The sequence below is a fragment of the Cytobacillus sp. NJ13 genome (assembly GCA_030348385.1).
GTDB lineage: Bacteria > Bacillota > Bacilli > Bacillales > Cytobacillaceae > Cytobacillus.
The window spans coordinates 3,725,858-3,783,528 of record JAUCFP010000006.1 but is presented as its reverse complement, the minus strand read 5'-3'; the positions used below and the strand labels follow the sequence as shown (position 1 = coordinate 3,783,528).

The 57,671-nt window shown below is 43.9% G+C and carries 61 protein-coding genes (2 of these 61 running past the window's edge); 5 read left to right on the top strand and 56 right to left on the bottom strand.

The features are described from left to right. The 14 genes from murA to QUF73_18875 all read right to left on the bottom strand — a co-directional run. Positions 1 to 835 carry the 5' portion of a UDP-N-acetylglucosamine 1-carboxyvinyltransferase gene (gene murA / locus QUF73_18940; protein MDM5228203.1) on the bottom strand. The gene continues 476 nt to the left of window position 1, outside the view, so the window shows 835 of its 1,311 coding nt (coding positions 1-835); it begins with the start codon at positions 833 to 835; the stop codon falls past the left edge of the window. A 33-nt stretch (positions 836 to 868) separates the two neighbouring features. Beyond that, positions 869 to 1,612, bottom strand: a complete 744-nt coding sequence (locus QUF73_18935) for a YwmB family TATA-box binding protein (protein ID MDM5228202.1) — start codon at positions 1,610 to 1,612, stop codon at positions 869 to 871. A gap of 270 nt (positions 1,613 to 1,882) precedes the next feature. Next, complete coding sequence (locus QUF73_18930; protein ID MDM5228201.1) at positions 1,883 to 2,134, bottom strand: DUF1146 family protein; 252 nt, start codon at positions 2,132 to 2,134, stop codon at positions 1,883 to 1,885. Positions 2,135 to 2,413: 279 nt separating this feature from the next. Next, positions 2,414 to 3,928: an NADH-quinone oxidoreductase subunit NuoN gene (nuoN, locus tag QUF73_18925; protein MDM5228200.1), complete on the bottom strand. Its 1,515-nt coding sequence runs from the start codon at positions 3,926 to 3,928 to the stop codon at positions 2,414 to 2,416. Between the two features lie 6 nt (positions 3,929 to 3,934). Continuing rightward, positions 3,935 to 5,452 (bottom strand): NADH-quinone oxidoreductase subunit M, encoded by a 1,518-nt coding sequence (locus QUF73_18920; GenBank protein ID MDM5228199.1) that lies wholly within the window; start codon positions 5,450 to 5,452, stop codon positions 3,935 to 3,937. After that, positions 5,449 to 7,317, bottom strand: a complete 1,869-nt coding sequence (gene nuoL / locus QUF73_18915) for an NADH-quinone oxidoreductase subunit L (GenBank protein MDM5228198.1) — start codon at positions 7,315 to 7,317, stop codon at positions 5,449 to 5,451. The genes QUF73_18920 and nuoL overlap by 4 nt, the downstream gene beginning before the upstream one ends. 148 nt (positions 7,318 to 7,465) lie before the next feature. Continuing rightward, entirely contained in the window at positions 7,466 to 7,780 is a 315-nt protein-coding gene (gene nuoK, locus QUF73_18910) for an NADH-quinone oxidoreductase subunit NuoK (GenBank protein ID MDM5228197.1), read from the bottom strand. Continuing rightward, positions 7,777 to 8,298: an NADH-quinone oxidoreductase subunit J gene (locus QUF73_18905; protein ID MDM5228196.1), complete on the bottom strand. Its 522-nt coding sequence runs from the start codon at positions 8,296 to 8,298 to the stop codon at positions 7,777 to 7,779. Before QUF73_18905 ends, nuoK begins: the two co-directional genes overlap by 4 nt. Next, entirely contained in the window at positions 8,295 to 8,714 is a 420-nt protein-coding gene (nuoI, locus tag QUF73_18900) for an NADH-quinone oxidoreductase subunit NuoI (GenBank protein ID MDM5228195.1), read from the bottom strand. The genes QUF73_18905 and nuoI overlap by 4 nt, the downstream gene beginning before the upstream one ends. Positions 8,715 to 9,008: 294 nt before the next feature. Continuing rightward, entirely contained in the window at positions 9,009 to 10,016 is a 1,008-nt protein-coding gene (gene nuoH, locus QUF73_18895; GenBank protein MDM5228194.1) for an NADH-quinone oxidoreductase subunit NuoH, read from the bottom strand. Then, positions 10,016 to 11,116, bottom strand: a complete 1,101-nt coding sequence (locus QUF73_18890; protein ID MDM5228193.1) for an NADH-quinone oxidoreductase subunit D — start codon at positions 11,114 to 11,116, stop codon at positions 10,016 to 10,018. Before QUF73_18890 ends, nuoH begins: the two co-directional genes overlap by 1 nt. A gap of 3 nt (positions 11,117 to 11,119) precedes the next feature. Beyond that, positions 11,120 to 12,499 (bottom strand): NADH-quinone oxidoreductase subunit C, encoded by a 1,380-nt coding sequence (locus QUF73_18885; protein ID MDM5228192.1) that lies wholly within the window; start codon positions 12,497 to 12,499, stop codon positions 11,120 to 11,122. Positions 12,500 to 12,502: 3 nt separating this feature from the next. After that, positions 12,503 to 13,015 carry an NADH-quinone oxidoreductase subunit B family protein gene (locus tag QUF73_18880; GenBank protein MDM5228191.1) on the bottom strand — a complete coding sequence of 171 codons (513 nt, stop codon included), beginning with the start codon at positions 13,013 to 13,015 and terminating at the stop codon, positions 12,503 to 12,505. Continuing rightward, complete coding sequence (locus QUF73_18875) at positions 13,006 to 13,380, bottom strand: NADH-quinone oxidoreductase subunit A (GenBank protein MDM5228190.1); 375 nt, start codon at positions 13,378 to 13,380, stop codon at positions 13,006 to 13,008. The genes QUF73_18880 and QUF73_18875 overlap by 10 nt, the downstream gene beginning before the upstream one ends. A gap of 774 nt (positions 13,381 to 14,154) precedes the next feature. Between QUF73_18875 and QUF73_18870 the strand changes: the two genes are divergently transcribed. Beyond that, positions 14,155 to 14,871 carry a LysM peptidoglycan-binding domain-containing protein gene (locus tag QUF73_18870; GenBank protein MDM5228189.1) on the top strand — a complete coding sequence of 239 codons (717 nt, stop codon included), beginning with the start codon at positions 14,155 to 14,157 and terminating at the stop codon, positions 14,869 to 14,871. Positions 14,872 to 14,933: 62 nt separating this feature from the next. On the opposite strand, the gene QUF73_18865 is transcribed toward QUF73_18870, so the two are convergent. Next, the gene (locus QUF73_18865; GenBank protein ID MDM5228188.1) at positions 14,934 to 15,164 is read right to left on the bottom strand and encodes a hypothetical protein; all 231 of its coding nucleotides are present in this window, start codon (positions 15,162 to 15,164) and stop codon (positions 14,934 to 14,936) included. A 261-nt stretch (positions 15,165 to 15,425) separates the two neighbouring features. On the opposite strand from QUF73_18865, the gene QUF73_18860 reads away from it, so the two are divergent. Next, a complete protein-coding gene (locus tag QUF73_18860; protein ID MDM5228187.1) occupies positions 15,426 to 15,614 on the top strand; it encodes a hypothetical protein in 189 nt (62 codons plus the stop codon). A 171-nt stretch (positions 15,615 to 15,785) separates the two neighbouring features. On the opposite strand, the gene ftsZ is transcribed toward QUF73_18860, so the two are convergent. The 30 genes from ftsZ to prfA all read right to left on the bottom strand — a co-directional run bounded on the left by ftsZ (position 15,786) and on the right by prfA (position 43,650). Beyond that, on the bottom strand, positions 15,786 to 16,943 hold the full coding sequence (gene ftsZ / locus QUF73_18855; GenBank protein ID MDM5228186.1) for a cell division protein FtsZ: 1,158 nt from the start codon (positions 16,941 to 16,943) through the stop codon (positions 15,786 to 15,788). A gap of 209 nt (positions 16,944 to 17,152) precedes the next feature. Further along, positions 17,153 to 17,560, bottom strand: coding sequence for a F0F1 ATP synthase subunit epsilon (locus QUF73_18850; GenBank protein MDM5228185.1), 408 nt, complete (start codon positions 17,558 to 17,560; stop codon positions 17,153 to 17,155). Between the two features lie 22 nt (positions 17,561 to 17,582). Beyond that, complete coding sequence (gene atpD, locus QUF73_18845; protein MDM5228184.1) at positions 17,583 to 19,004, bottom strand: F0F1 ATP synthase subunit beta; 1,422 nt, start codon at positions 19,002 to 19,004, stop codon at positions 17,583 to 17,585. Positions 19,005 to 19,198: 194 nt separating this feature from the next. After that, positions 19,199 to 20,056, bottom strand: a complete 858-nt coding sequence (locus QUF73_18840; GenBank protein MDM5228183.1) for a F0F1 ATP synthase subunit gamma — start codon at positions 20,054 to 20,056, stop codon at positions 19,199 to 19,201. Positions 20,057 to 20,268: 212 nt separating this feature from the next. Continuing rightward, positions 20,269 to 21,777 carry a F0F1 ATP synthase subunit alpha gene (gene atpA / locus QUF73_18835; GenBank protein MDM5228182.1) on the bottom strand — a complete coding sequence of 503 codons (1,509 nt, stop codon included), beginning with the start codon at positions 21,775 to 21,777 and terminating at the stop codon, positions 20,269 to 20,271. 24 nt (positions 21,778 to 21,801) lie between these two features. After that, complete coding sequence (locus QUF73_18830; protein ID MDM5228181.1) at positions 21,802 to 22,338, bottom strand: F0F1 ATP synthase subunit delta; 537 nt, start codon at positions 22,336 to 22,338, stop codon at positions 21,802 to 21,804. Beyond that, a complete protein-coding gene (locus QUF73_18825; GenBank protein MDM5228180.1) occupies positions 22,335 to 22,856 on the bottom strand; it encodes a F0F1 ATP synthase subunit B in 522 nt (173 codons plus the stop codon). Before QUF73_18825 ends, QUF73_18830 begins: the two co-directional genes overlap by 4 nt. A 149-nt stretch (positions 22,857 to 23,005) precedes the next feature. Beyond that, positions 23,006 to 23,218: a F0F1 ATP synthase subunit C gene (gene atpE / locus QUF73_18820; protein ID MDM5228179.1), complete on the bottom strand. Its 213-nt coding sequence runs from the start codon at positions 23,216 to 23,218 to the stop codon at positions 23,006 to 23,008. A 75-nt stretch (positions 23,219 to 23,293) separates the two neighbouring features. After that, entirely contained in the window at positions 23,294 to 24,007 is a 714-nt protein-coding gene (gene atpB, locus QUF73_18815) for a F0F1 ATP synthase subunit A (GenBank protein MDM5228178.1), read from the bottom strand. Positions 24,008 to 24,028: 21 nt separating this feature from the next. Beyond that, positions 24,029 to 24,403, bottom strand: a complete 375-nt coding sequence (locus QUF73_18810; protein MDM5228177.1) for an ATP synthase subunit I — start codon at positions 24,401 to 24,403, stop codon at positions 24,029 to 24,031. Positions 24,404 to 24,408: 5 nt separating this feature from the next. Beyond that, on the bottom strand, positions 24,409 to 24,630 hold the full coding sequence (locus tag QUF73_18805) for an AtpZ/AtpI family protein (protein MDM5228176.1): 222 nt from the start codon (positions 24,628 to 24,630) through the stop codon (positions 24,409 to 24,411). A 301-nt stretch (positions 24,631 to 24,931) separates the two neighbouring features. After that, entirely contained in the window at positions 24,932 to 27,199 is a 2,268-nt protein-coding gene (locus QUF73_18800; protein ID MDM5228175.1) for a S8 family serine peptidase, read from the bottom strand. A gap of 78 nt (positions 27,200 to 27,277) precedes the next feature. Then, entirely contained in the window at positions 27,278 to 28,567 is a 1,290-nt protein-coding gene (locus QUF73_18795; protein MDM5228174.1) for a serine hydrolase, read from the bottom strand. Between the two features lie 171 nt (positions 28,568 to 28,738). Next, positions 28,739 to 28,978 carry a hypothetical protein gene (locus QUF73_18790; protein MDM5228173.1) on the bottom strand — a complete coding sequence of 80 codons (240 nt, stop codon included), beginning with the start codon at positions 28,976 to 28,978 and terminating at the stop codon, positions 28,739 to 28,741. 87 nt (positions 28,979 to 29,065) lie between these two features. Beyond that, on the bottom strand, positions 29,066 to 29,662 hold the full coding sequence (locus QUF73_18785) for a hypothetical protein (protein ID MDM5228172.1): 597 nt from the start codon (positions 29,660 to 29,662) through the stop codon (positions 29,066 to 29,068). Between the two features lie 534 nt (positions 29,663 to 30,196). Further along, entirely contained in the window at positions 30,197 to 30,826 is a 630-nt protein-coding gene (upp, locus tag QUF73_18780; GenBank protein MDM5228171.1) for a uracil phosphoribosyltransferase, read from the bottom strand. A gap of 154 nt (positions 30,827 to 30,980) precedes the next feature. Then, complete coding sequence (gene glyA, locus QUF73_18775) at positions 30,981 to 32,222, bottom strand: serine hydroxymethyltransferase (GenBank protein MDM5228170.1); 1,242 nt, start codon at positions 32,220 to 32,222, stop codon at positions 30,981 to 30,983. Positions 32,223 to 32,398: 176 nt separating this feature from the next. Then, positions 32,399 to 33,394: an anti-sigma factor gene (locus QUF73_18770; protein MDM5228169.1), complete on the bottom strand. Its 996-nt coding sequence runs from the start codon at positions 33,392 to 33,394 to the stop codon at positions 32,399 to 32,401. Beyond that, positions 33,387 to 33,920, bottom strand: a complete 534-nt coding sequence (locus QUF73_18765; GenBank protein ID MDM5228168.1) for a sigma-70 family RNA polymerase sigma factor — start codon at positions 33,918 to 33,920, stop codon at positions 33,387 to 33,389. Before QUF73_18765 ends, QUF73_18770 begins: the two co-directional genes overlap by 8 nt. A gap of 770 nt (positions 33,921 to 34,690) precedes the next feature. Beyond that, positions 34,691 to 35,266 carry a TIGR01440 family protein gene (locus QUF73_18760; GenBank protein MDM5228167.1) on the bottom strand — a complete coding sequence of 192 codons (576 nt, stop codon included), beginning with the start codon at positions 35,264 to 35,266 and terminating at the stop codon, positions 34,691 to 34,693. 13 nt (positions 35,267 to 35,279) lie between these two features. Beyond that, entirely contained in the window at positions 35,280 to 35,720 is a 441-nt protein-coding gene (gene rpiB / locus QUF73_18755; protein MDM5228166.1) for a ribose 5-phosphate isomerase B, read from the bottom strand. Positions 35,721 to 35,834: 114 nt separating this feature from the next. After that, positions 35,835 to 37,130: a HAMP domain-containing methyl-accepting chemotaxis protein gene (locus QUF73_18750; GenBank protein ID MDM5228165.1), complete on the bottom strand. Its 1,296-nt coding sequence runs from the start codon at positions 37,128 to 37,130 to the stop codon at positions 35,835 to 35,837. A 16-nt stretch (positions 37,131 to 37,146) separates the two neighbouring features. Then, positions 37,147 to 37,587, bottom strand: a complete 441-nt coding sequence (locus QUF73_18745) for a low molecular weight protein arginine phosphatase (protein MDM5228164.1) — start codon at positions 37,585 to 37,587, stop codon at positions 37,147 to 37,149. 190 nt (positions 37,588 to 37,777) lie between these two features. Further along, positions 37,778 to 38,329, bottom strand: a complete 552-nt coding sequence (locus QUF73_18740) for a manganese efflux pump MntP family protein (GenBank protein ID MDM5228163.1) — start codon at positions 38,327 to 38,329, stop codon at positions 37,778 to 37,780. Positions 38,330 to 38,442: 113 nt separating this feature from the next. Then, positions 38,443 to 39,486 carry an L-threonylcarbamoyladenylate synthase gene (locus QUF73_18735; GenBank protein ID MDM5228162.1) on the bottom strand — a complete coding sequence of 348 codons (1,044 nt, stop codon included), beginning with the start codon at positions 39,484 to 39,486 and terminating at the stop codon, positions 38,443 to 38,445. A gap of 177 nt (positions 39,487 to 39,663) precedes the next feature. Beyond that, entirely contained in the window at positions 39,664 to 40,110 is a 447-nt protein-coding gene (locus QUF73_18730) for a hypothetical protein (GenBank protein MDM5228161.1), read from the bottom strand. Positions 40,111 to 40,294: 184 nt separating this feature from the next. Further along, complete coding sequence (gene gsiB / locus QUF73_18725) at positions 40,295 to 40,675, bottom strand: glucose starvation-inducible protein GsiB (GenBank protein MDM5228160.1); 381 nt, start codon at positions 40,673 to 40,675, stop codon at positions 40,295 to 40,297. A 229-nt stretch (positions 40,676 to 40,904) separates the two neighbouring features. Then, on the bottom strand, positions 40,905 to 41,579 hold the full coding sequence (spoIIR, locus tag QUF73_18720) for a stage II sporulation protein R (protein ID MDM5228159.1): 675 nt from the start codon (positions 41,577 to 41,579) through the stop codon (positions 40,905 to 40,907). A 135-nt stretch (positions 41,580 to 41,714) separates the two neighbouring features. Then, the gene (gene prmC, locus QUF73_18715) at positions 41,715 to 42,569 is read right to left on the bottom strand and encodes a peptide chain release factor N(5)-glutamine methyltransferase (GenBank protein MDM5228158.1); all 855 of its coding nucleotides are present in this window, start codon (positions 42,567 to 42,569) and stop codon (positions 41,715 to 41,717) included. A 7-nt stretch (positions 42,570 to 42,576) separates the two neighbouring features. Continuing rightward, positions 42,577 to 43,650: a peptide chain release factor 1 gene (prfA, locus tag QUF73_18710; protein ID MDM5228157.1), complete on the bottom strand. Its 1,074-nt coding sequence runs from the start codon at positions 43,648 to 43,650 to the stop codon at positions 42,577 to 42,579. Positions 43,651 to 43,865: 215 nt separating this feature from the next. Between prfA and QUF73_18705 the strand changes: the two genes are divergently transcribed. After that, positions 43,866 to 44,519, top strand: a complete 654-nt coding sequence (locus tag QUF73_18705; GenBank protein ID MDM5228156.1) for a GntR family transcriptional regulator — start codon at positions 43,866 to 43,868, stop codon at positions 44,517 to 44,519. Between the two features lie 11 nt (positions 44,520 to 44,530). Then, the gene (locus QUF73_18700; GenBank protein ID MDM5228155.1) at positions 44,531 to 45,493 is read left to right on the top strand and encodes a multidrug resistance efflux transporter family protein; all 963 of its coding nucleotides are present in this window, start codon (positions 44,531 to 44,533) and stop codon (positions 45,491 to 45,493) included. A 30-nt stretch (positions 45,494 to 45,523) separates the two neighbouring features. Here QUF73_18700 and QUF73_18695 read toward each other — a convergent pair whose 3' ends face one another. From QUF73_18695 to QUF73_18655, 9 genes are all read right to left on the bottom strand, one after another. Further along, on the bottom strand, positions 45,524 to 45,964 hold the full coding sequence (locus QUF73_18695; protein MDM5228154.1) for a hypothetical protein: 441 nt from the start codon (positions 45,962 to 45,964) through the stop codon (positions 45,524 to 45,526). Positions 45,965 to 46,663: 699 nt separating this feature from the next. After that, the gene (locus tag QUF73_18690) at positions 46,664 to 47,284 is read right to left on the bottom strand and encodes a thymidine kinase (protein MDM5228153.1); all 621 of its coding nucleotides are present in this window, start codon (positions 47,282 to 47,284) and stop codon (positions 46,664 to 46,666) included. 205 nt (positions 47,285 to 47,489) lie between these two features. Then, positions 47,490 to 47,702, bottom strand: a complete 213-nt coding sequence (gene rpmE, locus QUF73_18685; GenBank protein MDM5228152.1) for a 50S ribosomal protein L31 — start codon at positions 47,700 to 47,702, stop codon at positions 47,490 to 47,492. Positions 47,703 to 47,867: 165 nt separating this feature from the next. Next, positions 47,868 to 49,133, bottom strand: a complete 1,266-nt coding sequence (rho, locus tag QUF73_18680) for a transcription termination factor Rho (protein ID MDM5228151.1) — start codon at positions 49,131 to 49,133, stop codon at positions 47,868 to 47,870. A 350-nt stretch (positions 49,134 to 49,483) separates the two neighbouring features. After that, on the bottom strand, positions 49,484 to 50,446 hold the full coding sequence (glpX, locus tag QUF73_18675; GenBank protein MDM5228150.1) for a class II fructose-bisphosphatase: 963 nt from the start codon (positions 50,444 to 50,446) through the stop codon (positions 49,484 to 49,486). 167 nt (positions 50,447 to 50,613) lie between these two features. Further along, positions 50,614 to 51,900, bottom strand: coding sequence for a UDP-N-acetylglucosamine 1-carboxyvinyltransferase (locus QUF73_18670; protein ID MDM5228149.1), 1,287 nt, complete (start codon positions 51,898 to 51,900; stop codon positions 50,614 to 50,616). A gap of 529 nt (positions 51,901 to 52,429) precedes the next feature. Further along, on the bottom strand, positions 52,430 to 53,074 hold the full coding sequence (fsa, locus tag QUF73_18665; GenBank protein ID MDM5228148.1) for a fructose-6-phosphate aldolase: 645 nt from the start codon (positions 53,072 to 53,074) through the stop codon (positions 52,430 to 52,432). Between the two features lie 194 nt (positions 53,075 to 53,268). Further along, complete coding sequence (locus QUF73_18660; protein MDM5228147.1) at positions 53,269 to 54,126, bottom strand: fructose-bisphosphate aldolase; 858 nt, start codon at positions 54,124 to 54,126, stop codon at positions 53,269 to 53,271. 254 nt (positions 54,127 to 54,380) lie between these two features. Then, positions 54,381 to 54,758 carry a response regulator gene (locus tag QUF73_18655; protein MDM5228146.1) on the bottom strand — a complete coding sequence of 126 codons (378 nt, stop codon included), beginning with the start codon at positions 54,756 to 54,758 and terminating at the stop codon, positions 54,381 to 54,383. A gap of 217 nt (positions 54,759 to 54,975) precedes the next feature. Between QUF73_18655 and QUF73_18650 the strand changes: the two genes are divergently transcribed. Further along, positions 54,976 to 55,497, top strand: a complete 522-nt coding sequence (locus QUF73_18650; GenBank protein ID MDM5228145.1) for a DUF2529 domain-containing protein — start codon at positions 54,976 to 54,978, stop codon at positions 55,495 to 55,497. A gap of 284 nt (positions 55,498 to 55,781) precedes the next feature. Here QUF73_18650 and QUF73_18645 read toward each other — a convergent pair whose 3' ends face one another. Then, the gene (locus QUF73_18645; protein MDM5228144.1) at positions 55,782 to 57,389 is read right to left on the bottom strand and encodes a CTP synthase; all 1,608 of its coding nucleotides are present in this window, start codon (positions 57,387 to 57,389) and stop codon (positions 55,782 to 55,784) included. Between the two features lie 271 nt (positions 57,390 to 57,660). Then, positions 57,661 to 57,671 carry the final stretch of a DNA-directed RNA polymerase subunit delta gene (gene rpoE, locus QUF73_18640; GenBank protein ID MDM5228143.1) on the bottom strand. It continues 574 nt past the right edge of the window, so the window shows 11 of its 585 coding nt (coding positions 575-585); its start codon lies beyond the right edge, outside the window; its stop codon occupies positions 57,661 to 57,663.

Sequence of the window (57,671 nt, the reverse complement as noted above, 5' to 3'; positions counted from 1 at the left end):
CTTCAATGAAGGTAACACCCATTTCTTCCATCTTGGCGATTAAGGAAGCGGAATGCTCAGGAACAGCGCCCTTAACAAGGACGTCTCCGCCTGTAATGGCAGCTGCCACCATGAATGTACCAGCTTCAATGCGGTCAGGAATGATGTTGTGCTCTGCACCAAACAGTACGTCCACACCTTCAATGCGGATCGTGCCAGTTCCTGCTCCTTTAACCTTGGCACCCATTTTATTGAGGAAGTTAGCCAAGTCCACAATTTCCGGTTCCTTTGCTACGTTTTCCAAAATCGTTGTGCCTTTGGCTAATGTTGCAGCCATCATAATGTTTTCCGTAGCACCAACGCTAGGGAAATCGAGATATATTTTTGCTCCATGCAAGCGGCCTTCTGGTGCTTCCGCTTCAATAAAGCCATTACCAACCTTTACTTTCGCACCCATCGCTTCAAAGCCTTTTAAATGCTGATCGATTGGGCGGGAACCGATTGCGCAGCCCCCTGGCAATGCCACACGGGCACGGCCATTTCTTGCTAATAAAGATCCCATGACTAAAACTGAAGCACGCATTTTGCGTACATATTCAAAAGGTGCTTCTACCTTCAACTCTCGAGATGCATTTACTGTTACTGTATTATTTTCAAACTCCACTTCGGCGTTTAAATAGCGTAATACTTCATTAATAGTATATACATCGGAGAGTGTTGGGACATCACGAATTACGCTTTTGCCATCACTTGCTAACAGTGTTGCGGCGATAACCGGTAAGACAGCGTTTTTTGCTCCTTCTACTTTGACAGTACCGCTTAACCTATTTCCGCCGCGGACGATGATTTTATCCAAAGTGTATTCCCCTCCGCGTCCAATTTCTCTATATTAATATTCAATCGTTATGATGGGTGTGCCAATAACTATGTTTGTCTTGGCGCCCATTCCATTTGTCCGTAATCCAAGCTGCATGTTCATTTCATTGCCATTTGTCTCAATGGATCCACCAAAAAGCGGTGAATTTGCCGATGCTGAAATAAATTGGTCTTCTTTTAGTGCTTCTATTTCTGTTGCATTAAAAGCTTCAAGCAATTGAGTAGCAGTATCAGGCAAAGACTTATTAATCTTATCATTGAATTCACCCTGGATACAAGAGAAAATTGTGGCATTTCCTCGAAAAATGTCAGAAATCTTGCTATTCAGTTCTGCAGCCAGTTCGCTTTGTTCTTTCTTCCACCCCTGACCTTTGGCCTCATAAATCACATACGTCTGAACTTGACCTTTTGTGGGGGTCGATAAAACCTTTACTGCTTCTGACTGAGTATCTGTTTTCTTAATAATAGCTTCTGCTTCCCAAGACTTTTCTGATCTTTGAAAGCTCCATTCCCATTCAGGATATTTCGCCTGCAATTCATCGGTGAATGCTTTCACTTCCTGAAGGGTTTGAAGGTTTTCCATTTTTTCTCTCGCATGCAAAGTCCAATCTTTGATTAAAATATTCTCGCCCTGTAAAACCGAGGCCATCGTTAACAGGTCAAGCTCCCCTTTGGCTACAGTCGTCTTATTCCCAATGTTTATCATCATGAAACCAATAATGGCAATAATGGATAATGCTATGGCTAAATTTTTCATTTGTAAACTCCTCCCCTTAGTACCATTGTTACCAAGGATAGAGTGAGCATACTTGGGAATTGTCGTCACTTTTTGACAAACTGAAAAGGCAGCAAATCACTGTTAATTATGATGCTATTCCTGCCTTTTTTGCATACTTTGAAAACCATTTCACAAACTAGTATGTATGCAGGAAAACAAGCAACAAAAAGATTTTACTCAATAATTGTCAAATTGAAAACATGTATGAAGACCTATATTTATAAAAAATATGGCCATCAAATGCATCATCTAAAGAAAGGTGATGTTCTGCAATATAAGCGGAAGCTGCTGGGACCATAAAAGATAGTCGAGAAAGAAGTTGCTAACGGCTGATCCAATTACAATGGAAAGCAGAACATACAATACACGTGCCTGAAAAACATGATTCGCCCGTAAAAGGGTCTCAAACCGCAATGCCTGAAGCGCCCACCAGGCCAGCGCAATAAACACCAGATGAGACATAATGCTGATAAGTGCCTGCTGCCCAAATCCTGATATCATCTTCTTCCCTCCCTTAAAAGTTTGCCACGTCGCTTACCTGTTTTGTGCGCTACAATACCATTTGACGTTTATACTATCAGGTAAGTTTCATAACTGGATATTTTTTGAAAATTAAGTTTCTTTCTTTTTCGCAGTTTGTAAGTCCATTATATCGAATTGTCGAAAAAACACGAAGTGTAAACAGGGGCAAACAAAAAGAAGGGGAAAATTTCCCCTCCTATTTTTGTCCCCTTTTTGGTACAGCTTTTTAAAATCCACATTTTAAAAAGCGATTTTACTTTATTGAAAGAAATCAGTAAACTGGTTGAAATTGCCCTGCAGGAAGTCAAACGCGATATTCGGTGCCACTCCAAACAGGATGGTTGCTGCTAGGCTGATGCCGATAACAGCTGTTAATGCAGCTGGGATCTTAACCTTTCCTGTATCAGCTGCCGGCCTGAAGAACATCTGCACCATTACGCCGAAGTAATAGAAGTATGAAACGACTGTTGTCGCAATCATAATCGATACCAATACATAATGGCCTTCATTCGGCACTAAGGCACCCATAAAGATATTCAGTTTGCCAATAAACCCGGCTGTTCCCGGAATTCCGGCAAGTGACAGCAGGAAGATGGCCATAGCAATGGCCAGAAACGGCGCGCGTCGGTATAATCCCGCAAATTGGCTGATATCTTCAGAGCCCGATTTATGTGTCACATGCTGGATGATTGCAAACGCACCCAAGTTCATGAATAGGTAGGCTCCCAGGTAGAACCAGAGTGTATCAAACATGAACAGTGACATGCTCGCAATGACGACTAGCAGATAACCAGCCTGAGCGATACTGGAATAGGCAAACAAACGCTTGATATTCCGCTGCCTTAACGCAATCAGGTTCCCAATAATCATCGTGGCTCCGGCCAGGAAGGCAATGTAATCCTGGAGAGCAAGAATCATTGGCAGCCCCTGTGCATCACCGGATGGTGCATTCGCAAAGATTGAGAACAGGATGCGAATAATGATTATGAACCCGGCTGTTTTGGAAACTACACTTAAAAAAGCTGTTACAGGTGTAGGTGCGCCCTGGTACACATCAGGCGCCCACATATGAAACGGTGCTGCTGCCAATTTAAAGGATAGCCCAACCACAATCATAAAGAACGCAAGGCCAAGCAGGTAAATATGCTGCTCGTTATAGACAGATGTCAAAAATCCGGCCATTTCCTTTAAGTTCGTAGTTCCAGTTAAACCGTATACATAACTCATTCCAAACAAAGTGATCGCTGTGGCGATACTGCCATTTATCACATATTTCATGGCAGATTCATTTGAATGCAGATTTCTTTTTCTCATGCCTGCCAGAATATAGGACGAGATGGATAGAAGCTCAAGTCCCACAAACAGGGTAATTAAGTCTCCGCTTGAAGACATGATCATCGCTCCAAGCAATGCGGCCATGAAGAGATAGAAAAATTCCCCCCTGAATTCTTCCAATCCTTCATTTGGCTCATAGCCAATGGCAATCAGCAGTACCATTGCCGATCCGATCAAAAGCAGCAGCTTAAAAGCTTTTGCAAAGGAATCAAGCCTGAACGTATCAAGCAAAATGGATTCCGGTCCATGTCCGATAAGGCCCAGTAAGGAAACAAGCGCTGCCAGAATTCCAGCAAAACCGACCCAGCCGAGAATTTTCCGGCTTTGTGTTTTCGGCATAAATAAATCCATTAGTGAAAGAGCGGTCGCAACACCAAGGATGATGAACTCCGGTGTCATAATGCCCCATTCATAAGATAATAATGTTTCGAGATCCATCCTTCATCACCCTCCTATCCCTAGCATGATCGTTTCAAGTGTAGATGTCAGCGGTTCACTCAGTACACTTGGATAAACACCAATCAGGACAATTAAGCCGACTAAGACCAGGACAGGCACAAACTCAAACTTTTTCATATCCGTTACGCCGGCAAAGTCTCTATGCGCTTTGCCGTATGTGATGCCCAGTACCGCGCGAAGCAGGTAAACAGCTGTCATAATGATTCCGATAGTACCGACTGCAGCAAGAACCGGCATTTCTTTAAACAGGCCAAGGAAGGCCATAAATTCACTTACAAACCCTGACATGCCAGGCAGGCCAAGTGAGGCCATAGCCCCTGCAAGCAGGAAGCCTGCTGTAATCGGCATCCCTTTTGCCAGACCGCCGAGATTTTGAATATTGGAGGTTTGAACGCGTTCATAAAAAACACCGACAAGGAAGAATAAAAGTGCTGCGATTAAGCCGTGAGAAACAACCTGGAAAATCGCCCCCTGGATTCCTGCCTCATTTAATGCGCCTAACCCGATTAAAACGATTCCCATGTGGGAAATAGAGGAGTAGGCAAGCACCATTTTAAAATCGGTCTGAACAAACGCCAGAAAGGCTCCGTACAGTAAATTCACGACTCCGAGGACCGCCAGCCATACAGCAAGGCTTTGGAATTGCTCAGGAAATATTCCCATGCCGAAGCGGATTAAACCGAATGCCCCTATTTTCAAAAGCACCCCGGCGTGCAGCATGACGATTGATGGCGGAGCTTGTACGTGCACCCTTACCATCCAGCTATGCAGCGGGAATATAGGAAGCTTCACACCAAATGCAATTAAAAGCGCAATCAGCATGCCCATTTTCATATTTTCAGAGATTGGCGCAACCAGCTGCGGATTATCCGCGTTCATCGCGGCCATCAAAGCATCGATATTAGCTGTGCCAGTACGGGCAAACAGCACCATAATAACAATCAGCAGAACAGCAGATCCGAGTCCGTTATAGATCAGGAAGCTGTATGCTGCATTTTCCTTTTCAAAGTAACCCCATTTCCCGATCAGGAAGAAGGTCGGAATCAAAGTGATTTCAAAGAAAATAAAGAAAAGAATCATGTTTTCAGCCGCAAATACACCAAGCATGCCGACTTCAAGCAGCAGGAAAAGCATGAAGTAGCCCTTCCATTCTTTTTTAATATGAATAGAAGCAATAGCTGCCAGTGTGGATAGCACAGCTGTGAGCACCACCATGATTAATGAAAATCCATCCAGCCCCAGTTCATAATCAATGGAAAAAAGGTTGCCCAGCTGGCCGGAATCTCCAAACTGAATCCAGCTGACTTTTTCATTCAGCTGTTCCAGGCTTGCACCTGCCCGGTATTGAAAATAGGCTATCAGCGCCAATACCAGTGCCGGAATGGTAGCCAGGAAACCAACAGTCTTGATCAATGATTCCTGTGTTTTCGGCAGGAATGATAATACTAAAATACCAAGCAGCGGGGAGAAAACTAAAATGGATAGAAAATAAGCTAAATTCATTTTAAGTACCCCCCTGTAAACGCATAGATGACTACTAAAATAGCAAGCCCGACAAACGCCACTGTTCCGTAAGTCTGAATCTGGCCATTTTGAAATTTAGAACCAAGTCTTCCGAGGGCAGACGTGATTCCAGTTACGCTCTTTACAAGTCCTTCAACCAGGAACACTTCCAGGAAGCGCAGGAATGAGCTAATGAATTTCGCTCCATTCACCACTGTCAGAGAATAGAATTCATCTATATAGTATTTATTGTACAAAACGCTGTATGAAAGTGGCATCCTGCTTGTAAGCCAGTCACGGGAAAGCGAGCGTTTGCCGTACATTAGCCAGGCAAGGAAAATTCCAAGCAGGGATACAGCAGTGGCGACAATCATTATCCATGCAGGCCCCTCAATATGGCCATGGCCCAGAGCATGGTTATCTTCCACGAGCCAATCACCAAGAAACGTACCAAACCATGGCGTATTCACATACCCAGCCACTACAGCCAGCACCCCTAGGACCACCATCGGCACCGTCATAACACTAGGCGACTCGTGAACATTTTTCATATCGGTTCTTGCTTCACCAGCGAAAACCATAAAGAACAGACGGAACATATAAAATGCCGTAAAGAACGCAGCAATCACCGCTAGCCAGAACAGCACTGTATTTCCATGTGCCCAGGCAGCAATTAAAATCTCATCTTTACTGAAGAATCCTGAAAATAATGGAACCCCGCTGATCGCCAGTGTCCCAATCAGGAATAGAGGGCCAGTCACGCGCAGCTTTTTCCATAATCCGCCCATATGTTCAATATTCTGTGTATGAACCGCGTGGATGACACTTCCGGCTGCAAGAAACAGCAAGGCCTTGAAAAAGGCATGTGTCATTAAATGGAATACACCGGCTACATATCCGGCAGAACCCAGCGCCAGCATCATATAGCCAAGCTGGCTGACGGTTGAATAAGCGAGCACCCGCTTAATATCCTTTTGGACCAGGCCGATGCTTGCCGCAAAAATGGCTGTGAACGCCCCAATTACAGCAACTGTCATCAATGCTGTTTCACTTGCTGCAAACAGCGGGAACAGCGCTGCCACTAAATACACACCAGCCGCTACCATTGTCGCTGCATGGATTAATGCGGAGACCGGCGTCGGTCCTTCCATTGCGTCTGGAAGCCAGGTATGCAGCGGGAACTGGCCCGATTTACCGACAGCCCCTACAAAAATAAGAATGGCTGTTAACGTAATCATTGTGCCCGAAATGGCACCAGCTTCAACAGCTGCAAAAATTTCATCATACTCAAAGCTGCCAGCCTGCCAGAATAATAGAATCATTCCGATCAAAAGGCCGACGTCTCCAATACGGGTCATGATAAATGCTTTTTTAGCCGCTGCCTTTGCTTCCTCTTTGTAAAAATAGAAACCGATCAGCAAGAAGGAACCAAGTCCGACAAGCTCCCAGAAGAAGTACGTCTGAAGCAGATTAGGCGAGATGACAAGGCCCAGCATCGCAAATGTAAATAAACCTAAATAGGCATAGAAAACAGGGAAACGGTCATCACCCTGCATATAGCCTTTCGAATACGTATGTACCAGAAAACTGACAAGTGATACAATCACCAGCATCAGTGCATTTAACTGATTAACTTCAAAACCCGCTGTTAACTGTACATCCCCTATAGTCAGCCAAACGCCTTCTGCTTTATAAGTTGGTGCCGAAAACCGGTCAAATAGCACCAATATTGAATAGACAAGCGATGCCAGGGTAAACAGAATTCCTATATATGCACTCGCTTCTTTTAGCCGTTTGCCGAATAAAATAAGGAACAAAAACGATAAAAGCGGGAAAAGCGGTATGATCCATGCATTCTCCATCATTATCACAATCCCCTTTTTTGAACACACCTCATAGCACAGCGTGTCAGATTGGGACCTTATGAACCAGGTCCATAAAGGCATTGCCAGGTATGGCCGCCTATTCTTTTCTCTAGTATGAGCCAGTCCGGCTGCATTTTTAAAAGTGTCTTTAGTGCTTCATGGCATCCATTTCATCAATGTTAACGCTCTTTTTGTTTCGGTAAAGTGAAATCAGGATTGCTATACCTACTGCCACTTCTGCTGCGGCAACCGCAATGACAAATAGCGTAAAAATCTGTCCCGTAATGGACGGTGTGATGCCAAATTTGCTGAATGCCACAAGATTAATATTTACTGCATTCAGCATCAGTTCGATTGAGATCAGGACAATCACAGTATTGCGCTTAGTCAAGGCACCATACAGACCAATGCAGAAGAGGATTAGTGCCAATGCCAGATAAGCTTGAACGGGAACTGTACTCATTCCTTTTCTGCCTCCTTTTCATCGTCTTTTTTGGCCAGAACAATGGAACCAATCAAAGCGACCAATAATAGGACAGATGTTACTTCAAACGGAATAATGAATTTTGAGTAAAGCTCAATTCCGATTTGCTCTGTATTATTGACATGAAGGTCATTCGGCGCTGACGGCAAATCGAGATTATAAATCCCGATGTAGACTGCGAAAGCAAAACCAAGCACACCCAGGAATAATAACAGCTTACGCCAGCGTCCGGTTTTGGGCTCGCTTGTATCGTTATGGCGTGTCAGCATGATTCCAAACAGCATGATGATGGTAATCGCTCCAGAGTAAATCAAGATCTGGACCGCAGCCAGGAATTCAGCTGAAAGCAGCACGTAAATTCCGGCGATGCTTACAAATGTAAATACAAGAGCGACAACCATATGCACGACTTTGGTAAGGTTCAATAAAAGCACGCCGCCGATGACCGCAACTAAAGCTAGAGACATAAACGCTAAAAACTCACCTGAAAACGTCATGCTTTATTCACCTTCCGTATATTTTCATCATTTTCATCAAGCCATTCAAGATTTTTAAACAGCTCATCACGGCTAAATTCCGCCAGTTCAAAATTATTGGTCATGATAATTGCTTCGGTTGGGCAGACCTCTGTACACAAGTCGCAAAGGATGCAAATTTCGAAGTTGATATCATAGGTATCAATGATTTTCCCCTTCTTGGCAGGGTCCGGATGTTTTTTGCCTGTCAGCTGGATGCAATCCGTTGGACAAATATTTGCACACTGATTGCACACGATGCATTTTTCCGGATAGAACTTTTGAATTCCCCTGAACCGGTCCGGTAGCGGAAGCGGTTCATTCGGATAGTCATAGGTCACCTTTTTGCGTGTCAGGTTTTTTAGGGTATACGATAATCCTTTCGCTAAACCAAGCATGTTTTTTCACCCCTTGTTTAGTAATGCGGAAGGCGCCCGCTTATTAAGGAACGCAGACTAAAACCGCCACGTCCTGTGGCAACGTCTGCATGATCCGCATCCTCTCAAAAGCTGTCGCTTTCGGTCGTGCGATGTTTATGCTGACGAAGGCCTTCCTTGTCCTGCGGGACTCAAGCATAAGACGAGCCGGCTAAAAGGTTGTTTTTTAACCTTTTGGACGGATTGGCTTATGACCTCGAGCCGATAAGCGCCTGGAGCTAGACAGTTCTCGAAGTTTTATCGGCCGGTCCTCAATTAAAATATATTCAGCCATTCTTTCAGCAAAGCTGTTAAGAAAATATTCGCAAGCGCAACCGGCAGCAGAACCTTCCAGCCAAATTCCATGAGCTGGTCTGCACGAAGGCGCGGGAATGTCACACGGAACCAAACCAAGATAAAGATTACAGCCGTAAACTTAAGCGCAAACCAAACGGCACCCGGAATGAATTCCAGGAACGGAAGCGGCAGCCATCCGCCAAGGAATAAGACGGTTGTCAATGAAGCCATTGCAAAGAAATATACATATTCCGCAAGCATGAAGAACGCCCAGCGGAAGCCGGAATATTCAACATGAAAACCTGCGACAAGCTCTGATTCTGCTTCAGGCAAGTCAAACGGAACACGGTTCAGCTCCGCTGTCGAAGCAATCAGGAATACAATGAAAGCAATTGGCTGCCAAATGATGAACCAGCCATTTTTTTGCGCTTCTACGATCTCATTGAGGTTTAAGCTGCCTGTTAAAAGGATAATGCCTAATACAGACATAACGAGCGGAATCTCATAAGAAATCATCTGGGCCGCGGCACGCATTCCGCCAAGCAGAGCATATTTATTATTGGAAGCCCATGCTCCTGTGACAATACCGACAGTTGTCAGCCCGGAAATGGCAATGTAATACAGCAGCCCAACTCCAATATCAGCAAACTGAAGTTTATCTGTAAAAGGAATCGTCGCCAGCACCATAAATGCCGGTGCAAACGCAATGACCGGTGCGAGTATGAACAATGGCCTGTCTGCTAGCTTAGGAATGGTGTCTTCTTTTAATAAAAGCTTTAATACGTCAGCAACGGTCTGCAGCAGCCCCCAGCGTCCGCCGACCTGATTCGGGCCATGGCGCAGCTGCATAAATCCCATGACTTTACGTTCTGCCAGAATGGCGTAAGTAACAAATCCCAAAACGACTAATAGCAAAACGGTGGCAAGCAAGAAGAAAATACCGAAATTCAGCAAACCTGCTTCGGAATAGAGAAGTTCTTCTACCATTAACCGTCCACCTCCCCAAGGACAATATCAATTGCCCCTAAAATAGCAATCAAGTTCGCAATGTTTTCGCCTTCAAGCAATTTAGGGAGAATTTGAAGATTATAGAATGATGGTCTCCGGAATTTTAACCGGTATGGTTCCTTCTTTCCATCACTCGCGATATAGCAGCCGATTTCTCCCCGCGGAGACTCGATTCTAACAAACGCTTCTCCTTTAGGTGCTTTAATGATTTTTGGCACTTTTGCCAGAATATCGCCTTCTGAAGGGAATTGTTCAACAGCCTGTTCAAGGATCTTTAATGATTCTTCAATTTCCTGCATGCGCACATGATACCTGGCCCAAGCATCCCCTCCGTCCTGAACGGCAACATCGAAATCGAAGCGGTCATAGATGGAGTATGGCTCATCTTTGCGGAGGTCCCATTTCACACCTGTGCAGCGGAGATTTGCACCGCTCAGCGAGTAGTTTAAAGCATCCTCTTTCGTATACTTTCCTACCCCTTTGACACGGTTCATGAAAATTTCATTTCCTGTTACAAGCTGATGATAGCCTTTCAGCTGTTCGCGCATATAGGGAATAAACTCTCTTACTTTATCAATCCAGCCTTCAGGAGCATCCCATTTTACACCGCCGACACGCATATAGTTAAACGTTAAGCGGCCCCCGGATATTTCATTCAGCATATTGATAATCATTTCACGTTCTCTGAATGCATAAAGGAATGGACTTGTCGCTCCAATATCCAGCAAATAGGTACCCCACCATACGAGATGGCTGGCAATTCGGCCAAGTTCCATGGTAATTACCCGCAGATATTCGGCCCGTTCCGGAATTTTAAGGTCCATCATCGTTTCAACGGCATGGACAAGGATATAATTATTCGTCATAGCGGCAAGATAGTCCATTCGGTCTGTATAAGGAATAATTTGTGTATACTGCAGGTTTTCAGCCAATTTCTCCGTTCCGCGGTGCAAATAGCCGATGACCGGTTTCGCCTCTTTGATGATCTCACCGTCAATTTTCAGAACAAGGCGGAAAACACCGTGCGTACTTGGATGCTGAGGTCCAACATTCAATAGCATTTCTTCGGTTCGCAGCATTGGTTACACCTCCACATCGTACGGTTCATAGTCTTTGCGCAGCGGATGCCCGATCCAGTCTTCCCCAAGCATTATTCGATATAAGTTAGGGTGTCCCTTGAACTGGATGCCCAGCAAATCATACGTTTCACATTCCGGCCAATCCGCTCCTGCCCATAACGGCTGCAGAGAATCGATTTCGGGCTTATCGCGGTCAACTTTAACCTTAAGTGCAACAGATTGACGCTTTTTGTATGAGTATAAGTGAGCATACACTTCCATATGGGTCTCAAAATCAGTGCCATGAAGCTCTGATAGGTAATCAAAGCCAAGTTGTTCATTATATTTCAGGAATTCTGCCAATTTAAAATATGATTCAGCCTTGGCAACCAAAGTCGGCACATCCTTGGAAAGATCATTAATATAGTACTCTTCAAGAACGTCAGCACCAAGGTTTTCTTCAATTACCTTCACATATTTATCAAGATAAGGCTGATTAACTGATGGAGCTTTTTCTGCAGCTGGTTCGGTGTCAGCCTTGCTTCCGGCTGCTTTAGCCTTTGCGGCGGCTGCAGCTGCGGCCTTTGCTTTCGCTGCCGCGATTGCCTTGGCCTTTTCATCATCAGCTGATCCGCCAGCTTTTCCTGCAGCAGCTAATTTTGCTTTTGCGGCAGCGGCTGCTTTAGCCTTTGCGGCTGCAATCGCTTTTGCTTTTTCGTCATCCCCGCCAGCTTGTTTTGCTTGAGCAGCGGCTTTCGCCTTCGCGGCTGCTGCGGCCTTTGCTTTTGCGGCGGCGGCTGCTTTTTGCTTGGCAATGTCTATATCTTCCACAGGTGATTCTTCCTTTGCTTCACCCTGTTCTTTCGCTTTCATCTTTGCTAGAGCAGCGGCCTTCGCTTTCGCAGCTGCGGCGGCTTTTTGCTTTGCCAGATCCATTTCTTCTGCAGGTGATTCTTCCTTCGCTTCACCCTGCTCTTTCGCTTTCATCTTTGCTAGAGCAGCGGCCTTCGCTTTCGCAGCTGCGGCGGCTTTTTGCTTTGCCAGATCCATTTCTTCTGCAGGTGATTCTTCCTTTGCTTCACCCTGCTCTTTCGCTTTCATCTTTGCTAGGGCAGCGGCCTTTGCCTTCGCGGCTGCGGCGGCTTTTTGCTTTGCCAGATCCATTTCTTCTGCAGGTGATTCTTCCTTTGCTTCACCCTGCTCTTTCGCTTTCATCTTTGCTAGGGCAGCGGCCTTTGCCTTCGCGGCTGCGGCGGCTTTTTGCTTTGCCAGATCCATGTCTTCTGCAGGTGATTCTTCCTTCGCTTCACCCTGCTCTTTCGCTTTCATCTTTGCTAGAGCAGCGGCCTTCGCTTTAGCTGCTGCTTCTTTTTTCAGCTGTTCAAGATCTTTTTCTCCGCTCATAGGTTAGATCACCTTCTTCCCGGTCTTAGCCTCATAACGGATTTTTTCTTTTAGCTTATTTATTCCATAAATCAATGCTGCCGGGTTCGGCGGGCATCCTGGTATGTATACATCAACAGGGACAATCTGGTCGACCCCTTTTACAACTGAGTAAGATTTAACATATGGCCCGCCCGCAGTTGCACAGGAGCCCATTGCAATCACCCATTTTGGTTCAGGCATCTGATCATACAGACGGCGGACAATTGGCGCCATTTTCTTTGTCACTGTACCTGATACAATCATGACATCAGACTGACGGGGAGATGTACGGAAAAAAGATCCGAAACGATCCAAATCATAGTGTGATGAACCTACACCCATCATTTCAATGGCACAACAAGCAAGCCCGAAGGTCATTGGCCACAATGAATTACTTCGCGCCCACGCTTTAATCTGTTCCAAAGTTGCCATAAACACATTACGCTGCAGTTCTTCCATTTCTTCTGGTGTAATATTATCCAACTTTAAATCCATTTCAGCACCTTCTTTTTCCATGCATAAACAAGTCCAATTACTAGCATAAATACAAAAATCAGCATCTCAATCAATGCAAAAATCCCAAGTTTCTCATAGGCCACAGCCCACGGATACAAAAATACCGTCTCTACATCAAAAATGACAAACATCAGGGCAAAAATATAATAGCGGACATTGAACTGCACCCTCGAATCATGGAATGGCTCAATCCCGCTCTCATATGTGGTATACTTCGTATCATATGGCTTATAAGGCCGCAAAAGCTTGCCCAAAAACAAAGCCACCACAGGCAGTAAAACTCCCAGGCACAAAAACACAAAAACTATCAAATAGTTATTCTGATATAAATTCCAAAGCTCCATGCCCATCCCCTCCAATGCTGAAAATTTTCACAACATTTAAACATGTAACCGTAACCATTATACACCCTACTCCCCCATGTGTCGACACAACCTCAGACTATTATTGGAAATTCTCACTATGCGCCAAATCGGAGCGCCGAGAGAGAATTTCCATACGCAGTTTTAAGCCTGTGACTCACCTTCCTTAGATTATATGAGCTTGCCTCCAGTCAATATCCATTAAATTCTTCTTTATATTCATCTACCATTAAAAATTAAACTTACTGCTTTGTCAGTGAGATATCTAACACCTTAGGAGATTTTTCATTAACAGCTCACTTATATATCTTTTTATCTCTAAAGAAAATGCAGCTCCTTATCCTGTAACTTCTTATATATATGCTGTTTTTTAAAATAAAACCTTGTTCTTCAAGTTTTCGGTCAGTTTTCACCGTTTATCGGTCAGAATTGTATTTTATCGGCTAGTTCTGCTCTTTTATCAGTCACTTTTCCAATTTATCGGTCAGTTCCCGTTCTACCAATATTACTGTATTTGCATATTGGAATATAAAACATATACAAAAGTTTCTATTTAAACCATCTTAAGGATTAAATATATCAAATATGACCATTTCTAATGCTTTTTGTTCATCTATTATGAACATTATTATGTTTTGCCATTACTTCGTTAATTTCCTGAAATGTGCGTAATTGAATTATAACTCCCCTGTTCTTTTTCTCAGAATTTTCTGTGCTAGCATAGAAATTGTCAACCAAGCTATTAGGAGGTTTAATATGAAAAAGTATTTTTATTATCTGCTCGCAGCTATAACCATCTGGAGTACTGCAGGTGTGAGCGCATATGCAGAAGAAGTAACGGTAAACAAAGGGGATACCCTGTGGTCCATAGCACAAAAACATGAAGTGTCCGTTCAGGATATTAAAAACTGGAATGGTCTAACTGGTGATTTGATTCATCCGAATGATAAACTCGATGTTTCACCTGAAGAAATATACATAGTAAAATCCGGTGATACGCTATGGAATATTGCCAAAACATACGGTATTAATGTACATAACCTTAAAAAATGGAATCAGCTGAACTCAGACCTTATTAAACCTGGTTTAGAGCTTATCATCTATAAAAATGGCTCAGCGAAGGAAACAAAACCTAAAACAGTAGTAAAAGCTGCTAACACAGAACAGCCTGCAGCTGAAGCGGGCAAAAGCCTTACTGTCACTGCAACTGCCTATACAGCCAGCTGCGAAGGATGCATCGGCATTACAAAAACAGGAGTAAATCTTATCGATAACCCGGATGCAAAAGTAATTGCGGTGGATCCGGACGTAATTCCTTTGGGTTCTAAAGTATTTGTAGAAGGATACGGCTATGCTACTGCCGAGGATATTGGCGGAGGAATTAAAGGAAATGAAATTGATGTGTTTATTCCTGCCGCACCAGATGCCATGCAATGGGGAAGAAAAGAGGTAAAAGTTACGATTCTGAATTAAATACTATTAACGAAGAGGTCTCTCACACAGGGACCTCTTAATTGCGCTATTCATTATAATGGCTACTTTTTAACCAAGTATGTTTCAGACACCCGGCAAAATGCTTTTAAAAGATTTTGCATACAATTAATCCGGATCGCTTCGTCAAATAGAAAGACCTTGAATATTTCCGCTTCAAGCATGATGAATATTTTCATGGTTGCATCATCTTTACTGCTTATATGATTATTTGTAAAATAGCTGATTAACTCTCTTTCATAATATTCTATCGTTCCAAATAATACAGTCGACAAGGATATCACCCCCTGGTATTCTCAAACCTTGTCTTTTATAAAAAAAAAAATATATAATTTTGATTGTCGATAGTTCTTTGCACATGTTGTTAATATATGACTCTATTCTGCGGTTTTCAACAAAATCTGACACTTTTAACAGAATAGTTAAATTAGATAAAAAGGCCATTCGTTTTTAATATAAATGAAACATGGCTGTTTCCTTTGAAATTATATTTTGTGATAAAGTTATCCCAAGAGCTTAAATTAGGAGAAATACATATGACTAAAAACAACTGCCCAGTTATTCAAAAATTCGATGAGCTCGTTAAAAAAAGCAATGAGCTTAAAAAAGAACTCGACGTCACTCCCTTTGAAGATAAACAAAAATTCATGAGCCTTCTCAAAAAGCTCATAACCGTGCATAAGAATTTGGATCAGTTAACCCTATATGACCAGACAAAATATTGAAATACTACCAGGACAGGCCTACGCCTGTCCTTTCTTCATGTATCAATCAAGGATTGCAGCTATCAACCACTCACCCACCAACATATCAACCATCCATAAATAACTCCTAAAAAATTACCCGTTACCTAAAAACAGGCTGCCCTTCTTCATGAAGGCAGCCTGTTTTTATTATTAGCGTCTTCTGCGGTTTCTCAGGAATGCCGGCGTGTCAAGTGACTCTTCTTGCCGGTCGGCCTGCACCCGATAATCATCCTGAACCTGTTCCCGATGTTCTCTAACCGGACGTCGGTTGGTTGGTTCTTCTGCATACTGATATGTATGAACATATTCTTGTTCGACAGGAGGCTTAGAACTTGGTTTAACCCTTGGTTCTTCTTGGTTATTGAAGCCAGTCGCTATTACTGTTACGATCATTTCCTCTTTCAGAGAATTATTAATGACCGAGCCAAAAATCATATTCACTTCTTCATCCGAAGCAGAAGCTACGATATCTGCAGCTTCTTGGACTTCATATAAGCTGATATTTGCTCCGCCTGTAATATTCATTATAACGCCGCGGGCTCCATTAATGGACGTTTCTAATAATGGACTTGATATTGCTTTTCGCGCTGCTTCAGCCGCGCGGTCCTCTCCAGTGGCAATTCCAATCCCCATCAACGCTGTTCCTTTATGGGACATAACTGTTTTAACATCGGCAAAATCGAGGTTGATTAAACCAGGAACGGCAATCAAGTCAGAAATACCTTGAACACCCTGGCGGAGGACATTATCCGCTTCCATAAACGCTTCAAGCATAGGTGTTTTCTTATCAATAATCTCTAATAAGCGATCATTCGGAATAATAATTAGCGTATCGACTGCTTTTTTCATGGCCTCAATGCCTGCATCTGCATTGGCTGCACGCTTGCGGCCCTCAAACTTGAAGGGGCGGGTTACCACACCAATTGTCAGCGCGCCCACCTCACGGGCAATGCGTGCAATGGCAGGAGCAGCACCAGTTCCAGTCCCGCCGCCCATTCCGGCAGTAACGAATACCATATCAGCACCCTTCAATACTTCACGAAGCTGGCTTTCACTTTCTTCCGCCGCCTTCCTGCCTACATCAGGATTAGCCCCTGCTCCCAGGCCCCTTGTTAAGGTAGCACCGATTTGCATGGTTACTTCTGCCTTTGATTGATTTAGAGCTTGTCCGTCTGTATTAACAGCAATAAACTCTACACCCTCAACTCCATGTTCAATCATCCTGTTTACAGCGTTGTTTCCCCCGCCGCCGACTCCGATGACTTTGATCGTAGCATATTGGTCTATATTTGTATCAAACTCCAGCATTGCGGCTCCTCCTTTAATTCAAATAGACTTGCATAATTGCTTTAAAAAAGAGAGTAACCCTTTAAAGGTTTACTCTCTTCTATTGTAAAGGCCTATATGAAAGAATTCGAGTGATTTATCTATTTTTTGGGGCAATTTTCTTAAAATTCAGGTGGTAAATATTACTATAAAGAAACACCCCCAGCTACGCCAGGGGTGTTGATGTTTTATTAGAACTTTCTTTCCGAAACTTCGATACGATTGATTGCACGCTGCAGTGCAAGTTCTGCACGGCGGAAATCAATGTTTTCACGCTTCTGCTCATTCAGGCGCTGTTCAGCACGCTGCTTCGCACGAACGGCACGCTCTACATCAATTTCATCTGCTTGCTCAGCAGATTGCGCTAAAATCGTTACCTGCTCCGGACGAACTTCCAGGAATCCGCCGCTTACTGCGACGAAATCAGTTTTTCCGCCGTTTTTTAAACGAACGGCTCCAATTTGTAACGGTGCAACCATTGGAATGTGTCCAGGTAAAATTCCAAGCTCACCGCTTTGAGCTTTTGTGCTTACCATTTCCACATCTGATTCATACACCGGGCCATCGGGAGTAACAACACTGACTTTAATCGTCTTCATTTTTTACCCTCCTGGTCCAGAATTAGACCTCTACGCCCATTTTCTTAGCACTCTCGATAACTTCTTCGATTCGGCCGACAAGTCGGAATGCATCTTCTGGCAGGTGGTCATACTTGCCTTCAAGAATATCTTTGAAGCCTTTAACTGTTTCTTTAACCGGTACGTATGAACCTGGCTGGCCAGTAAACTGCTCAGCAACGTGGAAGTTTTGTGATAAGAAGAACTGGATACGGCGCGCACGTGCTACGATTAGCTTGTCTTCATCAGAAAGCTCATCCATACCAAGGATCGCGATGATATCCTGAAGTTCTCTGTAACGCTGTAATGTCTGCTGTACCTGGCGTGCAACTGAGTAGTGCTCTTCGCCAACAATTTCCGGTGATAATGCACGGGAAGTAGAAGCGAGCGGATCCACCGCTGGGTAGATACCCATCTCAGAAAGCTTACGCTCAAGGTTAGTTGTTGCATCTAAGTGGGCGAAAGTTGTAGCTGGAGCCGGATCTGTATAGTCATCGGCTGGTACGTAAATCGCCTGGATGGAAGTAACAGAACCTACGTTAGTAGATGTGATACGTTCCTGTAATTTACCCATTTCAGTAGCAAGTGTCGGCTGGTAACCAACGGCAGATGGCATACGGCCTAATAGGGCTGATACCTCTGAACCTGCCTGTGTGAAACGGAAGATGTTATCCATGAAGAAAAGAACGTCCTGTCCCTGGTCATCACGGAAAAATTCTGCCATTGTCAAACCAGTCAGGGCTACACGCATACGCGCTCCTGGCGGCTCGTTCATCTGACCGAATACCATCGCTGTTTTCTTGATAACGCCTGAATCTGTCATTTCATGATAAAGGTCATTACCTTCACGAGTACGCTCACCTACACCGGCGAATACGGAAATACCGCCATGCTCCTGAGCGATGTTATTGATTAGCTCCTGGATTAATACGGTTTTACCTACACCGGCACCACCGAAAAGACCGATTTTACCACCTTTAATGTAAGGGGCAAGAAGGTCTACTACCTTAATTCCAGTTTCAAGAATTTCTACTTCAGTAGAAAGCTGCTCAAACTTAGGAGCCTCTCTGTGGATAGAATCACGACGGGCATCTGCAGGGATTGCAGCATCTAAGTCGATTGATTCACCAAGTACGTTGAATACACGCCCAAGTGTTACATCACCTACTGGTACAGAGATTGAAGCACCAGTGTCAACAACTTCACTTCCGCGCTGTAAGCCGTCAGTAGAAGACATTGCAATGGTACGGACTGTATCATCACCTAAATGAAGGGCAACTTCAAGGGTTAAGTTGATGTCAACTTCAGATTCGTTACGCGCAGGATTTGTAACAGTCAATGCATTATAGATCTCAGGAAGCTGACCGCTTTCGAACTTTACGTCAACAACCGGACCCATAACTTGAAGAACGCGTCCTTTGTTCATCTTTTTCCCTCCGTTCGTTTTACATGATGGAGAGCAGGCAGCAACCCACCTGCTAGCTCCGCTTTTCGTTTGTCTAGCTTCAGCGCCTAGCCCCTCGAGGTCATAAGCCAATCCCTTTCGGAAGAAAAAAACACCTTCCTGCAGGGCTTGTCTTATGCTTGTCGGGGCTGACCGAGGCGCTTCCGCTTTTCGTTTTATTCTAACGCGGCTGCTCCGCCGACGATTTCGGTAATTTCCTGCGTGATGGCTGCCTGACGTGCACGGTTGTAGCTTAAGCTTAATGAGTTGATAAGGTCTTTAGCGTTATCCGTTGCATTCTGCATCGCTGTCATCCTTGCAGCATGCTCACTTGCCTTACTGTCTAAAAGCGCTCCGTAGATTAAGCTTTCAGCGTATTGAGGCAGCAATACTTTTAAAATTTCTTCAGCGGAAGGTTCAAACTCATAAGATGTAAGCTTTTTCGAGCTGGAGATATCCGTAAGCGGAAGAAGCTTCTTCTCTGTTACATCCTGTTGAATCGCGCTGACATAATGGCTGTAGTACATATATAATTCATCAAATGTCTCATCAGCGAACATGCCAACTGTTTTGCTGGCAATATCTTTGATTTCAGCAAATGCCGGCTGGTCTGCAACGGCAACGATATCCAGAATGACGTTCATATTGCGCTTTTTGAAAAAGTCTCGGCCAACACGTCCGATCGCAATGATTGCATACTCATCCGGTGATTTATGGCGCTTTTGAATCGTCTGGTAGACATTTCGCAAAACGTTACTGTTATAAGCTCCCGCAAGTCCGCGGTCAGACGTGATTACCAGGTAACCAGTTTTCTTGACAGGGCGGCTGGTCAGCATTGGATGTGATACATCTTTGCTTCCCAAAGCGATGGATGCCGTAACTTCCTGGATTTTCTCCATGTAAGGCACGAATGACTTTGCATTCATTTCTGCCTTATTCATTTTCGCAGCCGATACCATCTGCATTGCTTTTGTAATTTGACTCGTTTTCTTGGTAGAAGTAATACGATTTTTTATATCGCGTAATGATGCCACAGGTTCTCACCACCCTTTTTCAAGATTAGGCCAGCTGTAGCGCCTAGCCCCTGGAGTCATAAGCCAATCCCTTCCTGAAGGAAAGTACACCTTCCTGCAGGGCTCGTCTTATGCTTGCCGGGGCTGACCAAGGCGCTTCCGCTTTTTATTGTTTGTCAGAACCGAATTGAGTTGCATAGATGGGGAGCACTTCCCCATCCAGGCAATCTCCATTATTCGGATACTGCGAAAGTTTTCTTAAAGTCGTTAATCGCAGATGCCATATCGTCATCAGAAGGAAGTTCTTTAGTAGTCACGATATGGTCTAACAAATCTTTGCGGTTATGGTCTAACCATGAAAGGAATTCAGATTCGAAACGACGAATATCCTGTACAGGAATGTCATCTAAGAAACCGCGAGTTAGAGCGTAAAGGATTGCAACCTGCTTCTCAACTTTTAGCGGCTTGTTAAGATCCTGCTTTAGAACCTCTACTGTACGGGCACCACGGTTAAGTTTAGCCTGTGTTGCTTTATCAAGGTCAGAACCGAACTGGGCAAATGATTCTAATTCACGGTATGATGCAAGGTCAAGACGCAGTGTACCTGCAACCTTTTTCATTGCTTTGATCTGTGCAGATCCACCTACACGTGATACAGAAAGACCTGCGTTAATCGCCGGACGTACACCGGAGAAGAATAGGTCTGACTGAAGGAAAATTTGTCCATCAGTGATTGAGATAACGTTTGTTGGAATATAAGCAGAAACGTCGCCTGCCTGTGTTTCGATAAATGGAAGCGCAGTGATTGAACCTGCACCTTTCGCATCGCTTAGCTTCGCAGCGCGCTCAAGCAAGCGGCTGTGCAAGTAGAATACGTCCCCTGGATATGCTTCACGGCCTGGAGGACGGCGCAATAGCAATGAAAGCTCACGGTAAGCAGAAGCTTGCTTTGTTAAGTCATCATACACAACAAGAACGTGCTTGCCGTTGTACATGAACTCTTCTGCCATTGTTACACCCGCATATGGAGCAAGGTATAGCATTGGAGCAGGCTGTGATGCAGATGCTGTTACAACGATTGTGTAGTCTAAAGCACCTTGCTTACGCAGTGTTTCTACCGCGTTACGAACTGTAGATTCTTTTTGTCCGATTGCAACATAGATACATACCATGTCCTGATCTTTTTGGTTCAGGATGGTATCGATTGCAACAGATGTTTTACCTGTTTGACGGTCACCGATAATTAACTCACGCTGTCCGCGCCCGATTGGCACAAGAGCGTCAATCGCTTTGATGCCTGTCTGAAGCGGCTCATGTACGGATTTACGATCCATAACACCTGGTGCCTGGCCTTCAATTGGACGTGATTTTGTTGTGTTAATTGGTCCCATGCCATCTACTGGCTGTCCAAGAGAGTTTACTACGCGGCCGATAAGCTCTTCACCAACCGGTACCTCCATGATGCGGCCCGTGCGGCGTACTTCATCGCCTTCACGGATTTCTGTAAATGGTCCTAAAATGATAATACCGACGTTGTTTTCTTCAAGGTTTTGTGCCATACCCATAACGCCGTTTGAAAATTCAACAAGTTCTCCAGCCATGACATTGTCGAGGCCATGAGCACGAGCGATACCGTCACCAACAGAGATAACCGTACCTACATCACTCACTTGAATTTCCGACTGATAGTTTTCGATTTGCTTTTTTATCAGCGCACTGATTTCTTCAGCATTGATGCTCATGAGTTTCACCCCTATCTACGAATCTTAGCCTAATAATTGACGTTCAAGACGCTCTAGCTTCCCGCGCAAGCTGCCGTCGAAAATCCGGTTTCCGATTCGAAGCTTGATGCCGCCGAGCAAGTTAGTATCAACTATATTGTCAATACGAAGTGATTTTTTTCCAACCTTAGCTGCAAATGACACAGATAATGCTTCCTTCTCTGCTTCAGTCAGCGGACGAACAGTGTATACTTTCGCATCCGCAATCCCTTTTTTGTCATTCGCAAGACTTATAAAATGATCAGCCACATCAGCGATATGATCTTCGCGGTGGCGTTCAATTAATATCATTAGCGTATTTAGTACAAACGTGTTCACAGATGCAAATGCGTCTTTTATAATCTCTTTTTTCTTCTCAATTGAAAGCTTTGGAGATTTGAATACAGACTTTAAATCTAAGTTATTAGTTACTACTTCTTTCACTGCACGAAGCTCTTCTTCCATTTGGTCAAGAAGCTGGTGTTCATTCGCAAGCTGGAAAAGAGCCAACGCGTAGCGCTTTGCTACTGTGGAGCCCGTCATCGCTTTTCTCCTGCCTCTTGAATGTATTCATTGATCAGCTTTTCTTGATCAGCTGCGCTTAATTCCTTCTCAATAACCTTGGAAGCAATTAGGACAGATAATGAAGCGACCTGCTCGCGGATAGCGGCAACCGCCTGTTCTTTCTGCTGCCCGATTTCAAGCTTAGCAGATTCCTTAATGCGTTCAGACTCCGTGCGGGCAGCCGCAATGATCTCCTCACGCTGCACATCGCCTTGTTTCTTCGCATTTTCGATAAGGCCCTGTGCTTCTGTACGTGCTTCTTTTAAAAGATTTCTTTGCTCTTCTAAAAGTTTTTTTGCTTCTGTACGGCTTTCTTCTGCCGCTTGGATTTCACTGGCAATGTGCTCTTCACGCTGCTGCATAATGCCCATTAAAGGACCCCACGCGAATTTTTTCAGCAATGCCAACAAGATGATGAACATGATCAGCTGGTACAAGATGTCCCCGCCGTTAAAACCGCCGCCTGCAGCGCCTAATACTAGACTGTTTGTTAACACCCTCGATTCACTCCCTTCAAGAGTTGTTCCACTTATGAAACGGAGTCATATGCATGATTCCGAATTAGTTTTACGGTAAAAAAACATAAAGGAATGGCGAAGGTTCATGGAATGATCTTCGCCATTTAGAACGATTGGTACAGTATTAATTAACCGCCGATAACCATGAACGCGATAACAACGCCAATGATCGGAACAGCCTCTACTAACGCAACCCCGATGAACATTGTAGTTTGAAGCATACCGCGAGCTTCTGGCTGGCGAGCCATACCTTCAACTGTTTTTGATACGATAAGACCGTTACCGATACCGGCACCTAGTGCTGCTAAACCGATTGCAATTGCTGCTGCTAAAAGACCCATTATTGAGTTCCTCCTTAAATTGTATGAAAATTTATTTGTTTAAAATGTTTTGTCCATGAAATGAACAGGTATATATTAATGGTCATGACTCACTTTGTGTGCCATATAAACCATTGTTAACATACAGAAAATGAATGCCTGGATAGATCCGACAAAGATTGAGAATCCTTGCCATAGAAGTGTCGGCAAGATTGCTGCAAGCATTCCGCCTACACCAGCGTGAGCCAGTCCTCCGACAAGCAATGTCAGCAGGATTTCACCTGCATAGATATTACCGTAAAGACGAAGTCCCAACGTCAGAGTGTTTGCAAACTCTTCAATGATTTTCAATGGGAACAAGAAAGGCATTGGCCTGATAAAATCACGGCCGTATTCTCCTACTCCTTTAAGCTTTACGCCATAGTAATGCGAAAGCCCAACAACCATTGCCGCTAATGTTAATGTGATAACAGGATCGGCTGTTGGCGATTTCCACCATAAAGTGTGATCATAAGTGATTGCGAATGGAAGTCCGAGCATGTTTGAAACAAAGATATACATGATCAGGGTTAATCCAAGGATATGGAATCTTCCGCCTGTCTTCCAGTCCATCGTGCTGTTAATGATATTCTTAACAAAATCCATAATCCATTCGAAGAAATTTTGCATCCCCGTTGGTTTCATGGCCAATCGACGGGTTGAAAGCAAAGCAATAATGAAAACAACAGCACTTGCCACTGTAATCATCAGTACGTTTGATAAGTTAAAATTCAATCCTAAAAAGTCCACTATAGGAGCTTCATGATGCAATAGTGTTCACCTCTCTTCCCGCTATTTACGTAATTGAAAAGATTGAAGAAAATAATCTATCATAATGACAATATAGGATGTCATTAATCCAAATACCACACTGATCAGATGCAGCTTATCAGGATATTCCAGAGCGATCATGACAGCAAAAACTGCTGTAGCCATTCTGGATACCGTTCCAAGTGAACGCACCTTCTCACCTCTCTCGACTGCCTCTCCAAACTGAAGCGCCTTTCGTGATATCAGCCACAGATTGAACAGACTCAAGCTTGTACCAAAGATCAAGCCCAAAAAAATAGATTGATATGGTGTAAAACCCCAGCCGAGAACGTATACAGACAACAAAAGGAATATGTATTTTCGCTGTCTTTGAAAAGTTACTTTGATTTCCGGCATGATGTTCATTCTCCTGTGAAGAAATGTTGGATTAAGCGAAGCATGGCGTATATCCCGGCGCCCAGTCCAATGAACAAGCCGATTAATAGGAATAACGGCTCTGTTCCTGCCTTGCTGTCAAACCACCTTCCGGCGAAAATGCCAATGAGTGTGGAACCTACTAACTGAGAAAGAATGGCGGACATTAAGGCCATCGCCTTAAATGGGTTGCGGTCTTTTTGACGCATAAAAACGCATCCTCCCTTAAGAGAATGGTAAGTGGGTTTTGAGGCCATAAATAATCACATTAACATCATGCAGAAGTGGGAAATATGTCTGCAAAAATATTTTGAAAACCCTATCATCTTTTACCCTTTGTAAGCATACAATAGGGCTTTGTCAATGTCAATGCGTTTGGAGTGAAAAAGTTCACAAACAAAAAGGTAAAAATATGGTATGTTCACATATTTATCACATTTAAATTTCGGATATCTATTGAAAAAGGAGCGAGTTTCTGCATCGCTCCTGAAAACGCTTTATTTTTGTGTTTCACCTGCTGAGTGAGCTCTTCTTATTTGCCGAAGGTTCCGGGTCCCCAAGCTGCCCATCCGGCCTCACGAATAAATAAGTTTCAATCCAATCTTCCTTGCCGGCTTTCTTGGCAAATACCTTTGCAAGGTACAGCCCTGGCCCTGGAAGCTTATTTGCAGGAATTTCCTGCAGCAGCTGTCCTTTGCCTGCATTTCTTTTCCAGTCCAGAAATCCCATGAACCGGAGGCTTTCCGAATCAAACATGGCAATTCCGAACTCTTCTGCCCCGCCAGGAAGATACACTTCATAGCGATACGTGCCCGGCTTATCTCCTTTGCCCAGTCCAAATCCCATCACCCTTGGATAATCCGGCTCCTCAAGCACATACAGATATGGAATCCTGATGGTTTCGGCACCTGCCTTCATCAGCAAGTATCCATCATGAATTTTTTTCTTTAAAAGAGTAGGGTCTGCAGACATCTTGATTTCCGCCTTTTTCTTTTCACCAGGGTTCAGTTGAAATGCCATAGGCATTTCCCAATTGATGCCTTGTTCTTTATAAGGTACAGAAAAGGAATAGGTCTGTGTTTTTTCACTTATATTTTCAACCGTTATAAAACTGCTGTGTTCATGCAGTCTGTCCGCGATCTGAAATTTTCCAAACTGAAGTGAAGCCGGGAGGACAAGCGTTTCTGCTCTCAGCGCTTGATCAAGCTGGATTCTGCCTGCTCCCTGCTCATAAGTTCTATATGTTTGTCCTTCTGTATTCGTAAGAAGCTTAGCCGTATTCATAAGTGCTGCCTTAATCTGTTCCGGCCCCCAATCAGGATGAGCCTGTTTCAGGATGGCACAGGCCCCTGCGACATGCGGAGCGGCCATGCTTGTCCCCTGCAGCGGCAGGTAACCGCCAGGAATGGTGCTATTTATGGCGACTCCAGGTGCCAAAACATCCGGTTTGATTTCCCATGTGGATGTTACGGGTCCGCGGGAACTGAAGTCAGCCAGGATATCCCTTTCTTCTATTATATTAGTCCGGGCAAGGAGTCTTCCTTCATTTATATGCTTCTTGAGCTCCTCTCCTTCTTCCTTTGATAACGCCGCTACCGGAATTGGAACACCACTGTCCAGATTGCCAAAAAACCTGCCTTTTGTATTATTAAAAATAATGATTCCCTCTGCTCCTGCTTCCATTGCATGGACTGCCTTATCAGTAAACGTTAGTTCACCTCTTTCCACTAATACCATTTTTCCTTCGGCATTCTTCAATTCTTCAGGATGACCAAGTCCACCGTCGATCATTTCATAGGATCGGTCAAATTCCCAATCCTTTGAACCCTGCAGCAGATCAAGACGAATTTCCCGCCTGCCTATGCTCAAAAATGGCACCTTCATTGTTGGTGTAGAGGCTCCTACTGAAATGGCCTTCGACGCTGTGCCCGGCGATCCGACCGTCCAAATATTCGGGCCCGAATTGCCTGATGAAGTGACAGCTGTTATTCCCTTTTCAACTGCTTTATTCAGCGCCATGCTTATCGGAAGGTCAGGTCCGTTTACGTTATTTCCCAAGGAAAGGTTTAACACATCAACTTTATCCTTTATTGCCTGTTCGATGGCCGCTATCACCTGTTCTGTTGTTCCGCTGCCGCCTGGTCCGAGAGCCCTGTATGCGATGATGGTTGCTTCGGGTGCGACCCCTTGAATTCTGCCATTTGCTGCAATGATTCCCGCAACGTGAGTGCCGTGCAGTGTGCCTTGTCCCCCGGCAGCCTTTGTTTCCATCGGATCCTGATCATTATCCACCAGATCACGTCCTCCGCCATAGCTTCTTCGTAAGTCCGGATGATTATAATCGATGCCGGTATCTATTACGCCTACTTTCACACCCTTGCCTGTGAGGCGCTGATTATTTCTGTCATAATAGCCTCTGGCATTAATGCCGCCAATGAGCTTGATATTGTCATCGGAATGGACATGATAGGTATTAATCGGTGAAACAGAAGATACTGAATCTATCTTTTGCAGGCTTTCCAATGCAGATTGCTTACCTTTAACTGAAAAGCCGTTTAATGCCTGATTGAATGTATGCCTAATTTGCAGATCAGGATTGTGGTCTATCATTTTCTTAATTTCCTGTTCATTCTTCGCATCTTTTAGTACTACGATAGCCACTTTTTCTATATCAGTTGACTCATTCGGAATAGGAGGGTGTGAAAGTGTCCGGGCAGAAACAGGAGCTTGGCTCAAATACAAGGATATTACTGTAATGATCAGCAAGATTTTTTTCATAAGAAAACCCACCCTCTTTTTGTTTTAGGGTGGGCTGAATAGGTACCTTGTATGCGTAAATCGATATAAAATAAACGGCTAGTTCAAGGATTCATAAACAATATTAGCTACTTCTTTAGAAAGAGCGCCTGTGCTGCGGTATGATCCGCTTGGTAAAGGGCCATTGTTTTGTTTGTTCGTTAGCAGGATAATCTGGAGATTTTCCTCTGGATCAATAATAACCTGTGTTCCAGTAAAACCAGTATGGCCAAAGGTTTGGTCAGAATACCGATCTCCCATGTACCAGCTTTTATCCAGCTCCCAGCCATACCCCTGGCCAAAGCGCTTAGGAGAGGTAAAGGCAGCAATCACTTCTTTTTCATACATTTGGGTTTTTCCATAAGTTCCGCCATTTAACATGGTCTGGCCCAATACGGCAAGGTCCCTTGCTGTTGAAAATAAACCGGCATGGCCTGCTATTCCTTTATTGCCATAGAAACTATTCCCATCATTAACTTCTCCTACCAAGGTGTAATTTCTCCAGTATTTAAACATATCGGGGCTTTCTTCAACATAGTACCCGAAATTAGGGTCATCAATCATTTTATACTCATAAGGATTTCCCCAGGAAGTAGCCGCAATATTTTGCTTGAAATGTTCAGGAGGAGCAAACATAGTATCATGCATTTTTAATGGTTTATAAATATTTTCTTCTAAGAACTTATCCAATTTTTGTCCACTTATCTCTTCAATTAAAAAACCCAGCATCATAAAGCTAAAATCGCTATATCTTCTGTCTGTGCCAGTCGGGTATTCAAGGGGCAGCTGGTTTATATAATTCAGTACCTCTTCCGAATTATCAGCATATAGGTAAGTCGGCTTCCAAGGAGTCAATCCTGAGGTGTGTGTCAGCAAGTCAGCAACTGTAATATCTTCTTTTCCATGCTGGGCAAACTCAGGTATATATTCAGATACCTTGTCATTAATTGAAAGTTCACCGTCACTAACAAGTTTCATAATACCCTGAGTTGTTCCCATCACCTTCGTAACTGAAGCCAGATCGAAGATTGTTTTCTTTTTCATTTTTCGGGGATTACTGAGCAATTCCCCCATATCGTATTTTTGTGCATATCCATACGCTTCCTCTTTGACAATCTGTCCATCCTTGGCCACGAGAACCACTGCACCGGGTGTAACACCATCCTCAATGGCATCCGTAATGGCTTTATCAATTCCCTTCAATTTTTCAGGATCAAAGCCAGCTTTTTTCGGATGGGCATGACTCAATTTCTGTCCAGACCGTTCTTCGGCATTCACCCTATTTGCAGAAAACACTGCAGAACTTAAGGCTAATGCCAATACAATTAACAATAACTTTAACCTTTTCAAATCTTCATCTCCTTTACAGATTAACCAATATACAATATTCTGTATAATTAATATTATCTATCTTTTACTTGATTATCAATATAGTTTTTAGTATTTTCAGAAAATAGTTCTTTTAGATTATAATAAACATAATAAGCCATCAAATCTATGATGGCTTACTGCTATTATGTATTAAAACAGCTGATTCGGTTCAAGTTTCCCTTTCTGAATTAAACGGTCCCGTTTCTTATCTCTCCACATATCCGTGATGGTCGCGGCTATTAATAATACTGTAAGCAGAATTCCTTTTCCTTCTGCCAGTTTAAATACCACGGCGATAGCACCTTCGGAAAAGAATGTTCCCATTAATGAACCCAGAAGAATGATAATCCAGACAATTAATGCTCCTTCTAATACAGCTAACGCTCTCATTTATTCGACCTCCAGGTATTTAAAATCATTATGCCAATACCCTGAAGACAACAGTCTAAACCTAAATCTTGCAATTTGGGCATACCTTTACTTTCCAAATATCTTCTGCCAGATGCTTTTGCTTTTTTCAACTTCCAGTGCGCCGGCTACTTCTTCGACAGACCTTTGTGTTGCCATCAGCTTTTCATAGAGTGAAGTGACTTTCTCGCTCTCTTTTTCATATCCCTGTTCCTGCGCCATTCTTAAATCTTCAATTGTTTGTTTAAGCTCCTGCAATTCATGAATCAGCTGTTTGTTTTGCTCTCTGATTTTATTCTGGGTAAGACGGGACTGTTCATTTTGCTGAACAAGAAAGCTGACCAGCTTCTTCATATCTGTCAGTTCGGAATTCACATTCACCAGTGAGGTGGTGCTGCTTTCTTCCTCATCTTCCACTGTAATGATGACTGGGATGCCCGCATCCTCAAGCTTTGCTGTGACTTCCTCTTTTTTTAACCCATCTGAATACAACTTCCGGATGAATTTAAGCTTTTCAATTTCGGAAGCCTGGATTTTATAGCGATTATGTTCTTTCCGATAATTTATGTATTCTGTATGCTCCTGTAAATAGCGTTTTAAGCTATTCTCAGGTATGTCCGGAAGCGCCTCTTTAAGCTCCTTCATTGTCAAATACTGATTTGCCAACGTCCTCAGCACCTTTCTTGGTATCTTGCCGATCACCCAGCCGCTGCTGGGCATTACCCATGACCAACCACCTAACCGCCAACAAAACCACCATCAACATTTTTGCGGTGGATACTCCATCAATAAAGCCATTTCTTCAACCATGCCACACCAATTAAACAGACTAAAAAACTGATATATCAACATTTTATATATAACCATACAACCATCAGCATGTTAACCGCTTATATTTCAGCATGAATTCTACTTCCATTTCTTCTATACTCTATCATAACTTTTCCAGCTTTGCGGGGAAAGAGACTTTTAACATAAATATTGATAAATACTGTAAAGAATCCTCTGCTCATCATCACCCACTCAACCACCAACATATCAACCATGTTATTTTCTTTAGTCTGACACTCTTCTCCCCTCCCCTTTTTAGAAAAGCACAGAAAAATGCACCTCCAATTAAAAGAGGTGCATTTTTCAATAATATTATTAAAAGCAGAACTGTTAAAATCTCTTTTGAAAAAAATGTGATAGTAAAAATTTTTATTTCGTTCCGAATAAACGGTCGCCTGCATCGCCGAGACCAGGAACAATATAGCCTTTTTCGTTCAATTTTTCATCTAATGCTGCGATATAGATGTCAACGTCAGGGTGAGCTTCTTGTACAGCTTCTACCCCTTCAGGAGCGGCAATCAGGCACATGAATTTAATATTTTTGCCTCCGCGTTTTTTAAGAGAGTGGATGGCTTCAATCGCGGAACCGCCAGTTGCAAGCATTGGGTCAACCACGATGAAATCTCTTTCTTCCACATCACTAGGAAGCTTTACATAGTATTCAACCGGCTGCAGTGTTTCCGGGTCGCGGTATAAACCGATATGGCCCACTTTTGCAGCTGGAATTAGCTTCAGAATGCCGTCAACCATTCCAATTCCCGCACGCAGAATAGGGATAATTCCTATCTTCTTACCTGCTAGTACGTTGGACTTCATCGTGCTGACCGGTGTTTCAATTGTAATTTCTTCTAATGGCATATCACGGGTGATTTCGAATGCCATAAGTGTTGCCACTTCATCGACAAGCTCACGGAATTCCTTTGTTCCCGTACTTTTTTCACGAATGTATGTAAGCTTATGCTGAATTAATGGATGGTCAAAAACGTAAACCTTTGCCATGATTATCTCTCCTTTTCAATATGCAGATTAGTCGAACCACACTTCGTCTAATTTTACAGAAAAACAGTTCCATCGGCAACTATGATTCGCTTTTGTAAAAGAAAAGTCATTTTTACATGGAAAAGCCGGCCTCTTGCTGTGGCCGGCTGATTGATTAATATTCAGGATATAAAGTGAAACTGCCTGTTAAGGCTTCGACGCGCTGAGCCGCTTCTTGAAGCTTCCCTTCATCTTCATGATTTTTAAGTGTGAAGGCAATGATGGATGCAATTTCCTGCATTTCTTTTTCGCCAAATCCGCGGGACGTAACGGCCGCTGTACCGATGCGGATGCCGCTTGTCACGAATGGGCTTTCCGGATCGAAAGGAATCGTGTTTTTGTTGACTGTAATGCCGACCTCATCAAGTACTTTCTCAGCTACTTTCCCTGTTAAACCAAGGGAACGGAGGTCAACTAACAGCAAGTGGTTGTCTGTGCCTGCAGATACAAGGTCAATTCCTTCAGCCTGCAATGCTTCAGCCAGCTTTTTGGCATTAGAAATAATATTGCCTGCATATGTTTTGAATTCTTCCTGAAGCGCTTCGCCGAAGGCAACCGCTTTTGCCGCAATAACGTGCATTAAAGGACCGCCCTGGATTCCAGGGAAAATGGATTTATCAATTTTCTTCGCATATTCTTCTTTGCAGAGGATCATGCCGCCGCGCGGTCCGCGCAATGTCTTGTGCGTAGTAGTTGTAACAAAGTCCGCGAACGGAACCGGATTCTGATGAAGCCCAGCAGCTACAAGGCCTGCAATATGAGCCATATCAACCATCAGCATGGCACCGACTTCATCGGCAATTTCACGGAAACGCTTGAAGTCAATTTCACGCGGATAGGCACTTGCACCCGCTACAATTAGTTTTGGCTTATGCTGACGGGCCTTTTCGAGCACATCATCATAATTGATGCGATGTGTTTCTTTATCCACGCCATATTCGACGAAATTGTACTGCACCCCGCTGAAGTTAACAGGGCTGCCATGAGTTAAATGTCCGCCATGGGATAGATTCATGCCAAGAACAGTGTCTCCCTGCTCCAGGACAGTGAAGTATACAGCCATATTTGCCTGTGCACCTGAGTGCGGCTGCACGTTCACATGCTCTGCTCCGAAAATTTCTTTCGCACGGTCACGTGCTAAATCTTCGACTACATCCACATGTTCACATCCGCCATAATAGCGTCGGCCTGGATAGCCTTCAGCATACTTGTTTGTTAAAACAGAACCTTGTGCTTCCATTACCGCTTCACTGACAAAGTTTTCAGAAGCGATTAATTCAATCTTTGATCTCTGGCGTCCTAATTCTTCTTGAATCGACTTGAAAACCTGCTCATCCTGCTGTGCTAAATGCTTCATAAGAATCCTCCCTTTTTTCCAACACACTTTTCATAAAGGAAAGCCTTTTAAATGCTCTCCATTTTATGTATCGATCTTTTTGTGAAAATTCTTTTTCATTTTAGCATGTTTTCCGAAAAAGTGACAGGCACCTATACCAGTTTGATGGAGCGGCATAGGCGCCTGTCACCATCCTTTTATTCCCAGTTCCAATAATTCACTTCGCCAAGGTATGGAGCACGTATTTGCTTTTCTTCTTTTAGCTTTAATAGTTCTTTTACCGGGCCGGTAACGACTGCTCCATAGACAGTGAAGCCATTTTTTTGCAGATATTGATGACGTTCTTTCAGATGATCCAGCCCTAAAAAGTTTTCATAATAGCCTTGAGACTCATTTTTTAACAGATTTTCCATCTGTTTCAGCATCATCTTTTTATTTTCATCCATAAATTCCTCATTAAGGGCCAATTTCGATTCTGACATATAATCTTCTCCTGCTTCCCTTCCCCCAGTCAGACCGTAAATGGATGTTAATTCAATTGAGGTGCCTCCACTGCCATACCCCGTCTGAAATTCCTTCAGTTCCCCTGTATAGAGCGGCATCCACAGGACTTCCAGGTCATAGGGCTTTAACAGGTTCAGAAGCTCCTCCGGCGTCATAAATGACTGTGTGGAAAATGCCATTTCCGCCACGGTCCCCTCGTGTATTTTTTCAAGTGAAGTCCACACCCCTGATTTTTCATTAGCCGATAGCTTTTTTCCGCTTTTCGGATTTTCAGGCAGGGAGAAACGGAAAATATTTTCGTTTTGCGGCTCATATTTCTGGATTTTTAAGGTTGAATAAGAATTCAGCAGTTTTTTCTCAATGTGAACCTCCCCGATTGTTTGTGATTCACGGCCAATCTGGCGGGAAATCGGGTAGGATATTTTTTGTGTCAGAAATGGAGTTAGTTCTTTATTAACAAAACCGCCAAAATCCTCAAATAGATTCGGATGCTTCCAATCAAGAGCTACCTTGCTGTAAAATACATGCTTCTTTTCACTATTGGCGGCATCGGATAATATATTCACGGCCATCATATAAACCCAGAACAAAAGCAGACAGGCAGCGATGACCCTCATTACTCTGAAAGTTAAGGAAAATCGGTATCTGGCCATGATTTTCTTTTCGCGGTCTTTGTTCCAGTCAGTCATGTTTTTCCCTCCATTGTTCATCGGCGAGCTGTGCAAGCTTTTTCCGGGCCCGATGCAGTGTCACCTTGACTTGATTTTCTGATAGATCCAGTGCCTCCTGGATCTCACTATAGCTAAAAGACTCAAATTCTCTTAAATATAAAATGGATCGGTACTGTTCCGGCAGGAAGCTCATAAGATCTGCCACTTTATTCTTCGATTCTTTATTTAATGCTTCATCCTCCGGCAGCCCATAGGGACTTGTCATTTCATCTCTGGAAAATAAATAGCCGGCAAAGGGAATCTTAGATCTCCTCTGCCGTTTCCGCCATTCATCCAAATAGGCGTTTCTGGCTACTTTGAATAGCCATGCCCTTACATCTTCCTGCTTATAGAAAGAGAGAGAAACCGTTGCCTTAATGAACGTTTCCTGAGTTAAATCTTCCGCTGTTTCTTTGGAGCCTGACATCTTATATAAATAGTAATAAAGCGGTCTGGCATAATGCCGGTATAAATCATCCAGCCTATCCCGCCGGCTTTCCTTCAACGGTCTCTCCCCCCTTCACTTTTAAAAGCTGCACTATATACACGTTCTTCCTTCCTGAATGTTACACGTTCCATAAAAAAAGTGACAGGCACCTATACCAATTTTAGTTAAAATGGGGTAGGCGCCTGTCAATATACTCGTTCCCTGTGATTTCCGCTTTTCCTGTCCGATTGTGCTTTAACTTCGGACTCGTTCCCTCTGATTTCCGCTTTCCCTGTCCGAATGTACTTCAACTTTGGACTCGTTCCCTCTGATTTTCACTTTTCCTGTCCGAATGCACTTCAACTTCGGACTCATTCCCTTGGTTTTCAGCTGATCCTGTCCGAATGTGCCTCAACTTCGGACTCGTTCCCTTGGCTTTCAGCTGATCCTGTCCGAATGTGCCTTAACTTCGGACTCGTTCCCTTAGTTTTCCGCTGATCCTGTCCGAATGTGCCTTAACTTCGGACTCGTTCCCTTGGTTTTCCGCTGATCCTGTCCGAATGTGCCTCAACTTCGGACTCGTTCCCTTGTTTTCAGCTTTTCCTGTCCGAATCAGCTCTAGATTCGGACTGATTCTCTTGGATTTCCGATCTTCCGGTTCAGACCCGCGGTACAAGAAATCTCCTTTTGCTCTCCGAATAGGTGGCTGATGTGGCGAAACTGAACAAGAAATTGAGTATTTAATAGGAATGAATAAAGCCCCAATTGCTAGGCAATTGGGACAGCTAATGGACAGATTATTATCAAAGTTTTTTCTGCAAAACTGATCCGCTTTACTTGAACTTTTATTACCTGCACGATGCATTATCAGAGTTTCGTTCATAGATTGCCCGTTCCCCGCCGATCAGTTTCGGCCTGGTTTTGGCCATGGTGACGTGGGCCTCGCCGACTGATTTTTGTGAGGTCCTGATCGGAACGGCTACATGCTTCAGATGCATGCCGATCAGTGTGTCGCCGATATCGATGCCGGCATCTGCCTTGATAAACTCCACCATGACGGGGTCTTTGAAGTGTTCATAGGCATATGCTGCCATCGCGCCGCCGGCCGTGCGGTGAGGTATGACGGCCACTTCATCCAGATTTTTTGCCTCGGCAACAGACCTCTCTAGTACGAGTGCCCTGTTCAAATGCTCACAGCATTGAAAGGCCAGAGCTGCCCCGGTATCCTGGCGAAGCTTGTCCAGACGCTCAAATATCATTTCAGCCACTTGTTCTGTTCCAGCTGTGCCTATTCTTTTCCCGGCTACTTCACTGGTGCTGCAGCCCACTACAAGAATATGCTTTTCACTTAAAGGAACTTGTTCGCTAAATTCACGAATGATTGTATCCAGTTCTATTTTCCATTGTTCAATCAAAATGCTCACCCTTTCGGAAGATTCACTTCGTTTCGTAAGCAGTAATCTTTCCTACACGGTTTTCATGTCGGCCGCCTTCAAAATCCGTTGAAAGCCATACTTTTGCAATCTCACGAGCCAAGCCAGGGCCAATCACTCGTTCACCCATAGCGAGGATGTTGCTGTCATTATGTTCACGGGTTGCTTTTGCACTGAATACATCATGCACAAGCGCACAGCGGATTCCCTTCACTTTGTTGGCAGAGATGCTCATGCCAATCCCAGTCCCGCAGATCAGAATGCCTTTGTCGAATTCGCCGCCCGCTACCTTTTCAGCAACAGGCAATGCATAATCCGGATAATCTACTGAAGTTTCGCATTCACAGCCGAAATCTTCATATTCAATGCCCATTTCATCCATTAGGCTTTTAATTTCTTCGCGGAGATTAAGTCCGCCATGGTCTGATGCAATTGCAATTTTCATTATGAAACCCTCCTGTTTGAAGCCCGCTTATTTTTGACATTATGCTCTTATTTTGACACAAAACCTTGAAAATATAAAGAAAGGGAGCTGCATTTTGGGCTCCCTTAAAAACGTTTATAGTTTAAATTTAGTAATTGTGCTATTTAATTTTTCTGCCTGTTCTTTAAGCTCGATGGCCAGTTTTTCGACATTGCCAATCACAGCGGTCTGGTGCTGAGTGGCTGCAGAAACCTCCTGTGCGCCTGCTGACGTTTCTTCAGCAATTGCCGCAACTTCCTGGGATTGTGTGGATGTAAGCTGTATTCCCTCCATCTGGTTATCAACCAGGCCTGAAATGGCAGACACGGATGCAGCCATTTCATTGACAACTTTCGCCATTTCCTCAATCACTTCGTTTGTTTTCGTTCCTTTTTTCACTTCACTATTAGCAGTCTCCACTTGGTAAGAGATTTGCATGACAACATTGCGGACCTCTTCCTGAATGTTTTTTATCAATTCTGAGATGCCCTGGACTGCCTGCGCACTTTCATCTGCAAGTTTACGGACTTCTTCAGCGACTACGGCAAATCCTTTGCCATGGTCCCCCGCACGCGCTGCTTCAATGGAAGCATTTAAAGCAAGAAGGTTAGTCTGCGCTGCAATGTCACCGACAAGCTGAATAATCTGCTCCACTTTCACGGCATTTTGCTCAAGACGCTTCACTGTCTGCAGTGATTCCTCATTATCGTGGGCCAGTTTTTCTATACCTGAAATAAGTGAATGGATCACTTTCTTTGATTCCATCAGATCCTGAACCATTTCGCCGGAAACATTTTGTGATGCTTTTGCTGTATTCTGGACTTCCTGAGCAATTCGCAGGACATCTTCCATTGATTCAGCTGTTGATTGAATGGAAACCGCAGAACTATCTGCTCCCTGGGAAATCTCGCTGATGGTTCTGGCAATCGCATCTGCCTGCTCTGCAGCTGCCGAAGACTCGGAAGACATCGCAATAACTTTTTCATTCGTTTCTCTAAAGTTCTCGTCAATTTTATGGACCATATCCCTTAAATTGAAAAGCATATGGTTAAATGCAATGCCCAATGAACGGATTTCATCATCCGAATTGGAAAGCTCTGCGTCCTGGCCGATATCGCCATTGGCAGCCATGAGTGCCGTTTTTTCAAGTTTCTGTAAAGGTTTGATAATGAAACCTGCAGCAAAAAAGGCAAGAACACCTGACCAAAAAATACCCATTCCTAAGGTTAAAATAGTAAAAACACCCTCTCCAAATGGAAGCATCTCTTCAATGCCAGGATATAAAAAGTAAAGAAATACAGCACTTGTTGTGTATGTAATGATCGCCAGCGATGTGATAAATAATACGAGCTTTTTCCTAAGGCCAAACTTATAGCCCTTTTTCTCCCCCATTATGTTGCCCCCCTGATTAATCCGGTCTCTTTACGCGATCCAAAATTTGTTCAATCGCTTCTGTCAGATCTTTAAATGTATTTCTATATATCTCAACCGGCCCCCCATATGGATCGATAATATCTCCCGCGGCTCCGGCAAACTCTTTTAATGTGAAGGTTTTGCCCCCTGCGTCAGGAAACATGGACAGAACGGTATTTTTGTGGCCGGCTGTCATTGTTAAAATATAGGTCGCCCAGTCAATTAAATCTTCACTCATGCTGGAAGACTGATGCTGCAGCGGAATCCCATGCTCCTCCAGCACACTTTTTGTATGAGGTGACGCGTCGCTGCCGTCTGCCGCAAATACTCCAGCCGATTTCACTTTTACACCCGGGAGCGATTTGCTTTTTAAAATGGCTTCTGCCATCGGGCTTCTGCAAGTATTTCCTGTACATACAAATAATACTTTTGTCACAGAGATACTCCCTCCTTATATATCGGTCTATATCCATAAAACTTTATTCAAATTTTACGGTTTGCACTTTACTTACATTATAAGACAAATTTCCTATAACACCTATAGCTCCCTAGCAAAAAAAGAAAAAGGGCGACCCGCACCCTTTCCATTTTTCACAAAATATTAACATATAAACACAGGCTAACGTCTATAAAAATAAGAGTTTTACCCCGAAAGCAAGGAGGATGGCACCGCCGAGAGCCTCGCTGTAGGAGCCGATCCAGCTTTGGACTTTTCTGCCGGTGAGCAGGCCGGCCCATGTGAGGATGGTCGCCCCGGCTCCAAAGAACACGAGTACAAGCAATGTTTTGGCACCGTAGATTCCGAGGCTGAGGCCTACTGAAAAACTATCAAGGCTCACGCTCAAGGCAAAGATCAGCAGCCCTAAGCCCACTGGCGTAATTAAACTGTCTTCATCATCCCTGAAGCTTGACCAAGTCATCTGCACACCTAATAAAAGGAGCAATCCCCCGCCTGCATAACCGGCAATGGCTCCGAATGTATTTGAAAGAAATCGGCCTGCTATCATTCCCAATAAAGGCATCCATACATGGAAAAGGCCAATGGTGATGCCGATTTTAGCTATTTGTCTGAGGCGGAGTTTGTACATCCCCATGCCAAGACCTACCGAAAAGGCATCCATCCCCAATGCGAATGCCATTAGAGCCAGTGTTAAAATTTCCCCGATCATTGCAGACATTTTTCCGCCTCCTTGGACTTGCTAATTCAGCATATGCACGTCCATGCGGTTTTAGAATGCCATTGCCTTTATCCAAAACAAAAAACCGCCTCATGAGGAAACGGTTTCTTTATCTATCTGCTAATGACCCTATGTCCTGCTGCCTTCATCAGGCGGTTCATGATTGCGTGCCCCACACCTTCACCCGGGAACATCTCACAGAAAATAATATCAGCATCTGTTGTGTTAAAGTATCTTAATGCTTCATAGAGGGAGCTGGCCACGGTCTCAAGCTTTTCCCGCTGCCCGCAGGCATAGATAAAATCAGCACGATAAAATTCCAGGTTTTCTAATGTCGTCAGAACTCCCACCGAAAGGCCTTCCTGCTTTTTATCCTCAACAAAATGCTGGATGTCTTCTCTTGTTCCTTCTACTAAATAAAGAGGAGCATCCGGTGCATAGTGCCGGTATTTCATGCCGGGAGATTTTGGCGCCTGGCTTTCATCCGCTAATGCAGGATCCACACTGACCTCGCCTACAACCTCTTCCAGCTGTTCTCTGGTAATGCCGCCTGGCCTTAAGATGACCGGCACTTCACCTGTACAATCCACTACGGTTGATTCCACACCAACACCTGTCGGACCCCCGTCCACTAATCCAGCTATTCTTCCATTCAGGTCTTCCCAAACATGGTCAGCCGTTGTCGGACTGGGCCTTCCGGAACGGTTGGCACTTGGAGCGGCAATCGGCAATCCTGTTTTCTCCAGCAGCGCCAGGGCTACTGAATGATCAGGCATTCGCACAGCAACTGTGGATAAACCTGCCGTTGCATAATGGGAAAGAACACCTTCCTTAAGATTAAAAATGAGCGTAAGCGGTCCGGGCCAAAATCGATCCATGAGCGCCTGCGCATTTTGCGGAATTTCGGTTACAAAAGCGTCCAGCTGGGCTTTGTCAGCAATGTGAATAATCAGGGGATTATCACTCGGACGTCCTTTTGCCTCAAATATTTTTCTGACCGCTTCATCATTTTCCGCATTCCCGCCTAATCCATATACGGTTTCTGTTGGAAAAGCGACCACTTCATTATTTTTTAACAGATCGGCAGCCTGTGAAAACTGTGAATAACTATCTTCTTTATCCACACTGTTATCCACCGACCATCTTTTTGTAATCATTGTTATCCACCTTCACAAAAAATGTTTTATTGCTGTCAAAATTCCTATGTTTTCGACATTTTTTTTGTACATTCCTTTGGAAAGTATAGTAGAAGAAGCTGGATAACTCAAGTCTTATCCACAAATTGTGTATAAATAAGAGGGATTTGTGTATAACTTTTGCAAGATACCCACAATTCACATGGATAATTTCAAAAAGAAAGAGTTATCCACAGTCAGGATGTGTTTAACATGCTCCGACTCGAATAAGACTTCCGGCAATCGCGCTATTTCTTCCTGTTTAAAGCCAAGCAGGCTGAAAAATGCCAGCGAGTTTCTTTTATTCGATGCGAGATACAAGGACTCCATGCCCCGATCCCTTGCCAGCATTAATATTTGCTCAAACAAAATAAATAGATCTTTTTCAGATGCTGTGGATGTCATTACAAGGGACCTTAAAAGACCAATCTTTCCATGGGGTTCAATTCCCAGGGTAGCCTTAATATCCCCAGAATCATTCTCCATAATTAAAAAATATTCGATTGCTTCCCTGATCCCATCCGTACTTAAGTTTGCCGATTCCAGAAAAGATGCCAGATTCTCCACATCTGAAGCATCAGCACATCTCACTACACCTGTTTCCATTTCTTCACCCCATTTTCTTATTGTCACTCTATGAATATGAAAAAATAGAAAAAGTAGAACTAGATTTGAAAAATATTTCAGGATGCAAGAGAAAAAAAGACTAATGTAGAATAAAACACGGCAGCTGTCTGAATTCCGCTGCCGTGTTTATATTACTATCATATGCAATTTTTCAGCGGCAGGTTTAGTCGTTCGAGTTGCCGCCTTTTCTGCCGATTTCTTCATAGAAATCGCGGTCATGATTTTCACTAGTTGCTTCTCCGCCTTTGCGTCCAATTTCCTGATAGAAGTCCTTGTCATGATTTTCAGCTGTTGCTTCTCCGCCTTTTTGGCCAATCTCCTGATAGAATTCACTATCATGATTTTTCGCTGTCGCTTCTCCGCCTTTTTGGCCTATTTCCTGATAGAAGTCCTTGTCATGGTTCTGGCTGGTTGCTTCTCCGCCCTTTTGTCCAATTTCCTGATAGAAGTCCTTATCATGGTTGCGGCTTGTCGCTTCTCCGCCCATGCGTCCTCTTTCCTCACGAGACATTTTATCGTTGTTATTATTGTTGTTTTTAGCCATTATCTTTCATCTCCTTTTTGTTTATGTTTTGTTGTTACACTACTTTAAATATCCGTTTTTAGTAGAATCAAACACATGAAAAGAAGATGTTATATGCTTGTCTTAAATGTAATTTGATTTCCAGTTTTTAAAGTGATTTTAAAAAGGCTTTACCGTTCTGCTTATGAATTTGCCCGTTTAGTAAACTCAGTTCCAGCTTAAAAGAAAAAACCCTGCTCTGCAGCAAGGCCTAACCGAAGATTTTCTCCCATATTTCAACTAAAAAGAATTTTACTTCTACAGGTTCTTCATCTTCCTCTGTATAAACGGGAGGGGTTTCTTTTTTGGAATCAGTGTCAGCAGCGATTTCTTCTGCTTTTACTTCTCCTTTCTTTTCTCCTTCTTCAAAGCCTTCGCTTACAGCCACACCGTTTGAGAAATCAAGGAAGCAAAGAGGAGGGAAAAGCACACACCACCAGTTGGCTCCTTTTCCTTCGCCAAGAGTAATTAAGATCGCTTCGTATTCGCCTGCAGGGTATAAAAACTGTCCGTATAATTTCGTCGGGAAGCTGACTTTTCCAAAGTCGGCATTTACTTTCTGGTCAGATCCTTCATCAGCTACTACTTCTTCGGCAATCTTTTGAATCTCAGGCAATCTTGACTGGATCAGTTCACAGGCATCTTCTATTGAAGTTAACTCTGCCACCCACTCAGTGATTTCTGCATTTACTGCGTCCCTTACTTTCCTTTTAATCGCCTGGTCTTCTTCATTATCGCTGTTGGCCAGAATGCGCAACCTGATTGCCTCGCTCGGTATTACCATTGGCTCATCAGCTGTGACTTCTGTTTGCGGTATATATAAACTTAAAATCGTTCCTAAGGATAAAATCAGTACATATAATTTCACAATCGTTTTGGTATTCATCATTTCCGGCACCATCCCTTCACTATCCACAGTGTGGACAGGATGCCAGAATCTTAAACTATTAAAATTAAATTTTTTCTAGTATTCAGATGCAGTGCCTCTCACTAATAAAAAACCGCCATTCCGGCGGCTGTGTTACTCTATTTCCGCAAAAACCATCCGGTCTTTGCCGTTAATGTCATAGACTGTTTCTACATTTGCCTGCGGGAAAGCCTGCTTCAGGAGTAATGAAACTGCTTCACTTTGACCGGCACCTACCTCGAAGCCGATAAGGGCACGGTCTTTGATGGCAGCTGGAAGTTCTTCCATAAAGCGCTTGTACAGATCCAGCCCATCTTCCCCTGCAAAGAGGGCACGGTGCGGTTCGTGCTCAGTGACTATATCCGACATCCACTCGATATCCCTTTCCGGTATATATGGAGGATTGGATAGAATGATATCAAATTTCTTCCCTTTTGAAATAAGGGGCTGGAGAAGGTCTCCCTGAAAAAAATCAATTTCCGCGCCATTCTGTTCTGCATTTTTCTCAGCCAGCTCAAGGGTCGGTCCGTAGATATCTGTGGCCGTGACATTTAATCCCGGTTTTTCAAGCTTCATCGTAATGGCAATCGCTCCGCTGCCTGTACCGATGTCTGCCATTTCAAGTCCGTTCACAGAGCCGAACAGCTTGTTTATCTTCTGCAGGGCGTTATAAACCAGTTCTTCCGTTTCTGGCCTTGGAATAAGGACATCTTCATTTACCTGGAAGGTGCGCCCGTAGAATTCTTCAAAGCCGATGATATACTGAACAGGCTGGCCCGCTGCGTGTGCCTGCACTGCCTTCTGGAATTCATCCAGGACCTCCGAATTCAAATCTTCGCGTAAATTAGCCAAAAAGCTTGCCCTGCCCATCTTCATAAAATGCTGCAATAACAGCTCACCGGCATTCTCATCGCGGTTTGACTCTTTTAAAAAAGAAGAAGCCCAGTTGAGGGCTTCATATACTTTCATAGTTGGATTACTCATTGGATGCACTGTCCAGCTTCGCAGATTGCTCTTCAACGATCAGCGCATCAATAACCTCATCAAGCTTGCCTTGAAGGATCTGATCAAGCTTTTGGATCGTCAGACCGATGCGGTGATCCGTTACACGGTTTTGCGGGAAGTTGTACGTCCGGATGCGCTCAGAGCGGTCTCCTGTACCAACTGCTGATTTACGCTGCTGGTCATATTCCGCCTGTGCTTCCTGCTGGAATTTATCATAAACACGGGCACGAAGAACCTTCATCGCTTTTTCTTTATTTTTGATCTGTGATTTTTCATCCTGGCAGGATACAACCGTACCTGTCGGCAAGTGAGTCAGACGAACAGCTGACATCGTCGTGTTAACACTCTGTCCGCCCGGTCCGCTTGAAGCAAAAGTATCCACACGGATATCTTTTTCATGAATTGCAATTTCCACTTCTTCTGCTTCAGGAAGAACCGCTACTGTTGCAGTTGAAGTGTGGATGCGCCCGCCGGATTCGGTTTCAGGCACACGCTGAACACGGTGTGCGCCATTTTCAAACTTAAGCTTGGAATAAGCGCCATTTCCGTTGATCATAAAGATGATTTCCTTATAGCCGCCAACGCCCGTAGAGCTTGCCTCAATGACATCGATTTTCCAGCCCTGCGTCTCGGCATAGCGGCTGTACATGCGGTATAAGTCACCTGCAAATAAGGCAGCTTCATCACCGCCTGCTGCACCGCGGATTTCCATAATAACGTTTTTATCATCATTAGGGTCTTTAGGAATGAGGAGAATTTTCAGACGTGCTTCCAGTTCCTCTTTTCTTTCCTCAAGCTCAGCCAATTCTTCTTTTACCATTTCGCGCATTTCGGCATCAAGCTTCTCTTCAAGCATGGCACGCGCATCCTGATACTGCTCTTTTACTTCTTTATATTCGCGGTATGTGTCAACAGTTTCCTGAATACCAGACTGTTCTTTTGAATATTCGCGAAGCTTTTTCGGATCATTGACAATTTCCGGATCGCTCAAAAGCTCATTTAATCTTTCATAACGGTCCTCGACAGATTGAAGACGATCAAACACAGCCATTCACCTCAATTTTTTATCCAATAACCGCCGGATATTGTCCCAGCGGGGTATAGTTTCATTTTTTTAAAGCCGCAACTCCATAACATTCTAATTATAGTATAGGTGATTGTTGCAGTCAAAACCATTCGGAATAAGGGGGCATTACTCACTGTTAATAAATTTTCTGAAAAATCATTGCGGGTTTTTGTGATATCCGATATATTGGTTTTATGAAAAATAAAAATATCACACCAATTAAACGTTTGTCACTTAGAGATGAAGTATACGAAACACTTAAGAAGAATATTATCGAGCTTGAATTTGAACCTGGTTCGCGCCTTCATGACAAGGAGCTTGCAGAAGACTTTGGGATCAGCCGCACTCCTGTCCGGGAAGCCTTAAAGAGGCTTGAGGATGAAGGGCTCGTTGTATCAGCGCCCGGCTCCTCTACTCGCGTCACTCCTCTAAATGAAGATGGTGCAAGCCACGCCTTTCCGGTGGCAGCTTCCCTGCATGCTTTAGGTGCCAGACTTGGCGTTCCCCGCTTAATGCCAAGTGATTTTGCAAGGCTTGAGGCAGCCAATAAAAAGCTTGCGGCTGCCATGAAAAAACAGGATATTCTTAGTGCAGTAAAAGCAGATGAAGCCTTCCACGAGGTTTTTCTTTCTGCTGCAGATAATCCCGAAATTATCTCAGCATTAAAAAGGATTATGCCCAAAATTCAGCGTCTGGAAATTGCTCAATTCGGATCTTTGAATGGGCTGAAATCTGTTGAGCAGCACAAGAAAATCATGGAAGCCAGCAGGAAGGGCAAGGAGCAGCTAGCATCCAGGCTGGTGGAGGAAAACTGGCTGAGTCTTGGCGGGATATTAACAGGGAAATGAGGTGAACTGGCATGAAGGCTATTCTTTTAGGTGTTTGCTCCGCCTTCTTTTTTGCTTTCACATTTGTATTAAACCGGGCAATGGAAATGGAAGGCGGAAGCTGGCTATGGAGCGCATCGCTCCGCTATTTTTTCATGATTCCTCTTTTGGGTGCCATTGTAGCATTCAGAGGGAATTTGCGGCCATTATTTACTGAAATGAAAAAAGCCCCCGGGCAATGGCTGTTATGGAGCTTTGTCGGCTTTGGCTTATTCTATGCCCCGTTATGTTTTGCAGCAGCCTACGGTCCCGGCTGGCTGATTGCCGGAACCTGGCAGATTACGATTATCTCCGGCTCCCTGCTTGCACCCCTGTTTTTTGTTGCATATCAAACTGGAAAGGGAACTGTTAAGGTTAGAGGAAAAGTACCATTTCGAGGTCTGATGATGAGCCTGATCATTCTTCTTGGAGTTGCTGTGATGCAAGTCGAGCATGCCTCCTCCATTTCATTCCGGGATACCATGCTAGTGATCATTCCTTTGGTTATCGCATCCTTTGCCTATCCATTAGGCAACCGCAAAATGATGGATGTGTGTGAAAATCGGCTGGATGCCTACCAGCGTGTGCTCGGGATGACAATTGCCAGTCTTCCGCTATGGATTATTCTTTCTGCAGCTGCCCTGGCTACAAACGGTGCTCCCAGCTTTGGCCAGGTTACTCAGTCCGGTTTAGTCGCCCTTTTTTCCGGCGTCTTTGCCACGGTGCTTTTCTTTGCAGCCACTGACCTTGTCCGCGGCAATATGCACAAATTAGGGGCGGTGGAAGCAACACAGTCCCTCGAGGTCCTTTTTGCTGTTCTCGGCGAAGTGCTGCTGCTGGCAAGTCCCCTGCCGTCTGGAATCTCTTTTACAGGCATGGCACTTGTGATCGCTGGCATGGTGCTGCACAGTTATGTAACCTCGAACAAAGTCATTTTAAAAAGAAAGGCTGCGTAAAAAAAATGCCCTGGATAAGCAGGGCACTTTTTACGTGCGGTCTTCCTGAACCTTTACTTCAATGTGATAAGTCGGAAGAGCTTTAATGAGATCTTTATGCAATTGAGCCTGTGAATCAATCTTTTCCTGGTGGGTCATATTGCCTTTTCTGTATGCAGTCACCCACATATCCTCTCCATTTACCCAAACAGCTCCTGGGCGATACCCCTCGTGAGCTGCAATCACGCTGCGGGCCTGGTCGATATCATCCTGATTATCCAGGCGTTTGCCGTCAAAATTGATAAAGTTCGGGTTCTGCTCACCGCTCATCGTCCGGTCCAATGTATCATTGTCCTCGGTGCGGTCCAGATCATTATTTATAAATGAAACTCCATCCTGGGTCTCATGGTCATACTCACTCTCAGTTGCCTGATTGTTGGCACAGCCAGCCATAAATGCGAGCATCAAAAGGAAAACACTAAGTTTTTTCATTACTGCACCTCCTTTTTATAGCATGTCCGCTATAAGGAGGAATGTGCAGTCCAATATAAGGCAGAGCTGGGGTGACCGTTCATGGCGACCTTTTCTCTGCTTCCCTTTCGTTTTTCGGCTTCATGAGTCGCTCATGACGACCATTTTTCTGCTCACCTTCCACTTTTCGGCTTCATGGACCTTTCATGGCGACCTTTTCTCTGCTTCCCTTCCGTTTTTCGGCTTCATAAACCCTTCATGGCGACCTTTTCTCTGCTTCCCTTTCGTTTTTCGGCTTCATAAACCGTTCATGGCGACCTTTTCTCTGCTTCCCTTCCGTTTTTCGGCTTCATAAACCCTTCATGGCGACCTTTTCTCTGCTTCCCTTCCGTTTTTCGGCTTCATAAACCCTTCATGGCGACCTTTTCTCTGCTTCCCTTTCGTTTTTCGGCTTCATAAACCGTTCATGGCGACCCTTTCTTTGCTTCCCTTTCGTTTTTGGGCTTCATGAATCATTTATGGCGACCTTTTCCTGGCTTCCCTTCCGATTTCGGCTTCATGGAGCGGTCATGGCGACCTTTTCCCGGCTTCCTTTTGGGATTTTTATGAGCCGCTCATGGTGAAATTTTTAATTTCGCCTTCCGTTTTCTGCGCCATAAAGACCCAAATTAAAAAAACTGCCCGGAACACGCCAGGGCAGAGAGATCGTTTAGTATAAAATTATGATAAAAACTCGGTTGTTTTATGTTTGTCTAGAACATTTGGCGATTTGGGAACTTCATGGTGATGGCGGCAGCGCGGTTCATATGCTTCAGATGCGCCGACTAAAATAACCGGGTCATCATATGAAGCTGGCCTTCCATTGATCAGGCGCTGCGTACGGCTTGCAGGTGAACCGCAAACGGCACAGACGGCTTGAAGCTTTGTAACCAACTCTGCTATCGACATGATGGCAGGCATTTGGCCAAAAGGCTCCCCGCGGAAGTCCTGGTCAAGTCCGGCAGCGATAACACGATGTCCGCTGTCAGCCAGGTGCTGAATGACTTTTACAATTTCATCATCAAAAAATTGCACTTCATCAATCGCAATCAAATCAATGTCAGCTGTAATGTATTTAAAAATATCGGTAGACTGGGAAATGGGTCTAGCTATGACCGAAGTTCCATTATGTGAAACGACAGCTTCATCACTGTATCGGTTATCAATCTGCGGCTTAAATACAGCAATTTGCTGTTTGGCGAACTGAGCTCTGCGCACACGGCGAATCAGTTCTTCTGATTTGCCGGAGAACATGCTGCCGCAAATGACTTCCACCCATCCGTGATGATTCATAACGTACATGAACGGCCTCTCCTTCCTCGTTCTAACTAATAGAATGGCTTGTTTTCATTTTTTTATGAAGAAAGGGTCGAGCTGTAATTTTTAATTGTACTCGCGCTTTTTTAAAGCAAAAAAGATCCCCTAAAAACAGTTCTTCATATCCAATAAGGCTTATTTCGCAATAAAAAACAGGCAAGATAGTTAACTTGCCTGTTTTTGTTGTTTATTATTTTTGTTCTGACTTAATGCCGTATTTCTTATTGAAACGGTCAACACGTCCGCCAGCTTCAGCGAATTTTTGACGTCCAGTATAGAATGGGTGGCACTCAGAGCAAGTTTCAACGCGGATCTCTTCTTGAACAGAACCGGTTTCGAACTCGTTACCGCAAGCACATTTCACCATTGCTTTTTTATAGTTAGGATGAATTCCTGATTTCATTCTTTTCATCTCCTTCCGCCCTGAATCATTCGAAACAGAGTTATATATTACGGGCAATCATGAATTGCCGTAAACTTCAAAAACACACTGTCATCATTATAACAAGTCAATGTATATTTTGCAATATGCGAATTCCGCATCCTGGAATTTCCAAATGGAATCTTATTAAGAGCGCTTAGCCTTCATTTCTTCAGCCAAATTAGCAAAAAACTCTTCGTTCGATTTTGTCTGTCTTAGCTTGCGAAGCAGTTTTTCGGCAAAATCCGGTGAATCGGACATGGATTTGCGGATTGCCCATAGCTTGTCCAGATGATCTTTTTGGATAAGAAGTTCTTCTTTGCGCGTTCCGGAGCGGCGGATGTCGATGGCAGGAAAGATTCTTCTTTCAGCCAAGGAGCGGTCAAGGTGCAGTTCCATATTGCCTGTCCCCTTGAATTCTTCGTAGATGACGTCATCCATGCGTGAACCCGTGTCAACGAGTGCAGTTGCCAAAATCGTTAAGCTTCCGCCCTCTTCAATGTTACGCGCTGCACCGAAGAAACGCTTCGGACGGTGGAATGCCGCCGGGTCAATACCGCCGGAAAGTGTTCTTCCGCTTGGTGGAATAACCAGGTTATACGCTCTTGCCAGTCTTGTAATGCTGTCCATCAAAATTACAACATCACGCTTGTGCTCAACGAGGCGCATAGCGCGTTCAAGAACGAGCTCAGCCACTTTAATGTGGTTTTCAGGCACTTCATCAAATGTTGAGCTGACCACATCGCCTGCAACTGAACGCTCAATGTCTGTTACCTCTTCCGGGCGCTCGTCAATCAATAGCACGATCAGTTCCGCTTCCGGGTGGTTGGTTGTAATGCTGTTGGCAATTTCTTTTAAAAGCATAGTCTTACCTGCTTTAGGAGGCGCGACAATCAGACCGCGCTGCCCGAATCCAACCGGTGCAAGCAGGTCCATAATTCTTGTAGACAGCTGTCTTGTACCTGTTTCCAGTTTCATGTGACGGTTTGGATATAAAGGAGTCAGACCAGGGAAGTGAACGCGCTCTTTTGCTGATTCCGGATCATCGCCATTCACGGCTTCAACTTGCAGAAGGCCGAAATAACGCTCATTTTCTTTTGGAGGACGGACTTTTCCTGAAACCTTATCTCCGTTTCTCAAGTCGAAACGGCGGATCTGGGAAGCAGAAATATAAATATCCTCAGAGCTTGGTGAATAGTTGATTGGACGAAGGAAGCCGAATCCTTCTGACTGAATGATCTCCAGGACACCTTCCATGAAAAAGTAGCCTTCCTGCTCTGCTCTTGCTTTTAGGATGGCAAAAATCAATTCTTTTTTCGATAACTTGCTGTAATAAGATACTTTATATTCACGGGCAAGTTCATAAAGCTCTTTCAGCTTCATATTTTCTAAACTTGAAATGTTTAAACCCATTTTTACACCACACTTTTGAAATTTTCAATCATTTCCTCCATATGCAGCTGTATAAATATTGAACGGTATATGAAAGGAAAGGGAAAGATACTTTGAGGTACTGAAAATAGTTGAAGATTCTATCATTATGTTCTTAATTATAGGTTTCGAGGAACGGAACGGTTTGTTGTCCGTTTTTCGGTTGAAATTTGGGGGTATCCTCTTCCACAAAAAACAATCTCTATTTTACCCCTTAATATGAAAATTAATCAATAATTAAATTTGATATGGAAAATATGGCAGGAAGGAAATGAAAATGAGCAGGCTGGCGCATATGGCCAGCTCTCATTTTCTTCTATCTTTTATGAAAATTATTTAATAACGAGATTTGGCTTTTTCTTTAGACTATGGCGTCCCTCTACAAAGCGGACCGTACCTGATTTGGCACGCATAACAAGCGAATGGGTCGAACCATATGAGCCTTTAAACTGCACGCCTTTCAGAAGCTCTCCGTCTGTTACGCCTGTTGCAGCAAAAATCGCGTCATCGCCTTTTACCAGGTCTTCCATAAGAAGGATTTTATTAATATCAAGCCCCATCTTCAAGCAGCGCTCAGCCTCTGCGTCATTTTGCGGAAGAAGTTTCCCCTGAATTTCCCCGCCAAGGCACTTAAGGGCAACAGCTGCCAGCACGCCTTCTGGTGCTCCGCCTGATCCGAACAGGATATCCACACCTGTCTCATCAAAAGCTGTATTAATGGCTCCAGCTACGTCCCCATCATTGATTAACTTAATTCTGGCACCAGCTTCGCGAAGCTGGCTGATGATGTGCTCATGGCGCTCACGGTTAAGCACTGTAGCCACGACATCCTGGATATCTTTGTTTTTTGCTCTTGCGACCGCTTTCAAATTATCCAAAACAGAAGCGTTAATATCAATTTGTCCAACCGCTTCAGGACCGACTGCGATTTTGTCCATGTACATATCCGGAGCATGCAGAAGGTTTCCGTGGTCAGCAACCGCTAGAACAGCTAATGCATTCCAGCCGCCAGATGCTACGATGTTGGTGCCTTCCAGCGGATCGACGGCAACATCGACACGTGGACCATAGCCAGTTCCAAGCTTTTCCCCGATATAAAGCATCGGTGCTTCATCCATTTCGCCTTCTCCGATAACGACTGTTCCCTTCATTGGCACAGTATCGAATACATCTCTCATTGCAGAAGTAGCGGCATCATCCGCTTCATCTTTTAATCCGCGGCCCATCCAGCGTGCTGATGCTAAAGCGGCACCTTCCGTTACGCGAACTAATTCCATTGATAAACTTCTTTCCATCGATTCTTCCTCCCCGAATTCTAAGGCTGGCAGCATGGCGAATGCGGACCGGCTCTTGACCGCCGGCACCGCATAGCCCGCCTTAATTTGTATTTGTCTGCTGATGTTACTTAAGCTTTTTTCAAGTATAAATCAGTCAGCTGTCAATATTCCAAGATGTGTCTCTATTAAGCGTTCTTCATTTGTTCCATTTCTTCTTTGCTCATTTCTTCACGCCAGATTGTGGCACCAAGTCCATTCAGCTTTTCAACAAGGTGGCTATAGCCTCTGTCGATATGCTCTAAGCCTGTGACTTCGGTAACTCCCTCAGCCATCAAGCCGGCAATTACCAGTGCTGCGCCTGCGCGCAAATCGCTCGCCTTAACTTTAGCGCCCTGAAGCTGAATGGGCCCATTGATGATCGCCGAGCGTCCTTCAACTTTTATGTTGGCATTCATTCTGCGCAGCTCATCAATATGCTTGAAGCGGGCACTATAAATGGTATCCGTAACCATGCTTGTCCCTTCTGCACCTGTTAACAGAGAAGTCAGCGGCTGCTGAAGGTCTGTTGGGAAGCCAGGATATACAAGCGTTTTAATATCCACTGCTTTCATTTTCTCAGCTGGCCCGACAAATACCTGATCGTCGTTCGTTTCAACCTGAACGCCCATTTCGCGCAGCTTTGCTATTAGGGACTCAAGGTGATGGGGGATGACATTGTCAATCAGCACACCTTCTCCAGCCGCTGCACCAACAATCATATAGGTTCCCGCTTCAATCCTGTCTGGGATAATCGTATGCTGGCAGCCATGAAGCTGGTCTACGCCATCGATGCGGATCACATCTGTGCCGGCACCCTTGATTCTCGCACCCATATTGGTTAAAAGTGTAGCAACATCAATGATCTCAGGCTCTTTTGCAGCATTTTCAATTATTGTTCTGCCTTTTGCCCTGACAGCGGCAAGCATAATATTGATGGTTGCCCCAACGCTGACAACATCGAGATAAATACGGGCTCCGCGAAGCTCATCGGCACGAAGGTAAATGGCTCCCTGCTCATTGGTCACACGCGCGCCAAGAGCTTCAAAACCTTTAATATGCTGGTCAATCGGCCTTGGCCCCAGATGGCACCCGCCAGGAAGTCCAATAACTGCTTTTTTAAATCGGCCGAGCATCGCTCCCATTAAATAATAGGAAGCGCGTAATTTTTTCACTTTTCCGTTCGGCAAAGGCATGGAAATCATGGAAGAGGGATCAACTGTCATATCATTTTCAGAGAATTCGACAGTGCCCCCTATTTCTTCAAGCAAATCTTTTAGAATTTGTACATCCGAAATATCCGGCAAACCTTCAATTGTCACAGGCGATTCCGCTAAAATGGTAGCTGGAATCAATGCTACTGCACTATTCTTCGCTCCGCTGATCCGGACTGTTCCTTTTAATGGATATCCGCCTGCAATCATTAGCTTTTCCATTTGTAACTCCCTTCTAAGCCGTTGTTAAACACACATGCTGATATTTGACTTCAATATTTAAAAAATTGATAGCCCTTACAGCAAAAGCTACCCACTACTTTTCTAACCAATTCCGCCAGAAAATAGCCCCAGATTCTATAAGAAACCAAATAGGCTTGTCTATTTTTAACATCGGAAAAATAGTCTTTGGGAAAATATGCACTTACATATTATCATGTATCTGCATTTTGCAACATTGCAAGATGAATAAGGAACAATTTTCCATGTGTTTTTTACAGATTCCGACATTATCTTTATCCTATAGTTTACACGAAAAATCAAATCTCATGTATTGTATTCAAAAAAAGTTAAAATTAAGAAAGAAGCACTAAAGCCGGGGTACAAGTGAAGGGGCTGGCTTTGCTCAAGAAAAGCGCAAGCGCCTTGCCCACCCCTGACACCTCGAGGGGGTAGGCTGCTTGCGCTAGACAGCTCTCAAAGTACAAATAAACAAAGCCAGTTTCCTAGAGTTATTTTTCCGAAGAATCCATTATCCTCTTGAGTTCCAGTCTGCCAGGAACGCTTCGATTCCCTTATCTGTCAGAGGATGGTTGAATAATTGCTGGATGACTTTATAAGGAACTGTCGCAATATGGGCTCCTCTTAATGCTGCATCCGTCACGTGCTGAGGATGTCTGATGGAAGCTGCGATGATTTCTGTATCAATGTCATGAATCGCGAAGATTTCTGCGATTGTGGAAATGAGATCCAGACCATTATGGCCAATATCATCCAAACGTCCAAGGAAAGGAGAAACGTATGTAGCACCTGCTCTTGCAGCAAGCAGCGCCTGGTTTGCACTGAAGATCAAAGTTACATTTGTTTTAATGCCTTCTTTTGAAAAAGCACTTACTGCTTTTAAGCCATCGGGTGTCATTGGCACCTTGATTGTGATGTTCGGTGCAATCGCCGCAAGCTCTCTTCCTTCTTTAATCATACCTTCAGCATCAAGGGCGATAACCTCAGCGCTTACTGAGCCTGGCACCAAATCCGTGATTTCGCGAAGACGGTCAGGGAAGGATACATTCTTTTCCTTTGCCACCAATGATGGATTGGTTGTTACTCCTGCTACTACCCCAAGGGCATATGCTTCTTTAATTTCGTCCATGTTTGCTGTATCGATGAAAAACTTCATAAAAATCCCACCTTGTTTAATATTTTGATAATTAATGTTGCGGATATCTATGTATTATTAAATAAAGTTGTGATTCTGTAAAGCCTTACATTTGAAAGCAGAAATTTCCCAGCAGGCACTCAGCGAACCGCCGGATAAAAATACAGGGAAACCGCCCCTAAATCTAGAAGCGGTTTCTTATCAAATGATATTATTTATGCTTTGTTTGAAGAACCGAACTCGCGCATTTTGCCGATTACAGTTTCTTTAATCGCTTCGCGTGCTGGTCCTAAGTATTTGCGCGGATCGTATACTTCTGTATCTGCTGCCAATACTTCGCGAACGCGTTTTGCAGAAGCAATTTGGTTTTCAGTGTTTACATTGATTTTTGCAGTTCCTAAAGAGATAGACTTTTGGATATCCTTTGTTGGGATTCCAGTTCCGCCATGAAGAACTAAAGGAACACCAGTAAGGCTTCCGATCTCTTCCATTTCAGCAAAGCCAAGGTTTGGCTCACCTTTATATGGTCCATGAACAGAACCTAGTGCTGGAGCAAGGCAGTCAATGCCTGTGCGCTTTACCAGTTCTTCACATTCTTTAGCATCAGCATAAATAACGCCATCTGCAACAACATCGTCTTCCTGTCCGCCGACAGTTCCTAACTCTGCTTCTACTGAAACGCCTTTTGAATGTGCATATTCAACTACTTTAGAAGTAGTCTCAACGTTTTGTTCGAACGGATCATGAGAAGCATCGATCATAACGGATGTGAAGCCTGCATCGATCGCTTCTTTACATTTATCAAAACTTGAACCGTGGTCTAAGTGGATAGCCACTGGAACGGTAATTTTGTAATCTTCCAGCAGTCCTTCAACCATCTTTACAACCGTTTTGAAACCGCCCATGTAGCGTGCAGCACCTTCGGAAACACCAAGGATAACCGGTGATTTTTCTTCTTCTGCCGCCTGCAGGATAGCTTGAGTGAACTCAAGGTTGTTTAAGTTAAATTGACCTACTGCATAGCCTTCTGATTTTGCTTTATTCAGCATTTCAGTCATAGAAACTAAAGGCATTTTTCTTCCTCCTTATTGATAATCGTTTAAGTTCATCAGACTAAACACTGTTAAAGTTTTCCCCTTAACACTATCGAATATGTACCCTTAAAATAGTCCGCTAAACAGATACGATCCTTTGGAATTCATCTGTTATCATACCAAAAAGGACTTAGAAAAGCCATTATTCCAGAGCGTTTTTGTTAATTGTCATAAAGCAAACGCTATCATTTTTATAGCGATGGAATTTCAGGTTAAAAACGGTTAATTTTGGTTTATTTCGAGTTTGGCACAGGCAGATATTTCTTTACCGCTGCCCTGATGTCATCGATATCAAATGGCTTCGCAAAGTGAGTAAGAGCTCCCAGATCCTTGGCCTCCTGAATCATATCGAGTTCGCCATATGCAGTCATGATAATGACGCGGATATCTTTATCCACCACTCTCATTCTTTTTAAAATTTCAATCCCGTCCATTCCCGGTATTTTCATGTCGAGAAGAACAAGATCAGGCGAATGCTTGGAAACAATGTCGAGAGCCTGGACTCCATTGGCAGCCTGGTATGTGTCGTACCCTTCTTTCTGTAGTACCTCATTAAGCAAAATACGGATTCCGAACTGATCATCTACAATTAATATTTTCCCTTTCATCAAGCCACCTCTTCCTGTCGTATTAAAAGCACTTAGGTTTAAAACCATACTGAATTATGACTGCAGGTCACTTAACTATACATTCTCCTACAGCTAATTTCTCTGTGAAACATGATTATTCCTGCTGGTATTTGCAATTTCAAATGTGAATATTTTACCTTTTCCTCCCTTTTCACTATAATAGAACCGCTAAGTGCAGTGATCGAAGGAGTGAAATAATTTGCTTAAGATGTTTTCTACCCAGCTGACAGGCTTGTTTAAAAGACTTCAGGAAAAAGAAGAGTTTTCCATCGAGGACAGTGCACGCCTATTGGCTCAGGCTGCCGCCGGTGATGGGAAAATATATATTTACGGTACAAAAGAAATGGCTGCAATTGGCTATGAAGCCGTTCAAAGCCAGGAACCGCTTAGAGATGCAGCGATTTTGGAAAGTGATGAGGAAGTCTCAGAAACAGACAGAGTAATCATCTTCTCAAGACATTCAGATGACGAAGACGCAGCCGTTCTGGCAAAATCTTTGTCTGAAAAAGGAATACCCTTTGTGGCAGTGAGCACTATTAAGGCGGAAAGCAATGTTAACATCGCTGATTTAGCCGATGTCCATATTGATTTGAAGCTTGCTAAAGGGCTTCTGCCTGATGAAGAAGGCAACCGCTTCGGCTATCCGGCTTCCATGGCTGCTTTATTTGTTTATTATGGAATTAAGTTTACGATTGATGAGATTTTGGCGGAGTATGAATAAATTTGGCCGGTGAAGTCTTCATTTATCCGCGAAAAATGTGATGTCCAGGACTATACGCGCGGGTATACTCGATTTGTGTGCGTTTGTTTCAATTGCACCCGGATTCAAGTCTTTTGTCCGCTGATTTTTTTGGGTTGCGTGCGTATATTAACTTTGTGCGCGGGTCCGGGACTTTTACCCGCGGATTTTCTTGGGTTGAGCGTGCACATTAACTTTGTGCCTAAAAGAAATTCCCTCAAAACAACCACAAAAAAATCCCTCCGCATCCGGAGGGATTTTTCACTTTATTGTTTCTCGCTAAATTTCAAGGAAGCCCCGACAAATTCACGGAATAATGGCTGAGGGCGAGTTGGTCTTGAGATAAATTCAGGATGGAACTGGGAAGCAACGAACCAAGGGTGATCCTTCACTTCGATGATTTCCACTAAGCGGCCGTCCGGGCTTGTACCAGAGAAGACAAAGCCTGCTTTCTCCATATCCTGGCGGTAGTGGTTGTTAAATTCATAGCGATGGCGATGGCGCTCATATACAACCTCATCCTGGTATGCCTCAAAGGCTTTTGTATCTTCATTCAATTTACAAGCTTGCAGGCCAAGTCTTAGAGTTCCGCCTAAATCCTCAATATCCTTTTGCTCAGGCAGAAGGTCGATAATTGGATGCGGTGTTTCAGGAGCAATTTCTGCTGAGTGTGCCCCTTCAAGACCCAGTACATTTCTTGCAAATTCAATCGAAGCCAGCTGCATGCCAAGGCAGATGCCAAGGAATGGCTTCTTGTTTTCGCGTGCATATTGAATTGCAAGGATCTTTCCTTCAATGCCGCGGTCGCCAAATCCGCCTGGAACCAGGATTCCATCAGCATCATGAAGCAGTCCATTGACATTATTGCTGTCTACTTCTTCAGAGTTGATCCATTTGATTTCAATATCAGAATCAAAAGCGTAACCCGCATGTTTTAAGGCTTCGACAACTGAAATGTAAGCATCCTGCAATTCAACATATTTACCGACAAGGGCAATCTTTGTTTTCTTGGAAAGGTTCAGAACCTTGTCAACCAGCTGCTTCCACTCTGTCATGTCCGCTTCTCCGCAATTCAGCTTCAAATGCTTGCAGACGATTTCATCAAGCTTCTGATCTTGAAGGGATAGTGGTATAGAGTATAATGTATCCGCATCTGTTGCTTCAATAACTGCTTCTTTATCAATATCACAGAATAGCGCAATTTTATCCTTCATATCCTGGGAAATTGGCATTTCTGTACGAAGAACGATTACGTTTGGCTGAATGCCAAGGCTTCTCAGTTCTTTAACACTGTGCTGTGTCGGCTTTGTTTTCATTTCGCCTGCTGCCTTGATATAAGGAACCAATGTACAGTGAATGTACATCACATTATCGCGGCCGATATCGCTCTTAATCTGGCGGATCGCTTCAAGGAATGGAAGTGACTCAATATCCCCTACTGTTCCGCCGATTTCTGTGATGACCACATCAGAATTTGTTTCGTGGCCTGCACGGAAAACTTTATCCTTAATTTCATTTGTGATATGCGGAATAACCTGCACGGTTCCGCCGTTATAGTCGCCGCGGCGCTCTTTTCTAAGGACGGTTGAGTAAATTTTACCAGTTGTTACACTGCTGTATTTGGTCAGGTTAATATCAACAAAACGCTCATAGTGGCCTAAGTCCAGGTCAGTCTCCGCGCCGTCACCTGTTACAAACACCTCACCATGCTGGTACGGGCTCATTGTTCCCGGATCCACATTTATGTAAGGATCGAATTTCTGAATCGTAACCGTTAACCCTCTGTTTTTCAATAAGCGGCCAAGTGATGCTGCCGTGATTCCTTTTCCTAGTGATGAAACAACTCCGCCCGTAACAAAAATATACTTAGTCATGAAAAATTCCCCCTTGATATCAGTTTGTGCATAATGATGCTGGTTTAAAGACTTGATGATAAAAATTCTATTGTTCAGCCTCCGATTTTTTCAGCGGAAGCTTATCGCAAAGGGATGGTTTAGCTCTTTTAAAAAGGCACACGGCCTATAAAAAATAAAAAGCGCCCCTCTTACTTAAGTAAGTAAGGGAGCGCTATTAGCGTCTAAACGAATCGTCCTTTTTTAAGGAGCCCAAAAAGTATTCTACAAGCCCTGAAACGAAAAGTCAAGATTATAAATCTT

Coding starts and splice junctions, on each gene's coding strand:
- spoIIR (MDM5228159.1), bottom strand. CDS start 41,579: ATGAATACCAAAACGATTGTGAAATTATATGTACTGATTTTATCCTTA.
- QUF73_18700 (MDM5228155.1), top strand. CDS start 44,531: ATGAAGGCTATTCTTTTAGGTGTTTGCTCCGCCTTCTTTTTTGCTTTC.
- rpmE (MDM5228152.1), bottom strand. CDS start 47,702: ATGAAATCAGGAATTCATCCTAACTATAAAAAAGCAATGGTGAAATGT.
- upp (MDM5228171.1), bottom strand. CDS start 30,826: ATGGCAAAGGTTTACGTTTTTGACCATCCATTAATTCAGCATAAGCTT.
- prmC (MDM5228158.1), bottom strand. CDS start 42,569: ATGAAAGTATATGAAGCCCTCAACTGGGCTTCTTCTTTTTTAAAAGAG.
- gsiB (MDM5228160.1), bottom strand. CDS start 40,675: ATGGCTAAAAACAACAATAATAACAACGATAAAATGTCTCGTGAGGAA.
- QUF73_18890 (MDM5228193.1), bottom strand. CDS start 11,116: ATGCTGCGAACCGAAGAAATGCTATTGAATGTTGGACCTCAGCATCCA.
- QUF73_18850 (MDM5228185.1), bottom strand. CDS start 17,560: ATGAAGACGATTAAAGTCAGTGTTGTTACTCCCGATGGCCCGGTGTAT.
- ftsZ (MDM5228186.1), bottom strand. CDS start 16,943: ATGCTGGAGTTTGATACAAATATAGACCAATATGCTACGATCAAAGTC.
- QUF73_18645 (MDM5228144.1), bottom strand. CDS start 57,389: ATGACTAAGTATATTTTTGTTACGGGCGGAGTTGTTTCATCACTAGGA.
- QUF73_18690 (MDM5228153.1), bottom strand. CDS start 47,284: ATGTACGTTATGAATCATCACGGATGGGTGGAAGTCATTTGCGGCAGC.
- QUF73_18805 (MDM5228176.1), bottom strand. CDS start 24,630: ATGCGTCAAAAAGACCGCAACCCATTTAAGGCGATGGCCTTAATGTCC.
- atpD (MDM5228184.1), bottom strand. CDS start 19,004: ATGAACAAAGGACGCGTTCTTCAAGTTATGGGTCCGGTTGTTGACGTA.
- QUF73_18740 (MDM5228163.1), bottom strand. CDS start 38,329: ATGTCTGCAATGATCGGGGAAATTTTAACACTGGCTCTAATGGCATTC.
- nuoK (MDM5228197.1), bottom strand. CDS start 7,780: ATGAGTACAGTTCCCGTTCAAGCTTATCTGGCATTGGCACTAATCCTC.
- QUF73_18860 (MDM5228187.1), top strand. CDS start 15,426: ATGACTAAAAACAACTGCCCAGTTATTCAAAAATTCGATGAGCTCGTT.
- atpE (MDM5228179.1), bottom strand. CDS start 23,218: ATGGGTCTTTTAGCAGCAGCAATTGCAATCGGTTTAGCAGCACTAGGT.
- QUF73_18870 (MDM5228189.1), top strand. CDS start 14,155: ATGAAAAAGTATTTTTATTATCTGCTCGCAGCTATAACCATCTGGAGT.
- nuoN (MDM5228200.1), bottom strand. CDS start 3,928: ATGGATCTCGAAACATTATTATCTTATGAATGGGGCATTATGACACCG.
- QUF73_18905 (MDM5228196.1), bottom strand. CDS start 8,298: ATGACGTTTTCAGGTGAGTTTTTAGCGTTTATGTCTCTAGCTTTAGTT.
- QUF73_18770 (MDM5228169.1), bottom strand. CDS start 33,394: ATGACTGACTGGAACAAAGACCGCGAAAAGAAAATCATGGCCAGATAC.
- QUF73_18705 (MDM5228156.1), top strand. CDS start 43,866: ATGAAAAATAAAAATATCACACCAATTAAACGTTTGTCACTTAGAGAT.
- QUF73_18880 (MDM5228191.1), bottom strand. CDS start 13,015: ATGGATTTAAAGTTGGATAATATTACACCAGAAGAAATGGAAGAACTG.
- QUF73_18750 (MDM5228165.1), bottom strand. CDS start 37,130: ATGGGGGAGAAAAAGGGCTATAAGTTTGGCCTTAGGAAAAAGCTCGTA.
- QUF73_18670 (MDM5228149.1), bottom strand. CDS start 51,900: ATGGAAAAGCTAATGATTGCAGGCGGATATCCATTAAAAGGAACAGTC.
- rpiB (MDM5228166.1), bottom strand. CDS start 35,720: ATGAAAATTGCAATTGCATCAGACCATGGCGGACTTAATCTCCGCGAA.
- QUF73_18730 (MDM5228161.1), bottom strand. CDS start 40,110: ATGGAAACAGGTGTAGTGAGATGTGCTGATGCTTCAGATGTGGAGAAT.
- fsa (MDM5228148.1), bottom strand. CDS start 53,074: ATGAAGTTTTTCATCGATACAGCAAACATGGACGAAATTAAAGAAGCA.
- QUF73_18930 (MDM5228201.1), bottom strand. CDS start 2,134: ATGATATCAGGATTTGGGCAGCAGGCACTTATCAGCATTATGTCTCAT.
- glpX (MDM5228150.1), bottom strand. CDS start 50,446: ATGGAAAGAAGTTTATCAATGGAATTAGTTCGCGTAACGGAAGGTGCC.
- QUF73_18790 (MDM5228173.1), bottom strand. CDS start 28,978: ATGAGAGCGTTAGCTGTATTAGAAGGAGCATTAATTGTCTGGATTATC.
- nuoH (MDM5228194.1), bottom strand. CDS start 10,016: ATGGTAGAAGAACTTCTCTATTCCGAAGCAGGTTTGCTGAATTTCGGT.
- QUF73_18800 (MDM5228175.1), bottom strand. CDS start 27,199: ATGAAAAAAATCTTGCTGATCATTACAGTAATATCCTTGTATTTGAGC.
- QUF73_18935 (MDM5228202.1), bottom strand. CDS start 1,612: ATGAAAAATTTAGCCATAGCATTATCCATTATTGCCATTATTGGTTTC.
- QUF73_18660 (MDM5228147.1), bottom strand. CDS start 54,126: ATGCCTTTAGTTTCTATGACTGAAATGCTGAATAAAGCAAAATCAGAA.
- glyA (MDM5228170.1), bottom strand. CDS start 32,222: ATGAAGCATTTAGCACAGCAGGATGAGCAGGTTTTCAAGTCGATTCAA.
- QUF73_18920 (MDM5228199.1), bottom strand. CDS start 5,452: ATGAATTTAGCTTATTTTCTATCCATTTTAGTTTTCTCCCCGCTGCTT.
- atpA (MDM5228182.1), bottom strand. CDS start 21,777: ATGAGCATCAATGCTGAAGAAATCAGTGCGCTGATAAAAAAGCAAATC.
- QUF73_18885 (MDM5228192.1), bottom strand. CDS start 12,499: ATGAGCGGAGAAAAAGATCTTGAACAGCTGAAAAAAGAAGCAGCAGCT.
- QUF73_18810 (MDM5228177.1), bottom strand. CDS start 24,403: ATGCCGGAAATCAAAGTAACTTTTCAAAGACAGCGAAAATACATATTC.
- nuoI (MDM5228195.1), bottom strand. CDS start 8,714: ATGCTTGGTTTAGCGAAAGGATTATCGTATACCCTAAAAAACCTGACA.
- QUF73_18830 (MDM5228181.1), bottom strand. CDS start 22,338: ATGACGGGCTCCACAGTAGCAAAGCGCTACGCGTTGGCTCTTTTCCAG.
- nuoL (MDM5228198.1), bottom strand. CDS start 7,317: ATGATGGAGAATGCATGGATCATACCGCTTTTCCCGCTTTTATCGTTT.
- QUF73_18875 (MDM5228190.1), bottom strand. CDS start 13,380: ATGGAGCTTTGGAATTTATATCAGAATAACTATTTGATAGTTTTTGTG.
- QUF73_18735 (MDM5228162.1), bottom strand. CDS start 39,486: ATGATTACAAAAAGATGGTCGGTGGATAACAGTGTGGATAAAGAAGAT.
- rho (MDM5228151.1), bottom strand. CDS start 49,133: ATGGGTTTAAACATTTCAAGTTTAGAAAATATGAAGCTGAAAGAGCTT.
- QUF73_18695 (MDM5228154.1), bottom strand. CDS start 45,964: ATGAAAAAACTTAGTGTTTTCCTTTTGATGCTCGCATTTATGGCTGGC.